Consider the following 56,561-nt stretch of genomic DNA (forward strand, 5'->3'; position numbering starts at 1 on the left):
GTGCCGGCCCGGGTGGCCGCCACCACCGCGTCGACCGTCCGGGCGCCGGAGCGCCAGCAGCTCACCAGCGCCCCCTTGCTGACGTTGTTGCACTGGCACACGGTCGCCGCGTCCGGCATCAGCGCCGGGGAGGCGGCCGGCGCCGCGGCGGGCGCGCCGAGGGCCCGGCCGAGCAGCAGCGACCGGCGGTCGGCCGGCACCGGCTGGCCCCGGTCGAAGAGCTGGATCACCGTGCCGACCGCCGGGTTGTCGCCGAGCAGGATCGCGCCGGTCAGCCGCTCGTCGCGGATCCGCAACCGGGCGTACGTGCCGCGGGCCGGGTCGGCGAAGGTCAGCTCCTCGCCCGGCCCGCCGTCCGGGTCGCCCATCGCGGCCAGGTCGATGCCGGCGGCCTTGAGCCGGGTCACCACCGGGCGGGGCCGGTAGCGGGCCAGCGGGTCCTCCCCGGTCAGCACCTGCGCCACCACCCGGGCCTGCGCCCAGGCCGGGGCGACCAGCCCGGTCAGGGTGCCGTCGTGCTGGGCGCAGTCGCCGATCGCGGAGATCCGCCGGTCGCTGGTGCGCAGCCGGTCGTCCACCAGCACGCCCCGTTCCACGGCCAGTCCGGCCGCCGCGGCGAGCGTGGTGTCGGGGCGTACCCCGCAGGAGAGGACCAGCAGGTCGGCGGTGAGCGTCCGGCCGTCGGCCAGCGCGAGCCGGACCTCGTCGGCGTCCGCGGCCAGCCCGGTGGCGGCCACCGCGAGGTGGGTGGTCACGCCGAGGCCGGCGAGCGTGTCGGCGAGCACCGCCGCGCCGGCCGGGTCGAGCTGCCGCTCCATCAGGTACGGCACCGGGTGCACCACGCCGACGTCCAGTCCCCGGGCGGCGAGCCCGCGGGCCGCCTCCAGCCCGAGCAGCCCGCCGCCGAGCACCAGGGCGCGGCGTGCGCCGCGGGCCACGGCGAGGATCCGCCGGCAGTCGTCCAGGGTGCGGAACGCGGCCACCCGCGGGGGCAGCCGGTCGCCGGCCAGCCCGGGCAGCGGCGGCACGATGGCCCGGCTGCCGGTGGCCAGCACCAGGTGGTCGTAGCCGATCCGGTCGCCGTCGTCGGTGCGTACGGTGCGCCCGGCCCGGTCGATGGCGGTCACGGCCACCCCGGTCCGCAGGTCGACGCCCTGGCCGGCGACCTCGGCCAGCTCCACGTCCGGCTCGCCGACCTTCCCCGCCAGCAGGGTGGACAGCATGATCCGGTTGTACGCCCGGTGCGGCTCCGCGCCGAGCACGGTGACCTTGCGGTCCCGGGCGTGCAGCTCGCTGGCGAGCCGGGCGCCGGCCATCCCGTTGCCGACGATCACCACCCGCTCGCTCATGGCCGACCGCCGCTGCGCTCCGGTCGGCCGTGCGGCGCCACCGGGCTGTGCCGGCTGATCCGCTCGCTCACGACTCCTCCACCCTCTCCACCCGGACGGCGCAGATCTTGAATTCCGGCATCCCGGAGACCGGGTCCACCGCGTCGTTGGTGACCGAGTTGGCCCGCCCCGCGCCGCCCCAGTGGAACGGGGCGAAGACGGTGTCCGGCCGGATGGCCGGGCTGAGCCGGGCCGGCGCCCGCAGCTCCCCCCGGCGGGAGACGACCCGGACCGGCTCGCCGTCGGCCACCCCGAGCCGGTCGGCCAGGTCGGGGTGCAGCTCGACGAAGGCCTCCGGGGCGGCCCGGCGCAGCGCCGCCACCCGCCGGGTCTGGGTGCCGGACTGGTACTGCGCGAGCACCCGGCCGGTGGTGAAGTGCAGCGGGTACTCGGTGCAGATCTCCTCGGCCGCCGGGCGGTGTTCGACCGGGTGGAACCGGGCCCGCCCGTCCGGGGTGGCGAAGCGGTCGGCGAAGAGGCGGGGCGTGTCCGGGCCGTCCTCGTCCGGGCAGGGCCACCAGACACCGTCGGCGGCGTCGATCCGCTCCCAGCTGACCCCGGCGTAGTCGGCGGGCCCGCCGGCCGAGGCCCGGCGCAGCTCGGCGAAGACCGTCTCCGGATCGGTGGGGAAACCACCGTCGGCGTCGGGCCCCCCGGCGGTGTCCAGCCGGCGGGCCAGCTCGGCGAGGATGGCCAGGTCGGTGCGGACGCCCGGGGGTGGCTCGCGCAGCGCCCGGCGGCGCAGCACCCGACCCTCCAGATTGGTCATCGTGCCGTCCTCCTCGGCCCACTGGGCGGTGGGCAGCACCACGTCGGCCAGGGCCGCGGTCTCGGAGAGCAGGAAGTCGGCGACCACCAGCAGGTCGAGGTCGCGCAGCCGGCCCTCGACGCGGCCGGCGCGGGGCGCGGAGACCACCGGGTTGGAGCCGAAGACCAGCAGCGCCTTGGGTCCGGCCGGGGTGCCCAGCGAGTCCAGCAGCTGGTACGCCGGCACGCCCGGCCCGGGCAGTTCGTCGGCCGGCACCCCCCAGACCCCGGCGACGTGCTCCCGGGCGGCCGGGTCGTCGATCCTGCGGTAGCCGGGGAGCTGGTCGGCCTTCTGCCCGTGCTCCCGGCCGCCCTGCCCGTTGCCCTGGCCGGTGAGGCAGCCGTAGCCGGAGCCGGGCCGGCCGGGCAGACCGAGGGCGAGCGCCAGGTTCACGAAGCCGGTGACCGTGTCCACGCCCTTGGCGTGCTGTTCGGCGCCGCGCGCGGTGAGGATGATGGCCCGCTCGGCGGTGCCCAGCGCCCGGGCGGTCGCCTCCAGGTCGGCCACCGGCACTCCGGAGAGGGCCTCGGCGCGGGCCGGCCACCAGCCCGCCACGCCGCGGCGGACCGCCGCGAAGCCGGTGGTGCGGGTGTCGACGTACGCCCGGTCGACCCAGCCCTCGGTGAGCGCGACGTGCAGCAGCGCGTTGGCCACCGCGAGGTCGGTGCCGGGCAGCGGTTGCAGGTGCAGGTCGGCCAGCCGGGCGGTGGCGGTGACCCGGGGGTCGACCACGATCAGCCGCCCACCGCGCTCGCGCTGCTCGGTCAGCCAGCGCACCAGCGGGGGCATGGTCTCCGCCGGGTTCGCCCCGACCAGCAGCAGGGTGTCGGCCCGCCCGAGGTCGGCCAGCGGGAACGGCAGGCCACGGTCGACGCCGAAGGCGCGCAGCCCGGCCGCCGCCGCCGAGGACATGCAGAACCGGCCGTTGTAGTCGATGTGCCGGGTACGCAGCGCCACCCGGGCGAACTTGCCCAGCGCGTACGCCTTCTCGTTGGTCAGGCCGCCGCCACCGAAGACGGCGACCGCGTCCGGTCCGTGTCCACGCTGGACGGCGCGGATGCCGGCGGTGATCCGGTCCAGCGCGGCGTCCCAGCTCGCCGGGCGCAACTCGCCGGTGCCGGGGTCACGCAGCAGCGGCGTGGTCAGCCGTTCGGGGTGGTCGAGCAGTTCGGCGGCGGTCCAGCCCTTCTGGCACAGGCCGCCGCGGTTGGTGGGGAACCGCCGGGGGAGCACGGCCACCCGGCCGGCCTCCTCGCGCAGTGTCATTCCGCACTGGAGGGCGCAGTACGGGCAGTGCGTCGCCACCTCCCGGGGCGACCGCCCCGGTCCGGTCGCCGACCGTGCACCGTCTGTCATGTCGGCAAAGCGTGCCGGCGGGCGGTTTCCGGGCCGGGTCCCGTTTGTTTCGGTCCTGTCAAGAGCGGCTCACACCGCACCGAGGCGGCGAGCCGGACCGCAACGTCTAGGATGTGGGAGAAGAGTCCTACATTTCGGGAGGGTGTCGTGAGTGTGGCGGAGGCCTTCGACGCGGTGGCCGGCAGCTACGACGAGGCCCGCCGCCGGTTGGTGCCCTGCTTCGACGCCTTCTACGGCACCGCGGTCGAGGTGGCCGCGCCGCCGCTGCGGGCGGCGCTGGCGGCGGGGCGTACCCCGGAGGTGCTCGACCTGGGCGCGGGCACCGGGCTGCTCTCCCTGCTGCTCGCCGCCGCCGTGCCGGGCATCCGGGTGACGCTGGTCGACGCCGCGCCGGCGATGCTCGCCGTCGCCGCCGACCACCTGCGCGCCCGGGGCGTGCCGCACCGGACGGTGCGCGCCGACCTGACCGAACCGCTCCCCGACGGCCGGCACGACGCGGTGGTCAGCGCGCTGGCGATCCACCACCTCGCCGACGCCGGCAAGCGGGACCTCTACCGGCGGTCGGCCCGGGCGCTGGCCCCCGGCGGCGTGCTGGTCAACGCCGAGCAGGTCGCCGGCCCGACCCCGGAGCTGGACCGGCGTTACCACGAGGTCTGGCTGGCGCAGATCGCCGAGCTGGGCGCCGGCCGGGCGGAGATCGACGCCGCACTGGGCCGGATGGCGTACGACCGGCCGGCGCCGGTCGCCGCGCAGTGCGGCTGGCTGGCCGAGGCGGGCCTGGTCGACGTGGACTGCTTCTTCCGGCAGTGGCGGTTTGCCGTGTTCGGCGGCCGGCGCGAATCGGATGACCAGCTCGGATGACTGCTGGTCATACCGATGGGTAGGCTGTCCGGCATGACAGCCAAGGTGACCCTGTCGTTCTCCGACGAGACGATCGAGGAGGCCCGCCGGTTCGCCAAGCGCGAAGGGCTCTCGCTCTCCGCCTGGATGGACCAGGCGGCCCGGGAGAAGGCGCTGCGCGAGGTCTTCACCGCGCACGCCGCCGCCGTCGGCCGCGCCGGGCTGGATCTGGAGTCCGCCGCCCTCGCCGACGCCCGCGAGGTGGACATGGTCGACGACGTGCTCTTCGGCGGACGCCCGCGTGCTGCGTAGGGGCGAGGTCTGGCGCATCTCCGGCGCCCGGGAACGGTTCGGCCTGGTGATCAGCTCCGACGTCTACAACTCCACCGACGTGCCGATCGTGATCGTCGCCGAGGTGGTCGAGGAGTCGCTGCTGCGCGACTCGCCCCTGGCGGTGCCGATGGGCGGCTACGTGGTGATGCCCGACCGGCTCTCCTCACCGATGAAGAAGTGGTTCACCGAGTGCGTCGACGTCGCCGACACCGACACCATGCAGCGGGTCGGCCGGGCGCTGCGGATCCTGCAACAGCTCTGACAGCTCACCGGCGGCGCCGGCCGGACGTGCGATCTCCGTTTCCGGCCCGACCCGCGACGGGCACCGCCGGGTAATCCCCGGTTCCTAGCGTTCCTCCACGTCACACCGACGAGGAGGAGTCGCCGTGAGCACCCTGGCCCCCACCACACCCCCGGCCGAGGCGGCCCCGGCCGCCGCCGGGCGCCGGCACCGGATCGACGACTGGCGCCCCGAGGACCCCGACTTCTGGCGGGCGACCGGGGCGCGGATCGCCCGGCGCAACCTGTGGGTCTCGATCTTCGCCGAGCACGTCGGCTTCTCGGTGTGGAGCCTGTGGTCGGTGACCGTGCTCTTCCTCGGCCCGGAGTACGGCATCGACCCGGCCGGCAAGTTCCTGCTCACCGCCGTGCCGGCCGCGCTGGGCGCGGTGCTGCGGCTGCCGTACACGCTGGCGGTGGCCCGGTTCGGCGGGCGGAACTGGACCATCGTCAGCGCGCTGCTGCTGCTCCTGCCGGCCGTGCCGATGACGGTGCTGCTCGAACCCGGCGTCTCCTACCCCACCCTGCTGGTGCTGGCCTGCCTCACCGGCGTCGGCGGCGGCAACTTCGCCTCCTCGATGGCGAACATCAACCTCTTCTTCCCGCAGCGGCTCAAGGGCCGGGCGCTCGGGCTGAACGCCGGCGGCGGGAACCTGGGCGTGCCGGCCGTGCAGCTGGTCGGGCTGGCCGTGCTGGCCACCGCGGGCGCCGCGTACCCCCGGCTGGTGCCGGCGGTCTACCTGCCGCTGATCGTGCTGGCCGCGCTCGCGGCGGCGCGCTGGCTGGACAACGTCCCCGGCGCCCGCAACGAGCCCGGCGCGCTGCGCGAGGCGGCCCGGGACCCGCACACCTGGGTCATGTCGCTGCTGTACATCGGCACCTTCGGCTCGTTCATCGGCTTCGGCTTCGCCTTCGGCCAGGTGCTCCAGCTCCAGTTCGCCGACCGCTTCCCGACCCCGGTGGACGCGGCCTGGCTGACCTTTCTCGGCCCGCTGGTGGGCTCGCTGATCCGGCCGGTCGGCGGGCACCTCGCCGACCGGCTCGGCGGGGCCCGGGTGACGTTCTGGAACTTCGTGGCGATGGCCGCCGGCGCCGGGCTGGTGCTGTACGCCTCGCGGGAGCGCTCGTTCGGGCTCTACCTGACCGGTTTCCTCGCCCTGTTCGTCTTCTCCGGGATCGGCAACGGCTCGACCTACAAGATGATCCCGGCGATCTTCCGGGCCCGGGCGGTCGCCGCGGTGGCCGCCGGGCGGCGCGACCCGGCCGGGGCGCAGCGCTGGTCCGGGCGGATGACCGGGGCGCTGATCGGCATCGCCGGCGCGGTGGGCGCCTCCGGCGGGCTACTGGTCAACGTCGCCTTCCGGCAGTCGTTCCTCACCCGGGGCAGCGCGGACGCGGCGTACCTCGCCTTCATCGCCGCCTACGCGGTCTGCTTCGCGCTGACCTGGCTGGTCTACCTGCGGCCGGGGCCGCGTCGGCTGGCCGGGGTGTGACCTCTACCATGGGCCCGTCGGCCGGCCACGCGGGGCGGCACCCCGTTTTGACCTGCCGACGGGGCGCCGGGTATCGTTGCCTGCTGTTGTACGACATCCAGCGGCGTGCCCCTGAGGTACGCTTGGTCGTTCGTGCGCGCCTGGTCACCTCGGCGCGCGACCCCAGACCGACGACGAGACAAGGTAGACCTGTGCGTACGTACAGCCCGAAGCCGGGTGAGATCGAGCGTCAGTGGCACGTCATCGACGCCTCTGATGTCGTGCTGGGCCGCCTGGCCACCCACGCCGCCACGTTGCTGCGTGGTAAGCACAAGCCGACTTTCGCGCCGCACGTCGACACGGGCGACTTCGTCGTCATCGTGAACGCGGGCAAGGTCGCGCTGACCGGCAACAAGCGCCAGACCAAGATCGCCTACCGGCACTCCGGATACCCGGGCGGCCTCAAGCAGGTCGGCTACGAGGAGCTGCTCAGCAAGCGTCCCGAGCGGGCCATCGAGCTGGCCGTCAAGGGGATGCTCCCGCACAACAAGCTTGGCCGTCAGCTGATCAAGAAGCTGAAGGTCTACGCCGGTGCCGAGCACCCGCACGCCGCGCAGCAGCCGGTGCCGTTCGAGATCAAGCAGATCGCGCAGTGAGCGCGGGCGAAGGAATCAGCATGACCGACATCACCGCCACCGAGGTTGCCCCCGAGGCCACCGAGGCGCCGGCGCCCGTCGCCCGCGCGCCTCGTGGTGACCGCCCGATCCAGACTGTGGGCCGCCGCAAGGAGGCCATCGTCCGGGTCCGCATCGTGCCGGGCACTGGCAAGATCACCTGCAACGGCCGTGACCTCGAGGCCTACTTCCCGAGCAAGGTGCACCAGCAGCTGATCAAGGACCCGCTGGTCACCGCCGAGAAGCCGGAGGCGTTCGACGTCATCGCCAACCTGCGGGGCGGCGGCACCACCGGTCAGGCCGGCGCGCTCCGGCTGGCCATCGCCCGGGCGCTGATCGTCAGCGAGCCGGACGACCGCCCGGCGCTGAAGAAGGCCGGCTTCCTCACCCGGGACGCCCGGGTCAAGGAGAGCAAGAAGTACGGCCTCAAGAAGGCCCGCAAGGCTCCCCAGTACTCGAAGCGCTGACCTTCAGCGGCACGTTGTACTTCTGACGGACGGCCGGTCCGCCTCCCCTCGACGGGGAGGTGGGCCGGCCGTTCCGCTTTCTCCCCATCGGCAGTTTCAACGGAGGTTGGCGGGTATGGGCCGGTTGTTCGGCACGGACGGCGTACGCGGGCGGGCGAACGCGGATCTCACCCCCGAGTTGGCGCTCGCGGTGGCCGTCGCCGCCGCCCACACGCTCGCCGAGACGGATCGGAGCCATCCGCCGCTCGCCGTGGTCGGCCGGGACACCCGGGCCAGCGGCGAGATGCTGGAGGCCGCCGTGGTGGCCGGTCTGGCCAGCGCCGGGGCGAACGTGGTCCGGGTCGGCGTGCTGCCCACCCCGGCCGTGGCGTTCCTCACCGCGGAGGCCAAGGCCGACCTCGGGGTGATGCTCTCCGCCTCGCACAACCCGATGCCGGACAACGGGATCAAGCTCTTCGCCGCCGGCGGGCACAAGCTGCCGGACGAGATCGAGATGCGGATCGAGGCGGCCGTCGAGGCGAACGCCACCACCGCGTGGGAGCGGCCGACCGGCGCCGGGGTGGGCCGGGTGCACGACCTGCTCGACGGCGCCGACCACTACGTGCAGCATCTGGTCGGCACGGTGCCGCACCGGCTGGACGGGATCAAGGTCGTGGTCGACTGCGCCAACGGCGCGGCCGCCGAGGTGGCCCCGGTGGCGTACCGGGAGGCCGGTGCCGAGGTGATCGCGATCCACGCCGAGCCGGACGGGCTCAACATCAACGACGGGTGCGGCTCCAACCACATCGAGGCGCTGCGCGCCGCGGTGGTCGAGCACGGCGCGCACCTGGGCATCGCGCACGACGGCGACGCCGACCGGTGCGTCGCGGTGACCGCCGACGGCGACGAGGTCGACGGCGACCAGGTGATGGCCATCCTGGCGCTGGCCATGCGGGAGGCCGGCACGCTGACCGGCGAAACCCTGGTCGCCACGGTGATGAGCAACCTCGGCCTGCGGCTGGCGATGTCCCGGGAGGGCATCCGGCTGGTCGAGACCAAGGTCGGCGACCGGTACGTGCTGGAGGAGCTGCGGGCGTCCGGGCTGGCGCTGGGCGGCGAGCAGAGCGGGCACATCGTCATGCCCACGTACGCGACCACCGGCGACGGCGTGCTGACCGGGCTGCACCTGATGTCCCGGATGGCGGCGACCGGGAAGTCGCTCGCCGAGCTGGCCGCCGTGGTGACCCGACTGCCCCAGGTGCTGATCAACGTGCCGGTCGGCGACCGGACCGTCGGCGCGGCCGCGCCCGCCGTCCGGGCCGAGGTCGAGCGGGCCGAGGCCGAGCTGGGCGAGACCGGCCGGGTGCTGCTCCGCCCGTCCGGCACCGAGCCGCTGGTCCGGGTGATGGTCGAGGCCGCCACCGAGGCGACGGCCCGCGGGATCGCCGAGCGGATCGCCGAGCAGGTCCGCACCGCCAGCCCCGCACACGCCTGACCGTCCGCACCGCGGTCGGGCCCCGCGCGCCCCGGATCACCGCCAGCTCGACGGTCCACCCGCCGCTCAGAGGCGGAGGCGGGCAGCCCGGTCGTAGGTGTCGGCGGGATCCTCGCCCTCGGTGAGGGCGAGGTCCTCGACCACCGTACCGTCGCCGAGCCGGACCAGCCGGTCGCAGCGGGCCGCGATCGACCGCTCGTGCGTGGCCAGCAGGATCGTCATGCCGTGCCGCTCCCGCAGATCGAGCAGCAGGTCGAGGATCTGGGCGCTGGTGGTCGAATCGAGGTTGCCGGTGGGCTCGTCGGCCAGCAGCAGCCCGGGTGCGCCCATGAGCGCCCGGGCGATGGCGACCCGTTGCTGCTGGCCACCGGAGAGTTGCGCCGGCATCGCCCGCTCCCGCCCGGCGAGGCCGACGGCGTCGAGCAGCTCCCGGGCCCGGGTCGCGTGGTCGGCGCGGCCGCGCTGTGGCAGCACCGGGGCGATCACGTTGTCCAGCACGGTCAGCGCCGGCAGCAGGTGATAGCGCTGGAAGACGAACCCCACCCGCTGCCGGTACCGGGCCAGCGCGCCTCGCCGCAGCGCCGTGATCTCCACGTCGTCGACCGTGACGGTGCCGCTGTCGGCCCGCTCGATGGCGCCGATCAGGTGCAGCAGGGTCGATTTGCCGGACCCACTCGGACCGGTCAGCGCCACCACCGACCCGGCCGCGATCTCCAGGGAGACGTCGTCGACCGCGGTCAGCCGCTCGGCGCCGGCGCGGAACTGCCGGGTCAGCCCGAGGGTCCGGACCACGCTGCCCGTCGTTGCCTCCATCGTCACTCCTCTGCGAGTAGCCGTGCGGTCGGCAGCCGGCGCAGCAACGCGGCCGGCACGAGCGCCGCGAGACAGGTGAGCAGCACCCCGACGAGCGCCACCGCGGCGGCGACCAGGACCAGGGCGGCCGGCAGGCCACCGACCAGCCAGGCGGCTCCGGCGAGCCCCAGCCCCGCTCCGGTCACCGCCCCGAGCGCGCCGATGAGGAGCCCTTCGTAGCCCACCAGGCGGCCCAGTGCGGCGTCGGTCCAGCCGAGCGCGCGCAGGGTGGACAGCTCCGCGGCGCGGTCCCGGACGTTCAGGTACAGCACGTCGGCGACGGCGCCCGCGCCGAGCAGCACGGTGACGATCGCGGCCAGGGTGTCGGCGCCCCGTACGTTCAGCGAGACGGTGTCGCCGAGCAGGCTGCCGACGATCGCGCCCCGGAAGGCGTAGGCCGCCGCGCTGACCAGGGTCAGCGCGGTCAGCCCGATGGCCAGCGCGCCCGCCCCGAGCAGGGTGCGCCCGGGGGTGCGGACCAGGTTCACCAGGGCCATCCCGAACAGGGTGCGGGGCCGACGTGCCCAGCGGGCCGGGGCCACCAGTGGCCGCAGGGCGGCGGCCGGGTGGGCGCGCGCGGCCCGCAGCGCCGGGGCCAGGCCCGCCACCAGCGCCAGCAGCAGAGCCACCGGTACGGCGAGCGCCGCCTGACGCCAGCCGATCCCGATGTCCAGGGCGGCGGCCAAGGGGAACGCCAGCCCGAGGGCGAGCAGCCCGGCGGTCAGCCCCAGTGCGGCCACCTCGCCGAGGATCAGCGCCCCGATCCGGCGTGCCGGCCAGCCCAAGCAGGCGAGCACCGCCAGCTCGGGGCGCCGGTCCCGGACGGCGGCGGAGACCGCGTTGCCGAGGAACAGCGCGCAGACCACCAGCACCAGCCCGAAGAGTACGACGCTCTTACGGTCGACGGCCCGGGTGATGACCGAGGCCACCCCGAGGGCGGACCACGGCTCGGTCAGCCGCAGCTCGGGCCGGCCGAACGCGCCCGCGGGCAGTTCCACGGTCTGCGGAGCGGGAGACGAGCCGAAGGTGAGATCGACGTCCAGCCCGGTCGTGTCGGCGATCCGCTCGGCGATGAGCCGGACCCGCTCGGCGGATCGTTCGGTGTAACCGGTGACGTCGGCGACCCGGACCCGGATCGCGCTGATCGGCGCGGTCCGGGTCGGGGTGGCGTCGCCTGCCAGCAGCTTCGGTACCGCGGCCAGGCTGGTGAGCAGCAGCGGCGGCGCGGAGAGGTAACCGGCCGGGTTGCCGCTCGGCTCCAGCGGCCGACCGCCCAGCGCCTGCCGGCTGCGCTCGTCGGCGCCGTCGGTGCGCGGCGGCTCGTACGTCTCCAGCGGGACCCGGGACAGGTCGCTGAACCCCCGCAGCTTCTCCGGGTCGAAGATGCCGACGGTCCGCCAGACCCGGACCTGGAGGTTCGAGCCCGTCGGCGGTTGAGGGAGCGCGGTCACCGGGCGGAAGCCGTTGTCGTCGGCCAGCCACGGACGGGGGCGGAAGTTGAGATTGTTCTGGCCGCCGTAGAGCGAGTGATCGAAGGGTGGTCGCGCGACAGCGCGGAGGGTGCCGTCGGGAAGTCGCCGGTACTCCGGGGCGCCGGCCTGAATGACCGTCTGCAGGTCACCCATGCAGCAGCCGGTCTCGGAGATTCCCTCGGCGAGCAGGTCGCGATACCCGTCGGTCAGTGCGTACTCCTCGGTCCCGACCCCGACCCCGGTGGCGCGGCTCAGCGCCCGCTCCAGTTCGTCGATCCTCAGCCCCGCGGGCCGAGCCTGCGGCAGCCGGGTGAGGGCGGACCGCACGGTGACGTCGAGGTAGGGACGGCTGGTGCTCAACACCGGGATCGACCGTTCGAGCGCGCCGGGTCCGAGCGAGGTCTCGGTGGTCGTGTCGTCCGGCCGGAGCGACCGGCCCTCGGTCACCGCGTCGCCCAGGCCGACGAGGCGCTGCTCGGCGTCGGGGTCGACGGCGGCCAGCAGGAACGGCACCGTCACCCGGTAGGTGACCACCAGTTGGTCGGTGACGACGCGTCGGGCGCGGTCGGGCAGCCAGTCGTTCGCCTCGAAGCGCCCGTCGGGCAGCAGTCGGACGGTGTCGACGCTCCAGCTCTGGCGTTCGGAGGTCAGCCCGCCGTTCGCCGGCTGCGAGGTCAGGTGCGGGTCGCAGATCGGCTCGCTCCCTCCACCGGGGAGCACCTCCCGCGGGACCTGCCCGCACTGCGGGTCGTACCGGTACGTCCGGCCGTCCGAGTACGGGAGCGAGGAGTCGTCCACGTCTCCGCCCCACTCGGGGTAGAGCAGTGGGCGCTTGGTCACGTACACGTAGCGCGGGCTGCTGGGAGCGGTGGAGAGCCCACGCTCGGCGGTGAAGGTCGGGTCGAGCCGGATGACCTGCTGCTCCAAGGAACGGTCGACCGCGTCGGTCAGGTCGAACCGGACCCGCACCGACGAGGTCGAATAGCCCAGCATCGCGATCGGAGCGGCGACGTCGATGCCCGGGACCTGCTTGACCTGCTCGTACTGTGCGGGGGTGATGCCGCCGAAGAGGCCGGAGAGGTAGTTCGGGCGGACCAGCCCGCGCTCGGCCTCCAGCGGGGTGCGTGTCCCCTTGGGACGGACCAGGATGTCGTACGCCGCCCGGGTGTTGCGCTCGACGGTGCCGGTGACGTCCAGTCGAGAGGTGGTGGTGGCCCCGGTCAGGACGACGAACCCGGTGGTCGCCACCAGTACGCCGACCAGCAGGGCCACCGACCGCCCCGCACGGCCACGAAGCTGCCTCCAGACGAAGCTGAGCATCTCGCGCCTCCCCGTGTGCTGCCCCCAACTCTGCGCGATACATTGTGACAATGCAAGGCCCGACCCGGAGGTGACATGGCCATCCAGCACGCCGTCCTGGCTCTGCTCGCCCACGGCCCCAGCCACGGCTACCAGCTCAAGGGCGCGTTCGAGGCCGCCGTCGGCCCGCAGTGGGGGCCGCTCAACATCGGCCACCTCTACCAGATCCTGGACCGGCTCTCCCGCGACGGCCTGGTCGTCTCGGCGCGCGAGCCGCAGCCGGTCAAGCCCGACCGGGTGGTCTACGAGATCACCCCCGAGGGCCGGGTCGAGCTGGAGCGCTGGCTCGCCGAGCCCAGCCCGCGCAGCGGCGGGTTCCGGGACGACTTCTTCCTGAAGCTCACCGCCGCGGCCCGATCGGGCGAGCCGGCCACCGTCCGGACCGTCCTCAGCAACCAGCGCGGGCACCTGATGCGGGAGCTGCGCAACCTGGACGGGCTGCGGCGGCGTACGGCGGACCCGGTGGTCGGGCTGCTGCTCTCGGCCGCCAGCCGGCACGTCGAGGCCGACCTCGCCTTCGTCGACGACGCCGAGTCGGCGCTGCTCGCCGACGGTGGCGCGACGCTCGCCGCGCTGGCACTCGACCGCCCGGCCCCTGCGCCGCCCGGCGCGGAAACGGGCCCGGCCCGGGCGGCCGGCTGACGGCGCTCGGTTGACGCGGGCCGGCCCGGGCGCTCGATTGATGCCGTCGGGTCAGTCCGGGGGCAGTCGGCGCAGGAAGCGCTCGCCCAGCGCGGCCACCTGGCCGGCGTCCAGTTCCGTCGCCGGGCCGGCGACCGTCACCTCGGCCATCGCCACGCCGGGCACCTCGGTGTCCCGCCAGCCGCCCACGAACCAGGCCTTCTCCTCCTCGGCGAGGGCGAGGTTGGCGTCGTTCAGGGCGTCCGCCGGGTGCGGCAGCCAGAGCCGGAACTGGTGGGTGTGCGGCGGCGCCGGGTACACCCGCGCGCCGGGCAGGCCGGCCAGCGCGGTGGCCACCGTGCGGGCGTGCGCCACGTAACCGGCCAGCCGGGGCAGCTCGCGGGTCAGGCCGGCGAGCGCGGCCAGCGCGGCCGGCCACTGCTGGAACAGCGTGCCGCCGTGCCGGTGCCGCCAGGCCCGGGCGTACCGGACCAGCTCGGCGGAGCCGGCCAGGGCGGCGCCGGAGTGGCCGCCGAGCGACTTGTAGAACGAGACGTAGGTGCTGTCGGCGAGGCCGGCGATCTCGGCCGGCGAGTGGCCGAGGTGGGTGGTGGACTCCCAGAGCCGGGCGCCGTCCAGGTGCACCCGGGCGCCCCGGGCCCGGGCCGCGTCGACCACCGCGACCAGCTCGTTCCAGGTCGGCAGGACGAAGCCGGCGTCGCGCAGCGGCAGTTCCAGCAGCAGGGTGCCGATCGGCTCGTCCAGCGCCGCCACCTCGTCGGCGGTCGGATTGCGCGGGGCGTCGGTGGTGCTCACCGCGCGCAGCCCCCCGAGCACCGCGTACGCGTCCCGCTCGTGCAGCACGGGATGGCTCAGCGGGTGCAGGCCGACCGCCGAGCGGCCGGACAGCTCAGCGCCGTACCGCATCGCGACCTGCTGGGCCATCGTCCCGGTCGGGAAGAAGGCGACGGCCTCCGCGCCGAGCAGCTCGGCGACCAGGCCCTCCAGCTCCGCCACCGCGCCGCCCTCGCCGTAGCAGTCCGGCAGCGCGTCGTCGGCGGCCACCGTGCGCATCGTGGCGAGCTGGTCCGCGACCGATTCCGGTCGTACGCCGGAGAGGACGGTGTCGCAGCCGCGCAGCGCCGTCAGCCGGCGCACCCGTTGGGCGTACGCGTCGGTCATCGGGTGCCCGCCAGGCGGCGTAGCCGGGTGACCGCCTCGGTCAGCACCTCGGGGCGCTTGCAGAAGGCGAACCGGACCAGCCGGCGGCCCGCCTCGGGGTCGTCGTAGAAGACCTGGGTCGGTACGCCGACCACCCCGCACCGCTCGGGCAGCGACCGACAGAACTCCACCCCGTCCCGGCCGCCCAGGGTGGTGACGTCGGCGGTGACGAAGTACGTCCCCTCCGGCGCGAGCACCTCGAACCCGGCGTCGGTGAGGCCGCCGACCAGTTGGTCCCGGCGGGCCTGCAACCCGGCCCGGAACCCGGTGAAGTAGTCGTCCGGCAGGGCCAGCGCCACCGCGACCGCCGGCTGCAGCGGCGCCGCGTTGACGAAGGTGAGGAACTGCTTCACCCGCAGCACGGCGGAGACCAGCGCGGCCGGGCCGCTCACCCAGCCCACCTTCCAGCCGGTGCAGGAGAAGGTCTTGCCGGCCGAGGAGATGCGCAGCGTCCGCTCCCGCATCCCGGGCAGGGTGGCCAGCGGGACGTGCGGGGCGGCCGCGTCGGTGAAGACCAGGTGCTCGTAGACCTCGTCGGTCACCGCGTACGCGCCGTGCTCCCGGCACAGCTCGGCGACGAGGGCCAGCTCGGCCGGGGTGAAGACCTTGCCGGTCGGGTTGTGCGGGGAGTTCAGCAGCACCAGCCGGGTGCGCGGGCCGAACGCGGCGCGCAGCGCGGCCGGGTCGAAGGCGTACCGGCCGTCCGCGCCGGGGCGCAGCGTGACCGGCCGCCGGACCGCGCCGGCCAGGGCGATCGACGCGGCGTACGAGTCGTAGTAGGGCTCGAAGCAGACCACCTCGTCGCCCGGCTCGCAGAGACCGAGGATCGCCGCGGCGATCGCCTCGGTGGCGCCCGCGGTCACCACGATCTCGCCGTCCGGGTCGTACTCCAGCCCCCAGAACCGGCGCTGGTGCGCGGCCACCGCGGCGCGCAGCGCCGGGACGCCCGGGCCCGGCGGGTACTGGTTCTGCCCGGCGCGCAGCGCGTCCGCCGCGGCGGCGAGCATCTCCGGCGGGCCGTCGGTGTCGGGGAAGCCCTGCCCGAGGTTGACCGCGCCGGTGCGGACGGCCAGGGCGGACATCTCGGCGAAGATGGTCGTCCCGAACGGGCGCATCCGCGCCACCAGCGGGTCCACATCGGCGGTGGTCGTCACGCCCGCCAGCCTACGGGCCCGTGGCGCGGCCTCAACCCCACGCTCAGCCGGTGCAGTTCACCCCCCACGCGCGGTCGTCCGTCGCGACGGTGCGCCCGTCGACGGTGATCCGGCAGCTGATCGGATCCTGCCGGCCGTGGTTCGCCAGGACCATCACCCGCTCGGCGTCGTGCATCCGCAGGCTCCGGCGCCACGGCAGCGTGACCTGCTCGACCTGGATGAAGTCGCCGTTGGCGTCGTAGTACTCCAGGTCCGCGGGGCCACGCCCGGTCACCTCGTACACCACGGTGACCTCGCCCGGCCCGTCGGACGGGGTCAGCGCCGGTCGCACCGTCGGGCGCGCCTGCGTCGGCCAGACCTGCGGCTCCTCGTCCTCGTAGTCGTAGTACGGGTCGTAGGTCTCCTCGGCGTACGGGTCGTCCGGATAGGGCATGTCGGCGTTGTAGATGAGGCCGGCGATGCCGAGGCAGGCGCAGAGCCCGAACGCGAGGACGGTCACCACCGCGACGACGACGCCGACCACCGTGGACCGGTTGCCCGGGCGGGCCGGGGTCGTCGGCGCGTACGGCGGCGGGTAGCCGGGTGGCAGGTGGCCGGGCGGGTACCAGGCCGGTCCCGGAGCGGCGGCCGGCGGCGGGAAGCCCGGCGGGACGCCGGCCGGGCCCGGGGTACCGGGTGGCGTCCACGGGCCGGGCGCGACCCGGAGCTGGGGCGGCGGCGTCGGATCCGGCGGGGTCCACGGCGGCGGCACGTCCGGCCCGGGTGCCGGCGACGGCCCCGACCCGGCGGCGTCCGGTGCCGGTCCGGTGGACGGCACCGGGTCGGGTGCGGCCGGTCCGGTCGGCGGGGTCGGGTCGGGGGGTGGCGGGGCTTCGGACATCGGTCTGCTCCGGTGGGGCGGGTGGGGCGTCCGCGACGGGGTGGCGGCGTACCGGCGCTCCGGGCCGGCGGCTCAATGTACGCGGACGGCCGCCGCGGCGCGCCGGCTCAGACCCCTACGCCGCGCCGAAGCAGCTGGCCCGCCACGCGCCGCGGCCGGCCGTCTCGGTCGTCGGCGCGCCGTGGTCCACGGTGACCGAGCAGGACACCGGCCACATCGCGTCGTCGGGCTTGCTGGCCTGCACCATCACCAGGTCGAGCCGGTCCGTACGGACGCTCGTGCGCCACGGCAGCCGTACCGCGTCCAGCCAGATGGGCGCACCGTTGGCGTCGTGGTAGAGGATGTCGGCCCTGCCCTGCCCGGTCACCTCGTAGACGACGCTGATCCGGCCGGGACCGCCGGACGGGGTGGCCGCGGGGCGGGCAGCCGGGCTCTCCCGGGGCGACGGGGAGGCCTCCGGACGCTCCGCGCCGCCGACCTCGGTTCCCGGGTCGGCGACCGCCGGCTCGGCCCGGGGCCGGTCGTCGGGGCGGAGCAGCTCGTAGCCACCGAAACCGAGGCCGGTGGCGAGGACGAGCACCCCGGCGAGCACCGCGCCCACCGGTCCGCGCCGCCGGCGGCCCGCCGAGCCGGCGCCGCCGGGCGGGCCCTCGGTCGGGGTGTGCGGGGCCGGCGCCGGCGCGTACCGCGGGGTGGCGGGGAGCCACGGGTCCGGCTGCGCCGGTTCGGGCCGCGGGTCGAGCGGGGCCCAGGGGTGCGGTTCGGCGGCCGGGCGCGGGGCCGGCGGGTCGGTTGGCGGGGTCGTCTCGGACACGGTCGCTCCAGGTGCCGGGTCAGCTGCGCGGCCGGCGGACCCAGGGGAACGCCGGCCGGGCGAGCCTGTCGTACCGCCGCCGGGATCCGCAAATCAGGTCTCCGCGCCGGCCGACACGGGTTGGGGCGTTTGCCTGATTGGTCCCCGACTTCGACCTGATCGCTCAAGTTCGGTGATCGTATACCCGGCTTTCGAGCACACGCGGTGAGCGAAACTGGGTTAGGCTGCCACCCATGTGTGGAATCGTGGGGTACGCCGGCTCGCGCCCGGCGCTGGGCATCGTGCTGGACGGACTGCGGCGGCTGGAGTACCGCGGCTACGACTCGGCCGGGGTGGCCATCGTCTGCGACGGTGAGCTGCTGACCGAGAAGAAGGCCGGCAAGCTGGCCAACCTGGAGAAGGTCCTCTCCGAGCGGGCGGCCGACGATCCGACCTCCTGCGGCGCGAGCCCGATCGGGATCGGCGACGGCACCACCGGCATCGGGCACACCCGCTGGGCCACCCACGGCGGGCCGACCGACCGCAACGCCCACCCGCACCTGGCCTCCGACGGCCGGGTCGCGGTCATCCACAACGGCATCATCGAGAACTTCGCGAAGCTCCGCGCCGAGATGGAGGCCGACGGCGTCCAGTTCAGCAGCGACACCGACACCGAGTGCGCGGCGCACCTGCTCTCCGCCGCGCTGGCCGACCTGCGCGCCGCCGGCCACCCGGAGGGGCCGCAGCTGCTCGCCGCCGGCATGCGGGTGGTCTGCCAGCGGCTGGAGGGGGCGTTCACCCTGCTCGCCGTCGACGCCGGGGTGCCCGGCGCGGTGGTCGGCGCCCGGCGCAACTCGCCGCTGGTCGTCGGCCGGGGTGACGGGGAGAACTACCTCGCCAGCGACGTCGCCGCGTTCATCGAGCACACCCGGGACGCGGTGGAACTCGGCCAGGACCAGATCGTCCTGATCACCGGCGACACCATCGAGATCACCGACTTCGCCGGCCAGCCCGCCACCGGCAAGGACTTCCACATCGACTGGGACTCCTCGGCCGCCGAGAAGGGCGGCTACGACTGGTTCATGCTCAAGGAGATCGAGGAGCAGCCGCAGGCCATCGCCGACACGCTGCTGGGCCGGCTCACCGAGACCGGTGAGATCGCCCTCGACGAGGTTCGCCTCAGCGACCAGGATCTGCGCGACGTCGACAAGATCTTCATCGTGGCGTGCGGCACCTCCTACCACGCCGGCCTGGTCGCCAAGTACGCCATCGAGCACTGGACCCGGATCCCCTGCGAGGTGGAGCTTGCCAGCGAGTTCCGCTACCGCGACCCGGTCCTGGACCGGTCCACCCTGATCGTGGTGATCTCGCAGTCCGGCGAGACCATGGACACCCTGATGGCGCTGCGGCACGCCAAGGATCAGAAGGCCCGCGTGCTGGCCATCTGCAACACCAACGGCTCGACCATCCCGCGCGAGTCCGATGCCGTGCTCTACACGCACGGCGGGCCGGAGATCGCGGTCGCCTCCACCAAGGCGTTCCTCACCCAGGTGGTCGCCTGCTACCTGATCGGCCTGCACCTGGCCCAGGTGCGCGGGATCAAGTTCGCCGACGAGGTCGGCGCGGTGGTCGCGCAGCTCCAGGAGGTGCCCGGCAAGCTGCGTGACCTGCTCGACCGGATCGAGCCGGTCCGCGAGCTGGCCCGGGGGCTGAAGAGCGAGCCGACCGTGCTCTTCATCGGTCGGCACGTCGGCTACCCGGTGGCCCTCGAGGGCGCGCTCAAGCTCAAGGAGCTGGCGTACATGCACGCCGAGGGCTTCGCCGCGGGCGAGCTGAAGCACGGCCCGATCTCGCTGATCGACAAGGGCACCCCGGTGGTCTGCGTGGTGCCCTCGCCGGTCGGCCGCGGGATGCTGCACGACAAGGTCGTCTCCAACATCCAGGAGGTCCGGGCCCGAGGCGCCCGGACCATCGTGATCGCGGAGGAGGGTGACGAGGCGGTGGTCCGCTACGCCGACCACCTGATCTACGTGCCGCGTACGCCGACGCTGCTCGCGCCGCTGCTCACCACCGTGCCGTTGCAGGTGCTGGCGGCCGAGATCGCGGCCGCCCGGGGGCACGACGTCGACCAGCCGCGGAACCTGGCGAAGTCCGTCACCGTCGAGTAGGCGGTAACCCGGTCATCCGGCCCCGGTCCGTCGCGTCGGCGGCGACCGGGGCCGACCCGTTTCGTCGCCAGCCGGTCGGCCGGTGGGATGACCGGGGCGTTCCGGTGCCACCGGGGCGTTCGGCCGCGCCGGACGAGCGGGCCGGGCGGCGGCTCCGGCGGGCGTCGCCTCACCGGCCCAGCACGATCCGGGCCATGCCGTCCAGCGCCGGGTTGTCGGCCGCCCAGTAGCCGGTGTGGCCGTGCCGGCCGCTCGGGAACGTCCGCGCGCCGAAGCCCGGGTCGGTGGGGTCGCGGCCGAACCACAGCTCGTGGCCGCCGGTCAGCCCCAGCGTCGCGCCGAGCGGTGCCGCGCCGAGCAACCCGCGCCGGGCCAGCTCGTCCGGCGGGCGGGCCAACCGGATCACGTCGTCCGCCGCGGTGCTCGCCCAGACCTGGCCGGCCGGCAGGCCCAGCTCGGCGGCGTGCGCCACGCCGACCCCGGGGGAGCCCACGAAGACGAGCGCGTCGGCGGCCAGCCCGTGTTCCCGGGCGGCGTTGCCCACCACCAGCGAGCCGTAGCTGTGCCCCAGCACGGTCTGCCGGGCCGGCGGCCCCTCGTGGCTGGCCCGCAGCCCCTCCTGGAACCGGTGCAGCGCCGGCCCGGCGTCCCGGGCCTGCCCCGGCCACACCGCCTCGTGCAGGAAGTCGGGGGCGTCGTAGTCCAGCCAGAGCACCGCCGCGGTCTCCTCGGCCGGGTCGAGGGCGGCGCAGCGCGCCAGCACCCGGGCCGCCCGGTCCAGCTCGCCCGGGGCGTCGTCGAGGCCCGCGGTCATCCCCGGCACGTACGTCAGCACCCGGCTCGACCGGTCCGGGTTGCCCAGTGCGACCACCGCCCGGCCCTCGCCGGCCGGCTCCAGCCCGAGCAGGTAGGCCCGGGGCGGCCCGGGCGCCGCCAGCCGGGCCCCGAGCGCGTCGAGCCCGGCCAGCGCGGCCCCGACCCGGAGCAGCCCGGCCACCTCGACCGGCCCGCGCGGCACCCGGCCGAGCAACCGCGACCGCTCGGCCAGCAGTTCCTCCCGCCGGCCCCCGAGCAACAGCCGGTTGGCCTGGTCGCGGGCCGCGACCGGCACCCCGTCGAGGCGGCCGACCAGCCCCGGCTCGTGCGCCACCAGCCACCGGCGCTGGGCCGGGCTGAGCCCCGCCCACCAGGCGCGGACCAGCGCCGGGTCGCCACCCGGCGCGGGCCGCCCGGGCGGCGGGGCCTCCGCCCAGCCGCTCCCGGCCGCGGCGGCGAGCTCGTCCAGGCGGGTCGCGGCCGCCCGGTCGGCCGCGCCGGCGAGGTCGAGGGCGCCGCGGATGGCCGCGGCCACCCGGGCGGCGGCCGGCCCGGGTGGCTCGCTCGGCGGGCGGGAGGGGTCGGCGCCGACCCGCCCGTGCCGGTCGACCAGCACACCGGACCCGTCGGCCAGCGCCACCGCGGCGACCAGCCGGGCCTTCGCCACGGCCAGCCGGGTGGCGAACTCGGCGAGCACCTGGTCGACCTCGATCAGGGCGGGGGTCAGCGCGGTCAGTTCGCCCCGCAGCCCGGCCAGGCGCGCGTCGGCCGCCCCGGCGGCCCCGCCCGACCAGCCGCCCCGCAGCTTCGCCGCGGCGCCGGCCAGCTCGTCGGACCGCCGGCCCACCAGCGCGGTGAGCCCCGCCCAGGCGGTGCCGGCGGCCCGCCAGGCGCCCGGATCGGCCGCCCACAGCCGGGCGTAGCCGGCGCCGCCGGTGACCGCTGCCGGTCGCCCGGCCGGGGTCCGGGGCGGCCGGGTCACCGCGGCAGGGCGGCGAGCCGGGTGGCCGCCCGGTCGTCCGCCGCCTCGTACGCCTCGACCGCGGCCGAGACGGCCGCGCCGGTCGCCGCCACCCGCCCGCCGAGCCGACCGCACCAGGCGTGCACCGCCGACTCCAGCCCGGCCAGCGCGCCCCCGGCCGACCAGTCCGGCGCCGGCACCAGCAGGCCCGGCACCCCGGCCAGCCCGTGCGCCAGCCGGTAGCCGTCGTCGGCGAGCCGGCCCGCGGCCCGCCGCAGCACCTCCGGTCGCACGCTGATCTCCTGGTCGCTCATCCCGGCCCCCGCACCGAACAGGAACATCGACGGGCCTGACGCTAGGCGGTCGCGGCACCCGGCCGGATGCCCTGTGGACGGTCGGCGCCGGTCGTCCGCCGCGGCTGTCCACAGGCATTGCCCCGGACCGCGCCGGCGGCTAATCTGCCGCCTTCCGCGCCGGTAGGGTGGGCTCGTGATCGTGGCTGTCGGCATCGACGTCGTGCTGGTCGACCGGTTCGCCCGGGCCCTCGCGCGCACGCCGCTGCTCGCCGACCGGCTCTTCACCGAGGCCGAGCGGTACACCCGCTCCGGCAACCCGCGCTCGCCCGAGTCGCTGGCCGCCCGGTTCGCCGCGAAGGAGGCGGTGGCCAAGGCGCTCGGCGCGCCGGCCGGGCTGAGCTGGCACGACTGCGAGATCGTGCCGGACCCGGACGGCCGCCCCTGGCTGACCGTCTCCGGCACCGTCGCGGCGGCGGCGACCGAGCGCGGGGTCAGCCGCTGGCACCTCTCGCTGTCCCACGACGGCGGGATCGCCTCGGCCATGGTGGTCGCGGAACGGTGATCGGGGGCGTGCCGCGGCCGGCACGCCGGGACGGAGTGGCATGAGACCGGTGTGGCGGGTCGCGGACGTACGCGCGGCGGAGGCGGGACTGATGGCCACCCTGCCGCCCGGGACGCTGATGCAGCGCGCCTCGACCGGGCTGGCCCGCCGCTGCGCGCTGCTGCTCGCCGACCGGGGCGGGGTGTACGCCGCGCGCGTGCTGCTGCTGGTCGGCACCGGTGACAACGGCGGTGACACCCTCTACGCGGGGGCTCAGCTGGCCCGGCGGGGCGCGGCGGTGTCGGCGCTGCTGTTGAACCCCGGTCGGGCGCACGCCGGTGGGCTGGCCGCGTTCCGGGCCGGCGGCGGCCGGCTGGTGGACCGGCCACCGGCCGTGGTCGACCTGGTGCTGGACGGGATCGTCGGGATCGGCGCCAGCGGCGGGCTCCGGGAGACCGCCGACCAGTTGGCGGCCAGCCTGGTGCGGCACTGCGGGCGGGACGGGGACCGGGCCACCGTGGTCGCGGTGGACGTGCCCAGCGGGGTGGCGGTGGACACCGGCCACGTCCCGCTGGCCGCCTCCGGCCGGCCGAACGCGGTCCGCGCCGACGTGACGGTGACCTTCGGCGCGCTGAAGCCGGCGCTGGTGGTCGGTCCGGCCGCCCCGCTCGCCGGGCAGGTGGAGCTGGTGGACATCGGGCTGGGGCCGTGGCTGCGCGGCACCCCGGCGCTGCGGGTGACCGAGTGGTCGGACGTGGTCGACTGGTGGCCCCGGCTGGGCCCGGCGTCGGAGAAGTACGCCCGGGGCGTGGTCGGGGTGGCCACCGGCTCGGCGACGTACCCCGGCGCCGCGGTGCTCTCGGTCGGCGGCGCGGTGGCCGGCCCGACCGGGATGGTCCGCTACGCCGGGGGCGCCCGGGCCGAGGTGCTGCACCAGCACCCCTCGGTGATCTCCACCGGCCGGGTCGCCGACGCCGGCCGGGTGCAGGCCTGGGTCTGCGGCTCCGGACTGGGCACCGGGGATGAGGCGGCCGGCGAGCTGCGGGCGGTGCTGGCCGCCCCCGTGCCGGTGGTGCTCGACGCGGACGCGCTCACGCTGCTGGTCGACGGGTCGCTCGCCGACCAGCTACGCAAGCGGGACGCCCCGATCGTGGTCACCCCGCACGACCGCGAGTTCACCCGGCTGTGCGGGGAGAGCCCGGGCACCGACCGGGTCGCCGCCACGCTCCGGCTGGCCGCCTGGATGAACGCGGTGGTGCTGCTCAAGGGGGACCGCACGGTGATCGGCACCCCGGACGGGCGGGCGTACGTCAATCCGACCGGCACCCCGGTGCTGGCCACCGGGGGCACCGGCGACGTGCTGGCCGGGCTGCTCGGCTCGCTGCTCGCCGCCGGGGTGGCGGCGGACCGGGCGGCCGCGATGGCCGCGTACCTGCACGGACTGGCCGGCCGGGAGGCGGCCCGGGGCGGTCCGGTGACCGCGTCCGACGTCGCCGCCGCGCTGCGCCCGGTGCTGGCCCGGCTCGGCTGACCGGCGGCCTCGGCCGGCCTCGGCCGCGGAGATCAGCCCGGAAAGTAGGCTGGGTCCATGTGGCAGGCCGAGGTACGGGTCGACCTTGACGCGATCCGCGAGAACGTGAGCCGGCTCCGGTCCGGCACCGGCGCCGAGTTGATGGCGGTGGTCAAGGCCGACGGGTACGGCCACGGCATGGTCCCGGCCGCGCGGGCGGCGCTCGACGCCGGGGCCGACTGGCTGGGTGTCTGCACCCTGGACGAGGCGCTGGCCCTGCGGGCGGCCGGGATCACCGCCCCGGTGCTGGCCTGGCTGCTCACTCCCGGGCTGCCGCTGCACGAGGGGGTCACCGCCGGGGTGGACCTGGGCGCCGCGAGCCTGCCCCAGCTCGACGAGATGGTCGAGGCGAGCCGGGTGGCCGGTCGCCCGGCCCGGCTGCACCTCAAGATCGACACCGGGCTCTCCCGGGGCGGGGCGACCGTGGCCGACTGGCCGGCCCTGCTCGACGCCGCCGCCAAGGCCCAGGCGGACGGTCTGGTCGAGGTGGTCGGGGTGTGGAGCCACTTCGTCTACGCGGACATGCCCGGGCATCCGACCACCGACCGGCAGCTCGCCGTCTTCCACGAGGGGCTGGGCATGGCCGAGCAGGCCGGACTGCGTCCCCGCTACCGGCACCTGGCCAACTCGGCGGCCACGCTGACCCGGCCGGACACCCACTTCGACCTGGTCCGGCCCGGCCTGGCCGTCTACGGCCTGTCCCCGGTGGCCGGCGAGACCTACGGGCTGCGGCCGGCGATGACCGCCCGGGCCCGGGTGATGCTGGCCAAGCGGGTGCCGGCCGGCTCCGGCGTCTCCTACGGCCACACCTACACCACCGACCGGGAGGCCAACCTGGCCGTGGTGCCGCTCGGCTACGCCGACGGGGTGCCCCGGCACGCCTCCAACAGCGGCCCGGTGCAGCTCGGTGGCCACCGGCGGACCATCTCCGGCCGGGTCTGCATGGACCAGTTCGTGCTCGACTGCGGCGACGACCCGGTCGCCGCCGGCGACGTGGTCACCCTCTTCGGCAGCGGTGCGGACGGTGAGCCCACCGCCGACGACTGGGCCGAGGCGGTCGGCACCATCAACTACGAGATCGTCACCCGGTTCGGCGGTACCCGGGTGCCGCGGGTCTACGACGGCGAGCGCGCGTGAGCGGTCTGAAACACCGGATCCCGCGGCCGCGGACCGCGACCGGCAAGGTCGCCGGCCTGGTCGGGGCCGCGGTCGGGGTGGCCGCCGCCGGGCTCGCCGCCGGCGTCGCCACCGAGCGCGCCCTGGTCCGCCGGCTCAAGGCCGATCCCACCGACCGGTACGCCCACGAGGTCTTCGGGGAGCAGCGGTACGACGAGTCGTTCCGGCTGGAGATGCCGGACGGTACCGACATCCACGTCGAGGTGGTGGAGCCGACCCGGCCGGTGGCCGGCAATCCGACCGTGGTGCTGGTGCACGGCTTCTGCCTGGACATGGGCACCTTCCACTTCCAGCGCAAGCTGCTCGCCGAGCGGGGCGAGCACCGGGTGGTCGCGTACGACCAGCCCGGGCACGGCCGCTCGGGCCGGCTGGAGACCGGCGAGTACGACCTCGCCGCGCTCGGCCGCACGCTGCGCGCGGTGATCGACCGGACCACCCCGGAGGGGCCGCTGGTGCTGGTCGGCCACTCGATGGGCGGGATGACCATCATGGCCTTCGCCGAGCTGTTCCCGGAGCTGTTCGGCGACCGGGTGGTCGGCACCGTGCTGATGGCCACCTCGGGCGGCCTGATCGCCGAGACGAAGCTGGTGGCGCCGGCGCTGCTCGGCCGGGTCGGCGCGCCGGTGCTGTACATGGTCGGCAACGTCACCCGCTACGGCGGCACCGTGATCGACCGGGCCCGCAAGTCCACCACCAACGTCGCCTGGCTGCTGACCCGCAAGTACGGCTTCGGCGCCCGGAACCCGAGCCCCGCCCTGGTGTCGTACGTGGAGACGATGAACTCGCGTACCTCGGCGGACACGGTGACCCGTTACCTGCGCACGCTGGCCACCCACTCCCGGTTTCCGGCGCTGGCGGCGCTGGCCGACACGCCGGTGCTGGTGGTGGTCGGCGACAAGGACATGATCACTCCGGTGACCCACTCGGAGGAGATCGTGCGGCGGTTGCCGCACGCCGAGTTCGTCAAGATCAACGACAGTGGGCACGTGGTGATGCTGGAGCACGCCGACGAGGTCAACGCCGCACTGGTGCGCTTCCTGGAATCGTTGTGAGCATGGAGGGAACTGTGAGTCACGTGGTCAAGCTGCCCACGGTCGCGGACACGCACGAGTTCGGCCGCCGGCTGGCCGGCGTGCTGCGCGCCGGTGACCTGGTGCTGCTCACCGGCCCGCTGGGCGCCGGCAAGACCGCGTTGACCCAGGGCATCGGCGCCGGGCTGCGGGTGCGGGGCGACATCACCTCGCCGACCTTCGTGATCGCCCGGGTGCACCGGCCCGACCGGGCCCGGGGTGGCCGGGTGGCGCTGGTGCACGCCGACGCGTACCGGCTGGGGGACGCGGCCGACCCGCGGGCCGAGATCGACGACCTCGACCTGGACGCCTCGGTGGAGGAGTCGGTGACCGTGGTCGAGTGGGGCGAGGGGATGGTCGAACAGCTGGTCGACGCCCACCTGCGGGTGCGCATCGACCGCCGGGACGACGACACCCGGGTGGTCGAGCTGGAGCCGGTCGGCGGCGACTGGGCGCAGCGCCTGGCCGCCCTGGGCTGAGCGCTGTCGTACCCGCTGCCTAGAGTTCGGCCGACCGATTCGACCGGCGAAAGGTTGCCGATGCCCGACGACGCCCCCACGCTCGATCTGCTGGCGCTGCTGCCGGCCGACTGGCGTGCCGTGCTCACCCCGCACCTCGACCCGGCCCGCACCGCCGCGCTGGCCGAATTCGTCGCTCGGGAGTACGCCACCACGACGGTCTTCCCGCCGGTCGAGGACCTCTTCTCGGCCTACCGGCTCTGCGCGCCCGGCGACTGCCGGGTGCTGATCCTCGGGCAGGACCCCTACCACCGGGTCGGGCAGGCGCACGGGCTGAGCTTCAGCGTCCGCGAGGGGGTGACGGTGCCGCCGTCGCTGCGCAACGTCTTCAAGGAGCTGGGGGAGGACCTCGGCGTGCCCAAGCCGCGCAGCGGCAACCTCGACGGCTGGGCCGCGCAGGGCGTGCTGCTGCTCAACTCGGTGCTGACCGTCCGGCAGGGCGCGCCGGGTTCGCACGCGAACTCCGGCTGGGAGGAGTTCACCGACGCCACCATCCGCGCCCTGGACGCGCTGGACACCCGGGTGGTCTTCCTGCTCTGGGGCGGCTACGCCCGCAAGAAGGCGGCCCTGGTCAGCAACCCGCGGCACGTCGTGCTGGAGGCCGGCCACCCCAGCCCGATGAACCCGCGCGGATTCCTCGGCAGCCGCCCGTTCAGCGCGGCCAACAAGGCGCTGGCCGACGCCGGCCTGCCCACCATCGACTGGGAACGCTCGGCCGGCTGACCCCGGGGCCCACCCCGTCCCGCCGTCCCCGGCGGACCGGCCGTCAGCCGGCCCGGTCCGCCGGGACGGCGCGCGCCCGGCTCCGGTAGCGGCGCAGCAGCCCGGCGGCGTGCGGGTCGGTCAGCTCCAGCTCGACCAGCGGCACCACCCGGTAGCCGCGGTTGCCGTGCCGCACCTCGACAGCCTCCGGCAGCTCGTCGCACATCACGGCCCGCAGCTCGCCGTACCGGGTCTGCCACCGGTGCTCGCCGGGCTCCTCGGGCTCCGGTCGCACCCCGCCGAATTCGCCCCACCGGGCGTTCCACCGCTGCCCGTAGGCGGCCTCCAGCCAGGCGGCGAACCGGGCCGAGTCGCGCCAGCGGACCGCGACCTCCGGCGCGTCGACCGGCACCGGCGCTCCCTGGAGCAGCGCCGCGGTGCTCCCCGTGAGCACGTACGGCAGGTCGCCGAGCCGGTCCAGGATCCCGTCCAGCCCCAGGTCGTCGATCCGGTTGGCCAGCGGCCGGGCGGCGAGTTCGGCCATCCGGGCGTCCAACTGCGCGTCGAGCGGCTCCACCGTGACGGCCAGCTGGAGGTCCATCGCGGCGAGCAGCCGCTCCAGCACCGGCACGCTCGGCGAGCGGTCGCCGCGCTCGATGCGCGCGACCGCGGCCTGACTGACCCCGGCCAGCTCGGCCAGCTGCCGCTGGCTGAGCTCGCGCGACTCGCGCTGCCGCCGGACCGTGCTGCCGAGGAGAGAGACGAGGCGGGACGACATCCCGGCATGGTCGACCATCCGAAAACGAGTGCGATACCTCAGAGTCATCAAAATGACTCTGAGGTATCGCACTCGCGGGGCAGTGTGCCAGTCGACCGGCGACCGGCGACCGGCGACCGGCGACCGGCGACGGCGACCCGCGACCCGCGACCCGCGACCCATGCGGCTGTGCAGCCCCCTGGCGTGCGGCCACGTCGCCGGTCCGGCCATGCCGGGCCCGTGTCGGGGGAGGCGGAGCCGCGGCGGCTGCGGCACCCGGAGTCGCGGCGCTCCGGCGGAGGTTGCCGCCCTCGGCGCTCAGCGCCTCGGTCACCGTGGCGGGCGACGCGGGGCCGAGCGGGTGCGGCAGCCGAGGCCACCGGGGCGGGGCGTGACCGGGGGTGACGGGTGGGCGGCTAGGCTGGCATACCGTGCTCGTACTCGTGGTGGACAGCTCCACCCCCGCGGTGACCGCGGCCCTGGTGGAGGTCTCGGCCAATGGCGTCGCGCTCCGCGCCCAGCGGTGCACGGTCGATGCCCGCGCGCACGGCGAACTGCTCGCCCCGCAGGTCGACGCGGTCCTCGCCGATGCCGACGCCCGTCCCGGCGACCTGGCGGCGATCGTCGCCGGGCTCGGCCCGGGCCCGTTCACCGGGCTGCGGGTGGGGCTGGTCACCGCCGCCACGATGGGCCAGGTGCTCGGCATCCCCACGTACGGCGTCTGCTCGCTGGACGCGATCGGCCACCCGGCGGCCGCCGGCGAGCCGGTGCTGGCCGCCAGCGACGCGCGGCGCAAGGAGATCTACTGGGCGGTCTACGACGGCGCCGGCCAGCGGATCGCCGGACCGGAGGTCTCCGCGCCGGCGGTCGCCGCCGAGCGTGCCCGCGGCCTGGCGGTCACCCTGGCCGTCGGCGACGGCGCCCACCGGTACGCCGACGCGCTCGGCCTGCCGGTCCGGGCGGAGCCCCGCTACCCCGACCCCGGGTCGCTGGCCGCCCTGGCCGCCGAGCGGATCCGCGCCGGCGCCCCCGGCGAGCGGCTCACCCCGCTCTACCTGCGCCGCCCGGACGCCGTGGCGGCGACCGCGCGCAAGCCGGTCCTGCCGTGAGCCCGGTGCGTCTGGAGCCGTTCCGCTGGTGGCACATCGACGAGGTGCTGCCGATCGAGGCGGACCTGTTCGGGGCCGAGCAGTGGTCCGCGGCGATGTTCTGGAACGAGCTGGCCAACGGGCACTTCTACCGGGTGGCCCGCGACGACGACGGCAGCGTGCTCGGCTACGCCGGGCTCACCGCCGCCCCGCCGGAAGAGGCCTGGGTGCAGAACATCGCCGTCCGCCGGGACGCCCAGCGGCGTGGCGTCGGTCGGGCGCTGCTGGAGGCGCTGCTCGCCGAGGCCGCGCGGCTCGGGGCCCGCAGCACCCTGCTGGAGGTCGCGGCGGACAACGCCCCGGCCCAGAAGCTCTACGCCGCGTACGGCTTCGAGCCGATCGGCGTACGGCGCGGCTACTACCAACCGAGCAACACCGACGCGCTGGTCATGCAGCGCGTCGCGGCGGAGACCGGAGACGGGACGGACCGTGGCTGACGAACCACTGATCCTCGGCATCGAGACCTCCTGCGACGAGACCGGCGTCGGCATCGTGCGCGGGCACACGCTGCTCGCCGACGCGCTCGCCTCCAGCGTCGAGCAGCACGCCCGGTTCGGCGGCGTGGTGCCCGAGGTGGCCAGCCGCGCCCACCTGGAGGCCATCGTGCCGACCATGGACCGGGCGCTGGCCGAGGCGGGGGTCACCCTCGCCGACATCGACGCCATCGCGGTGACCTCCGGCCCGGGCCTGGCCGGCGCCCTGCTGGTCGGCGTGGCCGCGGCCAAGGGGTACGCGCTCGCCGCCGAGAAGCCGGTCTACGGCGTCAACCACCTCGCCGCGCACGTGGCAGTGGACACCCTGGAGCACGGCCCGCTGCCCGAGCCGGCGATCGCCCTGCTGGTCTCCGGCGGCCACTCGTCCCTGCTCCGGGTCGACGACCTGGCCCGCGGTGTCACCCCCCTCGGCGCCACCATCGACGACGCCGCCGGCGAGGCGTTCGACAAGGTCGCCCGGCTGCTCGGGCTGCCGTTCCCCGGCGGCCCGCCGATCGACCGGGAGGCGCGCGCCGGCGACCCGGCGGCGATCGCCTTCCCGCGCGGCCTCACCGCCGCCAAGGACCTCGCCGCCCACCGCTACGACTTCTCCTTCTCCGGCCTGAAGACCGCGGTGGCCCGCTGGGTGGAGGCGCGGCAGCGGGCCGGCGAGCCGGTGCCGGTGGCCGACGTCGCCGCGTCCTTCCAGGAGGCGGTCTGCGACGTGCTCACCGGCAAGGCGATCGACGCCTGCCGGGCGAACGGCATCGACACCCTGGTGATCGGCGGCGGCGTGGCGGCCAACTCGCGGCTGCGGGCGATGGCCGAGCACCGCGCCGCCAAGCACGGCATCCGGGTCCGCGCGCCCCGGCCGAAGCTCTGCACCGACAACGGCGCGATGGTCGCCGCGCTCGGCTCGCACCTGGTCGCGGCGGGAGTCGCGCCGAGCCGGCTCGACCTGCCCGCCGACTCGGCCATGCCGCTGACCACGGTCAGCGTGTGACGGGGGCGACGTGATCGTCCGGATGTGGGAGGCGCGCGCCGAGCCGTACGGGGTCGCCGACCTGATCACCTGGGTCTGCGACACCGCGCTGCCGGAGTTCGAGCACGACCCGCTGCACCTGTCCAGCGAGGTGTTCTCCTCCACCGACCATCGGGTGGTGGTCATCTCCAAGTGGCGCAGCAATCCGCGGGCGCTGCCCGATCCGCCCCCGACGCTGCTCGCCCGGCCTCCACACGCGTGGGACTTCACGCAGGTCGACCGCTGACCGCCGGCCGGTAATTGGTTCGCCGGCCGGCCGGCCGGACGTCTAGCGTCGAGGGGCTATGCGCTCCTTACCGGCCGGCGATCCCGGCGTACCCGATTCGCGGTCGGCCACCCGCTACCTGCTGTGGCTGGCGCTGCGGCACAAGGCCCTGTTCAGCGCCGGCATCGCCCTCGGCGTGCTCTGGATGGTGGCCCAGGCGCTGATGCCCGCCGCCGTCGGCCGGGCCGTGGACGGGCTCACCCGCCGCGACGAGGGCGCCCTGGTCACCTGGGGGCTGGTGCTGCTCGGCCTGGGCGTGCTCCAGGCGGTCGCCGGGATCCTCCGGCACCGGTGCGCGGTCCACAACTGGCTCGCCGCCGCGTACCGGACGGTGCAGGTCACCGTCGAGACCGCCAACCGGCTCGGCGCCGCCCTGCCCCGGCGGGTCGCCGCCGGCGAGGTGGTGAGCATCGGGACCGCCGACATCAGCCACATCGGCCACGCGGTCGACATCACCGCCCGGGGCACCGGCGCCGTGGTCGCCATCGTCACCGTCGCGGTGATCCTGCTGGGCGCCTCGGTGCCGCTCGGGCTGGTCGTGGTGCTCGGCGTACCGCTGCTGATGGCGGTGGTCGGGCTGCTCATCCGGCCGTTGCACCGGCAGCAGCAGGCGTACCGGGACTCCGAGGGGGCGCTGACCACCCGGGCCGGTGACATCGTCTCCGGGCTGCGGGTGCTGCGCGGCGTCGGCGGCGAACCGGTGCTGTCGGCCCGCTACCGGGCGCAGTCGCAGGCGCTGCGCGCCGACGGCGTACGGGTGGCCCGGGTCGAGTCGCTGCTGGAGGCGGCGCAGGTGCTGCTCCCCGGCGCCTTCCTGGTGCTGGTCACCTGGCTCGGCGCCCGGTTCGCGCTGCGCGGCGAGATCAGCGCCGGGCAACTGGTCGCCTTCTACGGCTACACCGCGTTCCTGGTCAGCCCGCTGCGGCAGCTCACCGAGACGGTGGACAAGCTGACCCGGGGACACGTGGCCGCCCGGCGGGTGGTGCGGCTGCTCCGGCTCACCCCGGAACTGGTCGAGCCGGCGCATCCGGCCCGGCTGCCGGACGGCCCCGGCGAGCTGGTGGACGTCGAGTCCGGGGTGATCCTGCTCCCCGGCCGGTTCACCGCGCTCGCCGCGACCGCGCCCGAGGAGGCGGCGGCGATCGTGGACCGGCTCGGCCGGTACGCCGACGGGGAGGCCACCCTGCACGGCGTACCGCTGCGGGACCTGCCGCTGGCCACCGTGCGCGAGCGGATCATGGTGGCCGACAACGACGCGCACCTGTTCACCGGCGCGCTCCGGGCGGAGCTGGACCCGCACGACACGGCCGACGACGGGACGATCGCGGCGGCGCTGGCCGCGGCGAGCGCGACCGACATCGTCGAGGCGCTGCCCGACGGGCTGGACAGCGCGGTGGCCGAGCGGGGCCGGGAGTTCTCCGGCGGCCAGCAGCAGCGGCTGCGACTGGCCCGGGCGCTGGTCGCCGACCCGGAGACCCTGCTGCTGGTGGAGCCGACCAGCGCGGTCGACGCGCACACCGAGGCGCGGATCGCCGACCGGCTGGCCGTCGCCCGCGCCGGCCGTACCACCCTGGTCTGCACCACCAGCCCGCTGGTGCTCGGCCGGGCCGATCACGTGATCTTCGTGGAGGACGGGAAGGCGGTGGCCGAGGGGACGCATGCCGACCTGCTCGACAGCGAACCGCGCTACCGCGCCACGGTGAGCCGGGAGGAGGACTGATGGGCACCGCACTGCCGGTCGCCGACGCCGGGCAGGTGCGCCGGTACGCACGCGGCCTGGTCCGCCGGCACCCGCGCGCGCTCGCCGCGGCACTGGCCCTGCACGCGTTGGCCGCCGCGGCCGGCCTGGTCGCGCCGCGGCTGCTCGGCGACCTGGTGGAGGGGATCTCCCGGGGGACGACCGGCACCACGGTGGACCGGATCGCGCTGCTCATCGCCGGCTTCGTGGTGGCGCAGTCGGTGCTGGTGCGCTTCGCCCACCTGGCCTCGGCCCGGCTCGGCGAGCGGGTGCTGGCCGAGCTGCGCGAGGAGTTCGTCGACCGGCTGCTGGCCCTGCCGCTGGCCACCGTCGAGCGGGCGGGCACCGGCGACCTGCTCACCCGTACCTCCCGGGACGTGTCGGCGCTGTCCCGCACGGTCCGGTTCGCGGTGCCGGAGACGCTCATCGCGGTCGTCACCGCCGGCTTCATCATCGGCGCGCTGCTGCTGGTCGGCCCGCTGCTCGCGCTGCCCTGCCTGATCGCCGTGCCGGTGCTCTGGGCCGGCACCCGCTGGTACCTGCGCCGGGCGCCCGACGGCTACCTGCGGGAGAATGCCGCCTACTCGGACATCACCGACGGGATCAGCGAGACCGTCGAGGGGTCGCGGACCACCGAGGCGCTGCGGCAGCAGGCGCGCCGCCGGGCCCGCATCGACGCCGACATCCGCCGGTCGTACGCGGCCGAGCGGTACACCCTCTGGCTGCGGACGATCTTCTTCCCGGTCGCCGAGATCGGGTACGTGGTGCCGGTGGCCGCCACCCTGCTCATCGGCGGCTGGTTCTACCTGGAGGGCTGGGTCAGCCTCGGCCAGGTCACCGCCGCCACCCTCTACGTGCAGCAGCTGGTGGACCCGGTCGACCGGCTGCTCTCCTGGCTGGACGAGTTCCAGGTCGGCGGCGCGTCGATGGCCCGGCTGCTCGGCGTGGCCGGCGACCCGGCCGGCACCACCCCGGGCGGCCCCGCCACCCGGGCGGGCGGTGCGGAGCCGGCCGCGGACCGGCGGCTCGCCGCCCACGACGTCCGGTACGCCTACCGTCCCGGCCGGGACGTGCTGCACGGGGTGACCCTGCTGCCGGAGCCGGGCGAGAAGCTGGCCATGGTCGGCCCGTCGGGCGCCGGCAAGTCCACCCTGGGCCGGCTGCTCGCCGGGGTGCACGCGCCCCGCTCCGGCTCGGTCACCGTGGGCGGCCGACGGCTGGACGGGCTGCCGCTGGACGAGCTGCGCTCGCACGTCGCGCTGGTCACCCAGGAGCACCACGTCTTCATCGGCACGCTGCGGGAGAACGTGGCGATGGTCCGGCCGGGCGCCGACGAGGCGGCCGTGGAGTCGGCGCTGGCCGCCGTCGACGCGCTGGACTGGGCGCGGGCGCTGCCGGACGGGCTGGACACCGTGGTCGGCTCGGGCGGGCACCCGCTGTCGCCGGCCCAGGCGCAGCAACTGGCGTTGGCCCGGCTCGTGCTGGCCGACCCGCACACCCTGGTGCTCGACGAGGCCACCTCGCTGATCGACCCGCGGGCCGCCCGGCACCTGGAGCGCTCGCTGGCCGCGGTGCTGGCCGGCCGGACGGTGATCGCCATCGCGCACCGGCTCTTCTCGGCGCACGACGCGGACCGGGTGGCGGTGGTCGAGGACGGCCGGATCACCGAACTCGGCCCGCACGACGAGCTGGTCGCCGCCGGCGGCCCGTACGCCGCCCTCTGGCGCTCCTGGCACGGCGACCGGCCCTGATCCGGCCCCCGCAATTCGGACGAACGGCGGTGCGCCGCCGGTCCGGCGTACCACCATTTGTGGCGGGGGTGGGGCGTGGAGGCGCTGGTACTGATCGTGGTGCTGGGCATCACCGTGCTGGTCGGCACCACCCTCGGTGGCCGGTACAGCGTGGCGCCGCCGATCCTGCTGATCACGATGGGGGCCCTGCTCGCGCTCCTGCCACCGCTGTCCCACGTGACGCTCGATCCCGAGGTGGTGCTGCTGCTCTTCCTGCCGGCGATCCTCTACCGGGAGAGCATCACCACCAGCCTGCGGGAGATCCGGGCCAACCTGTTGGTGATCGCGCTGCTGGCGGTGGGGCTGGTGGTGGTGACCATGGTGGCGGTGACGCTCTTCGCGGAGCGGTTCGGCGTCAGCCCGGCCGCGGCCTGGGTGCTCGGCGCGGTGCTCGCACCGACCGACGCGGCGGCGGTCTCCGGCCTGGCCAAGCGGATGCCGCGCCGGATCCTGACCACGCTGCACGCGGAGAGCCTGATCAACGACGGCACCGCGCTGGTGCTCTTCGCGGTCGCGGTGGGGCTGGTCACGGGCGGCACCGAGCCGAGCCTGCTCGGGGTGGGCGGACGCATCGTCGCCGCGTCCGCCGGCGGCATCGCCGCCGGCGCCGTTGTCGGATTCCTGGTCATCCTCGTCCGCAAGCGGCTCGACGACCCGCTGCGCGAGGGCGGGCTGAGCATCCTCACCCCGTTCGCCGCCTTCTTCCTCGCCGAGCTCATCCACGAAAGTGGCGTCCTGGCGGTGGTGGTCGCGGGGCTGATGCTCTCCTACGTCAGTCCGCGGATCATCCGGGCCCGTTCCCGGATCATGGCCTACGACTTCTGGGACCTCTCCACCTTCCTGATCAACGGCAGTCTCTTCGTGCTGCTCGGGATGCAGGTCCCGCGGGCCCTACGCAACCTCACCAGCACCTCCGTCGCGCAGGCGCTGACCATCGCGGTGGGGGTGACGGGCGTCGTCATCGCGACCCGGCTGCTCTACGTCCACGTGACCACGCTCGCCATCCGCGCGATCGACCGCCGCCGTTCCCAGCGGTCGGTGCGGGTGTCGTGGCGGGTGCGGACCGCGGCCGGGTGGGCGGGCTTCCGGGGTGCCGTCTCTCTCGCGGCCGCACTGGCGGTTCCGTTGGCGACGACCGCCGGCACTCCGGTGCACGAGCGCGACCTGATCATCTTCACCACGGTGGTCGTCATCGTGCTGATCATGCTGATCCAGGGCACCACGCTGCCGGCCGTGGTCCGCTGGGCGGGCCTGGTCGGCGACGTCCAACGCGCGGACGAGGTGCGGCTGGCCCGGCGGCGGGCCACCGAGGTCGGGCTGGCGGCGCTGCCCGAGGTGGCGTCCCGGCTCGGCATCGAGCGGGAGGTCGTCGACCGGCTCCGCGGTGAGTACGAGCAGCACCTGGACGCGGTCATCGCCGAGGAGCGGGGCGAGGCGCCGGAGCAGGCCAGGGAACTCGACCGGCAGCTGCGCCTCGCCGTCCTCGAGCACAAGCGCCGCGAGATCACCCGGCTGCGCGACACGAACCAGATCGACGACATCGTGCTGCGCGAGGTGCAGGCCGCGCTGGACATCGAGGAGATCCGCCTGCTCGGACCGACCCAGAACGAGTAGCGGCGCGCCGGAGGTCAGGTGCGGCGGAGCATCCGGTAGGTGGCGATCCCGCCGGTGCCCAGCGCGGCGAGGAAGACCAGCCAGACCACGGTGCTGCTGACGCCCATCTGCGGGCCGGTGTTCGCCGAGGCCGCGGCGAGCAGCCCGTCGTTGCCGGGGGCGGGCAGCGCGGCCGGCGGGAGTTCCGGCCAGCGGACCAGCCCGGTGCTCTCGAGCATCTGCATGTGGTGCAGGACGAACCTGTTGGCGTCCTCGGCGAGCTTGCGCACGATGGGGTCGCGGGTGCTGGCCCGGACCGCCCCGATGACCGGGAAGATCTTGCCGTGCGCCACCCGCAGCCGGGTGACGAAGATCTGGTCGAAGCGGGCGCCGGTGGCGTTCTGCATCTCCTTCAACCAGCCCCTCTGTTCGTCCGTCGGGTCGGTCGGGATGGTCGCGCCCAGCTTGTTGGCCGCCTCGACGGTCAGCCGGTCCAACTCCTCGTGCTCGGTGGCGATACCCGCCCCGATCTCCCGGACCCTGGCCGACTGGCCCTTCTCGGCGGCCATCTGCCCGGCCGGCATCTCCCAGAGCCCCGCCAGCCGGACCCCGTTGAGCAGGGCGGCGTCGGCGGCGTTGAGCTGCTGCCCGGCGGGCGCGGCGACGGCCAGGCCGGGTAGCACGCCGAGCCCGGCGGCGATCGTGACGAGCAGCACCGCCACACGACGGGTCCGGTGCCCCTGCCGGCGACGGGCGGATCTGAGCGCTGCCATGTCTGTGCTGCCTCCTCGGTCCGGGCCGAACGCGTCTGCCGGACGCCCGCATGCCGCCGGCCGCCCGTCCGCCCACTGGTACGGGCTGACCGCCCGATCAGTTCATCCGGCCCGCCGGCCCGCCGGGCCGGCCGGCTCGCGGCCCGTCAGCGGGCGACGGCGAGCAGCAGGCCGAGCAGCAGCAGGGTGAGCGCGGCGGCGGCGAAGAGCACCAGCAGTTCCCGCCGGCCGTGGTCACCGGACCGTTCGGTGGCCACCGGGCCGGCCGGAGCGGGCAGGTCCCGGGTCAGCACGGCGAGGTCGCCGAGGGTGCGGGCGGCCCAGACGGCGCCGGCCCGCTCGGCGAACTCGTCCAGGGTGAGCCGACCGGCCGCGGTGTGCCGTTGCAGCTCGGCGACCACCCGGTGCCGGTCGTCGTCGGAGGCGCGTAGCTGAACGTCCACGGGGGACAGGCTACGCAGGAACGCCGCACCGGCGGGTCCGCCGGACAGCCGAGTGGGCGCCGCCGGCCGGTGCCACCGGTCAGCCGGCGTCGAGCGGGTCGGCGAGCAGCCGCTCGAAGGCCAGTTCGGCGGCGCCGACCAGCGCGGCGTCCTCGCCCAGCTTCGGGGTGCGCAGCCGAACGTGTTCCAGGCAGGCGGCGAGGGCGTTGGAGTTGAGCCGGCTGCGGACCTGGGCCGCCGCGGCGAGGTAGAGGTCGCGCATGGTGCCGCCGAAGATGACCATCTCCGGGTTGAAGATGTTGACCAGGTTCGCCACCCCGAAGCCGAGCCAGTCGCCGGCCTGGCGGACCGCCGTCTGGGCCCGCGCGTCGCCCCGGTCGGCGGCGTCGAAGACGGCCAGCAGCGCCTCCCGCCCCCGGGCGTCGGAACGGCCGGCGTGGCGCAGCAGCCCGTGCTCACCGATCTCGGTCTCCCAGCAGCCGCGGGAGCCGCACTCGCAGCGCTCGCCGTCGCGGACCACCTTCATGTGGCCGACCTCGCCGCCGTACCCGCCGTGTCCGGTCAGCCGCCGGCCGCCGGCGATGATGCCGGCGCCCACGCCGACGTCGCCGTAGAGGTAGATGACGTTGTCGCAGCCGGCCGCCGCGCCCCGGGCGTGCTCGGCGAACGCCGCCACGTCGGCCACGTTCCCCACGGTGACCGGCACCTCGCAGCCGAGTTCCGCGCGCAGCGCCGCGCCGATCGGCTCGTCCACCCAGCCGGTGGTCGGGCCCAGCCGGACCAGGCCGTCGTCGCGGCGCACCATGCCGCAGACCGCGACCCCCGCGCCGACGCAGAGCGACCCGCCCGGCACCCCGTGCTGCATCTCCTTGACCGCCCCGGCGAGCAGCGGCGCGGCCTCCGCGGCGGTCAGGCCGCGGGGCCGGTCGAGCTCCCGGCGGTCGAGCACCGCGCCGCCCAGGCCGACCCGCGCGGCCCGCAGCCGGTCCACCTCGATGCTGTACGCGAACGCGTAGACCCGCCCCGACTCGGGCCGGACGACCAGCGACGGTCGTCCGGCCCGGCCGGTCTCCTTCGGCGTCCCCTCGCTGACCAGCCCGGCGCCGGCCAGGTCGGCGGTCAGCGCGCCGATGGTGCTGCGGTTCAACCCCAGCGCGGTGGTCAGTTCCGCGCGGGTGGTCGCCCCGTGGACGTGCACGTAGCGCAGCAGCGCACCGAGGTTCTGCCGGCGGATCTCGTCCTGGCTCGGCCCTGCGCGCATCACTGTCGCCACGTCGCTACCGCGGGGGTCAGCGCGTGCCGGTCGCCGCGGAACGGCGGCGGGAGAAGGCGTCAACGCTCGCGGCGAGCAGCAGCACCACGCCGGTGACCACGTACTTCACGCCCGAGCTGTAGCCCATCAGACCCATTCCGTTGTCGATCACCGCGACCACCGCACCACCGAGCACCGCGTCGAGCACCCGGCCCTTGCCGCCGAAGAGGCTGGTGCCGCCGATCACCGCCGCGCCGACGGCGTAGAGCAGCACGTTGCTGCCACCGGTGTTCGGGTCCACCGAGTTGGCCCGGCTGGCCGCCACGATGCCGCCGATGGCCGCCATCGAGGAGCAGATCATGAAGACCGAGATGCGGATCCGGTCGACGTTGATGCCGGCCCGGCGGGCCGCCTCCTTGTTGCCGCCGACCGCGTAGACGTGCCGGCCGTAGCTGGTGCGCTGGAGGACGAAGGTCCAGAGGACCAGCAGCACCGCGATGATCGGCACCACGATCGGCACGCCCTTGAGCGAGACGACCAGCACGTTGCGGCTGCGCTCCAGGTTGAGCACGTAGACCGCGACGCCGAGGATCACCGCCAAGCCGCCGATCCGGGCGAACACCACGGCGAGCGGGTCGGTGACCAGCCCGCGGGCGGCCCGGTTGCGGTGCCGCAGCAGCTGCACCGCCGCGTAGCCGGCGACCGCCAGGGCGGTCAGCCCCCAACCGAGCACGGGGGGCAGGTTGCGGTTGGCGATCGCCACCAGCACGTCGTCCCGCACCGAGATGTTCGTGCCCTCCTTCATGAGCATCAGCACGACGCCCTGGAAGGCGAGGAACCCGGCGAGGGTCACCACGAAGGACGGGATCCCGATCTTGGCGACCAGGAAGCCGAGCGTGGTGCCGATCACCACGCCGGTGACGAGGGCCGCGACCACCGCGACGTACCAGGGGTAGCCGAGCACGGTGACCACGTTGGCCAGCACCGCGGCGCAGACCCCGCTGGCGAAGCCGGCGGAGAGGTCGATCTCGCCGAGCAGCAGGACGAAGACCAGGCCCATGGCGATCAGGGTGACCGCCGCGCCCTGGGTGAACAGGTTGGCGAAGTTGCCGGCGGTGAGGAACGACGGCCGCATGACCGAGAAGACCGTGCAGAGCACGATCAGGCCGAGTACGGCCGGCAGCGCGCCGATGTCGCCGCCGCGTACCCGGCTGACGTAGTTGCGCACGTGGCTGCCGAGGGTGGGCGCCGGTGTGACGGCGGCCGGCCCCTCCTTCTGCACGACGGTGGTGGTCACTGGACGCCTCCTGTGGTGGTCCCGGCCGGCTCCGCGCCGTGGCCGTTGCTGGCCGCGTCGGCGGGGAGGCCGAGCCCGCCGGAGCGGCCGGCGGTGATCAGCTCCACCACCTGCGAGTGGGTGATGTCGGTGGTCTTCACCTGGGCGACCATCTGGCCGAGGTAGAGCGCGGCGATCCGGTCGGAGACGGCGAAGACGTCGTTCATGTTGTGCGAGATGAGCACGACGGCCAGGCCGTTGTCCGCCAGCCGGCGGACCAGTTCGAGCACCTGCGCGGTCTGCGCCACACCGAGCGCGGCGGTCGGCTCGTCGAGGATGACCAGCTTGCTGTTCCAGAGCACCGCCTTGGCGATGGCGACCGTCTGGCGCTGGCCACCGGAGAGGCTGGAGACGTGCTGCCGCAACGACTTCACGGTGCGTACGGAGAGGCCGGCCAGCGTCTCCGCGGCCATCTGCTCCATGGTCGGCTCGTCCAGGACGAGACCGCTGCGCTTCTCCCGGCCGAGGAACATGTTCTGCACGATGTCGAGGTTGTCGCAGAGCGCGAGGTCCTGGTAGACGACCTCGATGCCGAGCGCGGCGGCGTCCCGGGGACTGTTGATGGTCACCGGCCGGCCGTCGAAGATGAACTCGCCGGCGTCGGTCGGATAGATGCCGCTGATGCACTTGACCAGGGTCGACTTGCCGGCGCCGTTGTCGCCGACCAGCGCGGTCACCTCGCCCGGGTGGGCGGCGAAGGCGACATCACGCAGGACCTGGACGGGACCGAAGCTCTTGTCGATCCCGCGTAGCTCCAGCAGTGGTGTTGCGGACACGGGGTGTCTCCTTCGGATGGAGGGGAGATCTCGGAGCCCGTCCGGCGAGTGCCGCCCGGCACGGGAGGTGAAATCCCGTGCCGGGCGGCTCGCCTCGGCGGGTGCGACGCGGGGCGTCGGTCAGCTGATGCCGGCGTCGGCGCAGAGCTTGGCGTACGCCCCGGAGCAGACCTCGTCCTTGGTCACGAAGCCGTCGGCGATCACGTCCTTGACGTTCTCCTTGTAGATCGCCTTCGGGGTGAGCAGCACGGCGGCGACGTCGCGGCCGCCCTCCGGGTCCTTGACCGTCTGGCCGGTCTCCTTCTTCTCACCCTTGGCCAGCGCGATGGCCAGGTCGGAGGCGGCCTTCGCCTCCTCCTTGATCGCCTTGTAGACGGTCATGCACTGGTCGCCGGCGAGGATGTTCTGCAGACCCTGAGGGGTGGCGTCCTGGCCGGTGACCGGGACCTTCCCGTTGAGCTTGTTCTTCTTCAGCACCGAGATGGCGGCGTTGCCCAGGCCGTCGTTGGCGGCGAGGACGCCGTCGATCTTGCCCTTGGCCTGGGTGAGCTGCTGCTCGAAGATCGTCGCGGCCTGGGCGTTGTCCCAGTCCGGCACGGAGTCGTCCGCGACCTTGGTGTACTCCTTCGAGTCGAACTTCGGCTTGAGGATCGAGTCGTACCCGTTCTTGAACAGGGTGGCGTTGTTGTCGGTCGGCGAGCCGTTGAGGTAGCTCACCGCCGGGTTCTTGACACCCTTGTCGGTCAGGCACTTGACCAGACCCTCGCCCTGGAGCTTGCCGACGGCCTCGTTGTCGAAGCTGACGTAGTACTCGGCGGAGCCGCCCAGGGTGAGCCGGTCGTAGTCGATGGTCGCCACGCCCTGCGACTTGGCCTTGTCCAGCACGGCCTTGCCGGTGCCGGAGTCCAGGTTGACGATCATCAGGGCGGTGACGCCGTTGGTGATCATCTGGTCGGCGATGGTCTGGAACTGGGTCTTGTCGCCCTGGGCGTTCTGGATGTCGTACTGGACACCGGCGGCCTTGAACGCCTCCTCCAGGAACTTGCGGTCCGCGCCCTCCCAGCGGGCGGAGGACTTGCTGTCCGGGAGGATGACACCGATCTTCGGGGTCTTGGCGCTGCCGGCCTGGTCACCGCTGCCGGACTCGTCGCCGCAGGCGGCCACGCCGCCGACGGCGAGCAGGCCCACGGCGGCGAAGGTGAGGAAGCCCTTGCGCATGTGCAGGGTCCTTTCGAGGGTGGGGGTAGGTGATGTTTTGTTGTGCCCGGCAACGTATTCCGCTCACTGACCCGACCACAAGGGTGCCGTGACGGCGAGTTTGTTGGCGGCGGTAACAATTCAGCAACGCGCCGGTAGCCGCCTGGTCACCAGGGCGGAAATCGCTCTCACGGGCATCCCGTTGGCGCTCCGCCGCCCCATCGGCACCGGCGGCACCGGCGGGGCGGGAGCGGCGTGGTGGCAAACATCACCCTGAGTTACGGAGATCGTGCGGAAGGGTGACCGGCGCCGATCCGGGGGGTGCGGGCGAAAGGTCAGCGGCCGGCGACCGGGGCGGTGTGCGCGCCGGTCAGCGCCACCAGGTCGGCCGGGGCGAGCTCGAGCTGGAGGCCCCGCCGGCCGGCGGAGACGTAGACCGTCGGGAAGTCCAGCGCCGACGAGTCGAGCACGGTGGGCAGGCGCTTGCGCTGGCCCAACGGGCTGATCCCGCCCCGGACGTAGCCGGTGGCCCGCTCGGCGACCGTACGGTCGGCCAACGCCGCCCGCTTGCCCCCGACCGCCGCGGCGAGCGCCTTCAGGTCCAGCTCGCCGGTGACCGGCACGACCGCCACGGTGAGCGCCCCGTCGACCTCGGTGACCAGCGACTTGAACACCCGCTCCGGCGGTACGCCGAGCGCCGCGGCGACCAGCGCGCCGTAGTTCGGGGCGTCCGCGGAGACGTCGTACGGATGGGTGCTGTGTGCGATCTTCCGCTTCGCCAGCAGCGCCGTCGCCGGCGTTCCCTGTCCCGCCATGACCGACAAGCTATCGGGGCCCCGGCCCGCCGGGCCACCGGATACCCCGGCCGGCCGCCGGTCGATCGGTCAGGCCGCCGGGGCGGGCTGGCAGAGCAGGACCGTCGGTGCCCCGGCCACCCGGGTCAGCACCAGGCTGGCCGAGCCGTCCCCGTCGAGCCTCAGGTCGCGGCGCAGCCGCTCCGGCTCCAGCGCCGACCCGCGCTTGAGGATCTCCACCCGGCCCACCCGCCGCTCGCGCAGCAGGGCGCGCAGCCGCTTCAGCGAGAACGGCAGCACGTCGGTGACCGCCAGGCGGCGGGCGAACGGGGTGGTGGCCGGCGCGTCGGCGTAGAGGTAGGCGATCCCCGGGTCGGCCAGCGTGGCGCCGACGGCGTCGGCCAGTTCGGCGACCAGGTGGGCGCGGACGACCGCCGGGTCCGGGTCGTGCAGGAAGCGGCGGACCGGCCCGACCGCCGCCTCCCGGTCGCCGGCGCCGGTGAGCACGTGCGCGACCTCGCCGCGCAGCACGGTGGCCCGGCGGGGGACCTCGGCGAGCCGACCGCACCAGAGCGCCGCCTCGACCAGGTCGCCGTCCACACTGACCCATTCCGCCTCGGCGCCCGCCGGGATCAGCGCGTGGTCGAGCCCGGGGGCCACCTTCACCACGGTGTACGGCATCCGCTCGGCCAGCCGGACGACGAAGTCCCACGGCGGCGAGTAGGCGTTCGGGTCGAAGATGCGCCGGCCGGTGCCCGCCCTGCGCCGCGCCGGATCGCAGAAGACCGCCTCGACCCGGCCGACGTCGAACGCGGTGGCATCACCGCACTCGACCGTGAACAACTCGGCCACTCCGGCCGCCTCCGCGTTCGCGGCGGCCATCGCGGCGGTCAGCGGGTCGGCCTCCACGCCGTACACCCGGATCCCGGCCCGGGCGGCGGCGAGCGCGTCCGCGCCGAGGCCGCACCCGAGGTCGGCGAGGGTGCGCACGCCGGCGGCCCGCAACCGCCCGGCCCGCCGGTCGGCGACCACCCGGCGGGTCGCCTGCTCCAGCCCCGGGCGGGTGAGGAACATGCCGGCGGCCTCGGGGCCGAACTTGCCGGCCGCCCGGCGGCGCAGCTCGACCTGGGTCAACGCGGCGGCGGCGAGCCCGGCCGGGACACCGGCCGTGCGGAGCGCGGACGCCGCGGCCAGCGGGTCGCCGCCGGCCACCTCGGCCGCTGCGGCGAGCGCGGCCGACCCGTCGGGCGTACGCAGCGCGGCGAGCTGGTCGAGATCCACCCGGCCATTCTGGCCGCCCAACCCGACGCGCCGGCGAGCGGGTTGGCACTCTCCTTGACGGAGTGCTAGCCGAGGAATAACCTGCGATTAGCACTCTCACCCTGAGGGTGCCAGCTTCCGGACCGCTCGGTCCGGGCGCTGAACGCCAGGCGGACCGGCACCCGCGACGACGGCCCCGCCCGGTGGCATGTGGCAGATTGACGCTGGTCGGCTCGCCGACCGGCAACGAAACCAGTACCCCAGGAGGGTATGCCCGTGACTACCGCGACCAAGGTTGCGATCAAGCCGCTCGAGGACCGGATCCTGGTCCAGGCGAACGAGGCTGAGACCACCACGGCGTCGGGCATCGTGATCCCCGACACCGCCAAGGAGAAGCCGCAGGAGGGCACCGTCCTCGCTGTCGGCCCGGGGCGCGTCGACGACTCCGGCAACCGGATCCCGGTTGACGTCAAGGTCGGCGACACCGTCATCTACTCGAAGTACGGCGGCACCGAGGTCAAGTACGCCGGCGAGGAGTACCTGGTGCTCTCCGCCCGCGACGTCCTCGCGGTCATCGAGAAGTAAGCAACCGATCAGTGACGCTGCCCCGGTCCGGCTCGCCGGGCCGGGGCAGCGTCGCTTCGAAGGGACATTCATGGCGAAGATCCTGAGCTTCTCGGACGACGCCCGGCACCTGCTGGAGCACGGTGTCAACGCCCTCGCGGACGCGGTCAAGGTCACCCTCGGCCCGCGCGGGCGCAACGTCGTCCTGGACAAGAAATTCGGTGCGCCGACGATCACCAACGATGGTGTGACCATCGCCAAGGAGATCGAGCTCACCAACCCGTACGAGAACCTCGGCGCGCAGCTGGTCAAGGAGGTGGCGACCAAGACCAACGACGTCGCCGGCGACGGGACCACCACCGCGACCGTGCTGGCCCAGGCGATGGTCCGCGAGGGCCTGCGCAACGTGACCGCCGGGGCCAACCCGGCCGGCCTCAAGCGGGGCATCGACGCGGCGGCCGCCAAGGTCTCCGAGGCGCTGCTCGGCCGGGCCGTCGAGGTCGCCGGCAAGGAGTCGATCGCGCACGTGGCGACGATCTCCGCGCAGGACGCCACCATCGGCGAACTGATCGCCGAGGCGATGGAGAAGGTCGGCCGCGACGGTGTCATCACCGTCGAGGAGGGCTCCACCCTGCACACCGAGCTGGACGTGACCGAGGGTCTCCAGTTCGACAAGGGCTTCATCTCGCCGAACTTCGTCACCGACGCGGAGGCGCAGGAGTCGGTCCTCGAGGACGCGTACATCCTGATCACCACGCAGAAGATCTCCGCGATCGAGGAGCTGCTGCCGCTGCTGGAGAAGGTCCTCCAGAACAGCAAGCCGCTGCTGATCATCGCGGAGGACGTGGAGGGCCAGGCGCTGTCCACCCTGGTCGTCAACTCGATCCGCAAGACCCTCAAGGTCTGCGCGGTCAAGGCCCCGGGCTTCGGTGACCGGCGCAAGGCGATGCTGCAGGACATGGCGATCCTCACCGGCGCCGAGCTGGTCGCCCCCGAGCTGGGCTACAAGCTCGACCAGGTCGGCCTGGAGGTGCTCGGCACCGCCCGGCGCGTGGTCGTCGACAAGGACAACACCACCATCGTCGACGGCGGCGGCCAGTCCTCCGACGTCGCCGACCGGGTGGCCCAGATCCGCAAGGAGATCGAGGCCTCGGATTCCGAGTGGGACCGGGAGAAGCTGGCCGAGCGGCTGGCGAAGCTCTCCGGCGGCATCGCGGTCATCAAGGTGGGCGCGGCGACCGAGGTCGAGATGAAGGAGCGCAAGCACCGCATCGAGGACGCCATCGCGGCGACCAAGGCCGCGGTCGAGGAGGGCACCGTCCCCGGCGGTGGCGCCGCCCTGGCGCAGATCCTGCCGGTGCTCGACGACGACCTCGGCTTCACCGGTGACGAGAAGGTCGGCGTCTCGATCGTGCGCAAGGCGCTGGTCGAGCCGCTGCGCTGGATCGCCCAGAACGCCGGCCACGACGGCTACGTGGTGGTGCAGAAGGTCGCCGGCAAGGAGTGGGGCAACGGCCTCGACGCCGCCGCCGGCGAGTACGTCGACCTGGTCAAGGCCGGCATCCTGGACCCGGTGAAGGTGACCCGCAACGCGGTCACCAACGCCGCCTCCATCGCCGGCCTGCTGCTCACCACGGAGAGCCTCGTGGTGGAGAAGCCGGCGGAGCCGGAGCCGGCCGCCGGTGGCCACGGCCACTCGCACGGCCACGGCCACGGCCACCAGCACGGCCCGGGTTTCTGACCCGGTAGCACGACCCGGACCGGGGCACACCGTCACGCCGACGGTGTGCCCCGGTCGCCTGTCCGGCCCGGAACCGCCACCGCCCGGGATTACGGAACGCTGACGCGGCTACCGGCCGCGCGGGTCGGTCGGAAAGACTGGCCCGATGAGCACGACGACGCGCCGGTACGCCGCCCTGGCCGGGTTCACCGCCGCCGCGGTGGCGATCGGCACCGCCGAGGTGGTGGCGGTACTCACCGGCCCCCGCTCGGCTCCGCTGGTCGCGGTCGGCGGGCTGGTCGTCGACACCGTGCCCGAGCCGCTCAAGCAGCTCGGCATCGCGCTGTTCGGCAGGTACGACAAGATCGCCCTGCTGATCGGGACGGCGCTGCTGCTCGGCGCGGTGGCCGCGCTGCTCGGCGTGCTGGCCGTCCGCCGGCTGGCGGTCGGCCTGGCCGGCATCGCCGCCTTCGCGGCGCTCGGGGTGGTCGCCGCGCTGACCCGGGCCGGCGCCGACCTGGCCGACGCGCTGCCCTCGCTGCTCGGCGCCGGGGCGGGTGCGCTGGTGCTCTGGCTCTTCCTGACCGGCCCGCTGGAACTCGACCCGTGGCCCTGGTCGCCGCCGACGCCCCTGCCGGCCTCCGCGCCGCCGAAAGGCGCCGGGAAACCGGCGGCGGATGCCGGGCCGGCCGGTGAGCAGCCGGAGACCCGGCCCACGGCTGCGGGCCGGGCACCGGCGGCCGGCGCCGGGCCGGCCGCGGAGCCGGTGCCCGCCGGCTGGGAGCCGCTGGAGCGCACCGACCCGGAGTCCCGGCGGCGGTTCCTCACCGGAACCGGGGCGTTGCTCGGCGCGGCCACCGCCGCCGGCCTGGGCGGGCGGTGGCTGGCCGGGCGGCGGGGCGTCTCGGCGGCCCGCCAGGCGGTGACGCTGCCCGCCCCGGTCTCCGCCGCGCCACCGGTGCCGGCCGGGGCCGACCTGTCGCTCGCCCAGCTCGCCCCCTATGTGACGCCGAACTTCGGCTTCTACCGGATCGACACCGCGCTGGTCGTGCCGCAGGTGGATCCGGAGAGCTGGCGCCTGCGCATCCACGGCCGGGTCCGCCGGCCGCTGACGCTCAGCTTCGCCGACCTGCTGGCCCGGCCGATGGTGGAGCGGTACGTGACCCTGGCCTGCGTCTCCAACGAGGTCGGCGGCGACCTGATCGGCAACGCCCGCTGGCTGGGGGTGCCGATCCGGGAGCTGCTGGACGAGGTCGAGCCCGAGGAGGGCGCCGACCAGGTGGTCGGGCGGTCGGTGGACGGCTGGACCTGCGGCACGCCCACCGCCGTGCTGCGCGACGGACGGGACGCGCTGCTGGCGGTGGGCATGAACGGCGAGCCGCTGCCGGTCGAGCACGGCTTTCCGGTGCGGATGGTGGTGCCCGGCCTGTACGGCTACGTCTCGGCCTGCAAGTGGGTCACCGAGCTGGAGCTGACCGGCTTCGCCGACTTCGACGCGTACTGGGTGCCGCGCGGCTGGTCGGCGCAGGGGCCGGTGAAGACCCAGTCGCGGATCGACGCACCCCGGCCGCGCAACCGGCTCACCGCCGGTCCGATCACGGTGGCCGGCGTGGCCTGGGCCCAGCAGCGGGGCATCCGCCGGGTGGAGGTCCGGGTCGACGAGGGCCCCTGGCGGGAGGCGGAGCTGGCCGCCACGGTGTCGGTGGACACCTGGGTGCAGTGGTCGTGGCGGTGGGACGCCACGCCGGGCGAGCACACCCTCCAGGTCCGGGCGACCGACCGCACCGGCGAGACGCAGACCGGCCGGCGGCAGGAGGTCGCTCCGGACGGCGCCACCGGCTGGCACACCGTCAAGGTGACCGTCCGCTGACCGGAGCCGGCCCGGCCCGCCCCACCACCGAGCACTGTGGAGCGGGTCGGGTCGGGCGGCCGGATCAGACGGCGACGCGTCCGCCGTCGACGGGCACGATCGCGCCGTGCACGAAGCTCGCCCGGTCGGTGGCCAGGAAGGCGATCGCCTCCGCGATCTCCTCGGGCGACCCGGGCCGGCCGGCGGGGACGGTTGTCGCCAACTGGTCGAGGTCCCCGCCCATCCCGGCGGTGCCCTCCGTCCGGGTGGGGCCGGGGCTGACCGCGTTGACCCGCACCCCCTGCGGCCCGTACTCGGCGGCCCAGGACTTGGTGAGCAGCACCAGCGCGGCCTTGCTCGACCCGTAGAGGGCCATCCCCGGCATGCCGAACTCGGCGACCATCGTGGTCAGGTTGACGATCGCGCCCCGGCCGCGCTTCGCCATCTCCGGCGCGAACTCGGCGACCAGGAAGTACGGCACCTTCACGTTCAGCGCGTACACCGAGTCGAAGCTCTGCTCGCTCGTCTGGTCGGTCGGGCTGAACGGGTAGATCCCGGCGTTGTTGACCAGGATGTCCACGTGCCCGACCAGTTCCCTGGTCCGCGCCGCGAGCTCCCGGGCGGACGCCTCGTCCCGCAGCTCGGCGGCCACGAAGTCGGCCCGGCCACCGGCCGCGCGGATGTCCCGGACCACCTGCTCACCCCGGGCGGCGTCCCGACCGGAGATCACCACGTGCGCGCCGAGCCGGGCGAGCGCGACGGCGGTCGCCCGCCCGATGCCGCTGTTGCCCCCGGTCACCAGCGCCGACCTGTCCCGCAGTTCTGTCATCGTTCCTTCACCCACATTCCGTTCCGCTCATCGGCGGCGGTCGGGCCTGTCCCGACCAGTGGGTGCAAGTCCCGGCGACGCCGGGACTTTCCCGCCGAGCTGATCGAGCGACTTATGGCCGCCATAAGCGATCCGGGGGCGGGTCGGTGGCGGACACGGACTCAGGGCACCCGGACCTCCAGCGCGGCGACCAGGTGGCCGAGGTCGCGCCGGTGCGAGCTGGCCGGCCATGCCGCCCAGGTCCGGCGGACGAGGGGATGCCCGACCAGCGGCGACCAGGTGACCGCCGCCGGGATCGGCGGCGACCAGCCGGGCGGGGCCAGCGCGAAGGCGCCCCCGGCGGTCACCGCCGCGAGTTTCACCTCGGCGATCAGTTCCTGACCTTCCGGCGCGGCGGGTCCGAGGTCGAGGCCGTGGCTGCGCAGGATCGCGGTGAGCTCGTCGTACCAGGCGGGGCTGCCGGAGCGGGGGAAACCGACCCAGTCGAGGCCGGCAAGGGCGTCCAGCCGGATTCCCTCCGGCCCGGCGAGCGCCGCGGCCTGGTCGGCGGCGAGCAGGACGCCCAGCCGTTCCTCGACGACCAGGACGGCGTCCAGGTCGGGGCCGATCGGGTGCTCCCGGACCAGCCCGAGGTCGAGTTCACCGGTGCGCAGCGCGGCGAGCTGCGCCCCGGTGGACAGGTGGCGGGCCTGCACCCGGGTACCCGGATGGGCCGCGGTGAGGGCGGCGAGCGGCCGGGACAGCAGGTCGGCGGGGAGTTCGAGCGGGATCCCGAGCCGGAGCACGCTGCCACCCGCCGCGGTGTGCCGGGTGACCGCGGCCACCGCCCGGTCGTGCCGGGCGAGCACCGCCCGGGCCTCGGTGAGCAGCGTCATGCCCGCCTCGGTGGCCCGCACCCCGGTGCTACCGCGGACCAGCAGCTGCACGCCGAGCTGTCGTTCCAGCGCGTTCACGGTCTGGGACAGCGCGGGCTGGCTCAGGTGCAACCGCCGGGCCGCCGCCGAGAGGCTCCCTTCCTCGACGACCGCGACGAACGCCCGCAACTCCCGGAGCTCCACCCCGCCATCACACCACGCACCCCGGGGCCTTCGCCGGAAGCCGGCCACCGGCCGAGCCCGGCGACCGTACGGCCGGGCGGTGTCGTCGAACCGCGCGCCGACGCCGCGCCCCGGTGCGGGGCGCGGCGTCGACGGACGGTGTGCGGGGGTGGTGGGTCGGCTCAGGCGACCTTGCGCTGGGCGGGGACGGCCGACTTGTGCGGCCCGCCCAGCCGGGCCTCCAGCCGGGCCACGTCGACCCGGGTCTGCCGGCGGTCGGCCAGGTCCTCCCAACCCATGGCGAGCAGCCGCAGCCGCTCGGACTCGCTGAAGCCGCCCCACACGCCGTACGGCTCGCGGACCGAGAGCGCGTGCGCGGCGCACTCGGCGCGTACCGGGCAGGTGCGGCAGACCGCCTTGGCGCCGGATTCCCGGCGCAGGCGGGAGGAGCCGCGCTCGCCGTCCGGGTGGAAGAACTGGGCGCTGTCGCGGCCCCGGCAGGCGCCGAGCCGCTGCCAGTCCCAGAGATCGACGATGGGTCCGGGCAGTCTACGTACGTTCGACATCAGCACCCCTCCTCCCGCGCGGCACCGCGAGATCTTCTTGGCCGGCTACCGGGCGGCGGGCCGCGCAGGCGCACCGTTCCCGGCCTGGACCTTCCGGTACCCGAGCAGTTGCCGACTCACACTTCTGTGATCGAAAACTTCCGGCAACTTGCCGCATATGCCCTAACTGTCGGAAAAGTTCGGAGGATTGCCGGGAACCCCCTCGGGGGCGCGCCCGGACATGGTCTGCTCATGGGCGGAGAGGAGACCACAGTGCGTACGGTTCTCGTGTGCGTTCGGACACCGCTCGCCGCCCAGCACCTGACCTCGGCGGCGGCCCGGCTCGGGCTGTCGGCGGTCGTCCGGACCGCTGTCTCCGATCCCGAAGTGATGCTGCGTCTGGCCGAGCGCCCGGCCGACGTGGTGCTCGCCGACACGGCGCTCACCCGGCCGGACAGCGCCGGCTTCGTCCGCCGGGTGCTGGCCCGCGCGCCGCAGGCCGCCGTGGTGCTGCTCGGGACGGAGGAGTCGGAGGCGGCGGCCGCCACCATCAGCGCCGGCGCCCGGGGGCTGATCCAGGGCGCCGACCACGACCTGACCAGCGCGGTGGCCAAGGCCCTGCTGCTGCTCTCCGCGCCCGGCCGCACGGCCCGGCACCGGATCACCGACCCGGCCCGGGACACCGCCGCGGTCGGCGGCCCGACCCGCCCGGCGGCGGGCGGCCGGCCGCCCGGTGAGCCCGGCCCGCCCTGGCCCTCCGGCCCGGTCGAGGCTGGCGGCGCCCCGGCGGTGGTGCCGGTGCAGCGTGGTGACGACCCGGCCGAGCCGGCCGCCGGCGAGCCGGAGGAGACCGCGCCGGAGGCCCGGCGGGACGCACCGGGTACCCGGTCCGGCCGGCCGCCGGTCGGCCTGACCGAGCGGGAACTCCAGGTGCTGCTCGGCATGGCGGAGGGCAAGAGCAACGCCGAGATCGGCCGCGAGCTGTTCGTCTCGGAGGACACCGTGAAGACGCACGCCCGGCGGCTCTTCCGCAAGCTCGGCGCCCGGGACCGGGCGCACGCGGTGGCCGCCGGCTTCCGGGCCGGCCTGGTGGCCTGAAGCCGCCCGGAACGCGACCGGGGCGGCCAGGTGACCCGGCCCACCCGTCGGCCCGGCCGGGGCCCGGTCAGTCGCCGGAGCCGGGCTCGTCCTCGGTGCCCTCGGTCAGCGTGTCGTGCACCCCGTCGGCGTAGCCGCGGGCGTAGTCCCAGGTGACGTAGTGGTCCGGATCCGGGTCGTAGGCCGGCTCGTGCACCCGCGGCCGGCCGGAGCTGAGCAGGTGGCGCAGGTTGCCGCGGAGCAGGTCCCAGTCGAAGTAGTGCGGTTCCCGGCAGTCCTCACACTCGATCACCAGCCCGCGGATCCCGATCGGCGCCAGCAGCGCCTGGTAGATCTCCAGGTCGGCGAGGTCCTCCAGCACGTCCTGTCGTTCGCCCTCGGTCAGCGGGTCGAGCGGGGCGTCGTCGCCGGGATCGTGCAGGCCCGCTGCCGGATCGGCCGGGTCGCCGTTGAACGGGTCGATGGGCTCGTCGTGCACACCATCACCGTAGACCCACCGCAGCGGCGATGCCCGCCCCCCGGCCGGCCGCGACCCGGCCCGCCGCCGGCGGGCCCGGCGCAGGTCACTGGGTACGATGGGGCGAAGCGCCGTCACCCGGCGTACGCCGGTGCCCGTCCGCGCCACCTCGCTGAAGCCCGTCCGAGCAGCTCAGGGGAGCAATCGTGGAAATTTCGCCCAGCACCGACCTGCCGAGCGGCGCCGACCACGCCGAGCTGGGCGGTCACCTGCCGGAGCTGCCCGCCGGCTCCGCCCGGGTGGTGCCGCTCGGGCTGACCTTCGACGACGTGCTGCTCCAGCCGGGCGAGTCGGACGTGGTGCCGAGCCGGGTCAACACGGTGACCAAGCTGACCCGCAACATCGACCTCAGCGTGCCGCTGCTGTCCAGCGCGATGGACACGGTGACCGAGGCGCGGATGGCGATCGCGATGGCCCGCCAGGGCGGCATCGGGGTGCTGCACCGCAACCTCTCCCTGGAGGACCAGGCGCTCCAGGTCGACCTGGTCAAGCGCTCCGAGTCCGGCATGATCACCAACCCGGTCACCGCCAGCCCGGGGGACACCCTGCGTGACGTCGACGCGCTCTGCGGGCGCTACCGGATCTCCGGCGTGCCGGTGGTGGACGGCGACGGCCAGCTGGTCGGCATCGTCACCAACCGCGACATGCGCTTCGTCTCCGACCCGGCCACCCCGGTCCGCGAGATCATGACCCGGACCCCGCTGGTCACCGCGCCGGTCGGGGTGAGCAAGGAGGACGCGCTCGGCCTCCTGCGCCAGCACAAGGTGGAGAAGCTGCCGATCGTCGACGACTCCGGCAAGCTGCGCGGGCTGATCACGGTCAAGGACTTCACCAAGAGCGAGCAGTACCCGAACGCCACCAAGGACTCCGCCGGCCGGCTGCGCGTCGCCGCCGCGGTGGGGGTCGGCGAGGACGCCTACAAGCGGGCCCGGGCGCTGGTCGACGCGGGCGTCGACGTGCTGATCGTGGACACCGCGCACGGCCACCAGCGGGCCGTGCTGGACATGGTCCGCCGGCTCAAGTCCGACGTCACCATCGACATCGTCGGCGGCAACGTGGCCACCTACGCCGGCGCCAGGGCGCTGGTCGAGGCCGGCGCCGACGGGGTGAAGGTCGGCGTCGGGCCGGGCGCCATCTGCACCACCCGGATCGTCGCCGGGGTCGGCGTACCGCAGATCACCGCGATCATGGAGGCCGCCCGGGCCGCCCGCCCGGCCGGCGTGCCGGTGATCGGCGACGGCGGCATCCAGTATTCGGGCGACATCGCCAAGGCCCTGGTCGCCGGGGCCGACACGGTGATGCTGGGCAGCCTGCTGGCCGGGTGCGAGGAGAGCCCCGGCGAGCTGATCTTCATCAACGGCAAGCAGTACAAGGCGTACCGCGGGATGGGTTCGCTCGGTGCCATGCAGTCGCGCGGCCAGGGCAAGTCCTACTCCAAGGACCGCTACTTCCAGCAGGACGTGCTCGCCGAGGACAAGCTCGTCCCCGAGGGCGTGGAGGGCCAGGTGCCCTACCGCGGGCCGCTCGCCACGGTCGCCCACCAGCTCGTCGGCGGGCTGCGCGCGGCGATGGGGTACGTCGGCGCGGAGAGCATCCCCGAGCTGCACCGGCGCGGCCAGCTCATCCGGATCACCGCGGCCGGGCTCAAGGAGAGCCACCCGCACGACATCCAGATGACGGTCGAGGCGCCCAACTACCACTCCCGCTGACCCCACCACCACCCCCGAAGACACCTGGAGTCCCCCATGCGTGACGTGGTCGAGATCGGGCTGGGTAAGACCGCGCAACGCGGCTACCACCTGGACGACATCGCCATCGTGCCGAGCCGCCGGACCCGGGACGTCGACGACGTCTCGACCAACTGGCAGCTCGACGCCTACCAGTTCGGCATTCCCTGCGTCGGGCACCCCTCCGACGCCACGATGAGCCCGGCGTCCGCCGTCCGGCTCGGCCAGCTCGGCGGCCTCGGCGTGCTCAACGTCGAGGGCCTGTGGACCCGCTACGAGAACCCGACCAAGGTGCTCGAGGAGCTGGCCGCGCTCGACGAGGACGCCCGCGCCACCAAGCGGCTCCAGGAGGTGTACGCCGAGCCGATCCGCCCGGACCTGATCGCCGAGCGGGTCCGCGAGCTGCGCGCCGGCGGCGGGACGGTGGCCGTCCGGGTCTCCCCGCAGCACACCCTGGCGCTGGCCCCGGTGATCCTGGACGCCGGCGTGGACATCCTGGTCATCCAGGGCACCATCGTCTCCGCCGAGCACGTGTCGACCACCGACGAGCCGCTCAACCTCAAGGAGTTCATCGCCGACCTCGACCTGCCGGTCATCGTCGGCGGTTGCACCGACTACAAGACCGCGCTGCACCTCATGCGCACCGGCGCGGCCGGCGTGATCGTGGGCATCGGCGGCGACGAGTGGTCCACCACCGAGTCGGTGCTCGGCATCCGGGTGCCGATGGCGACCGCGATCGCGGACGCGGCGGCGGCCCGCCGCGACTACCTCGACGAGACCGGCGGCCGGTACGTGCACCTGATCGCCGACGGCGACATCCAGACCTCCGGCGACATCGCCAAGGCGCTCGGCTGCGGCGCGGACGCGGTGATGCTCGGCGAGCCGCTGTCGCTGTGCACCGAGGCGCCGGCCGGCGGCGCCTGGTGGCACTCGGCCGCCAGCCACCCGTCGCTGCCGCGGGGCGCGTTCGAGGTCGCCGGCGAGCCGCTCGGCTCGATGGAGCAGCTGCTCTTCGGCCCGGCCGACGAGCCGGACGGGCAGCTCAACCTCTTCGGCGGGCTGCGCCGGGCGATGGCCAAGTGCGGCTACCGCGATCTGAAGGAATTCCAGAAGGTCGGCCTGGTCCTCGACCGCTGACCCGTCGCAAGTCGCCCTTCCCGCACCGGCCGCGCCGTTAGGCTCGGCCGGTGCGTCGTACTCGTGACCGGCTCAACCGCATGGTCGTCGCCGCCGTGGTGGCGGCGGTGGCGTTCACCGCCTGCACCGGACCCGACCGCGACGACGGCCGCTTCCGCCCCGGCGCGGCGGATCTCGCCGACCCGTACGTGCCCGGCGCCGGCAACGGCGGGTACGACGTCGCGCACTACCGGCTGGTGGTCCGCTACGACCCGGCGACGGACCGGCTCACCGGCCGGGCGCAGCTGACCGCCACCGCGACCACCGGCCTGTCCCGGTTCAACCTGGACCTGGCCGGCCTGGACGTCTCGCGGGTGACGGTCGGCGGGGCCGAGGTCGAGCACCGGCGCGACGGCGACGAGCTGGTGGTCACCCCGGCCACGGGCCTGGCCGGGGGCAGCCGCTTCGTCGTGGAGGTGGAGTACGGCGGGGTGCCCGCCCCGGTCCCCGACGGCGTGCTGGGCAGCGGCGGCTTCCTGCACACCGCCGACGGCGCCGTCGGGCTCGGCCAGCCGCACTCGGCGGCCACCTGGTTCCCGGTCAACGACCACCCGTCCGACAAGGCCACCTACGACATCGAGGTGACCGTCCCGGACGGGCTGGCCGCGTTGAGCAACGGGGTACCGGGGGAGCGGACGAGTGCGGGCGGCTGGACCACCTGGCGGTGGACCGAGCGGGCGCCGATGGCCAGCTACCTGAGCACGCTGGTGATCGGCGACTACCGGGTGCGGACCGGCACCCACGCCGGCAAGCCGATGGTCACCGCCGTGCCGGCGAGCCTGCCGGCGACCGGCCCGGCGGCCGCCTCGCTGGCCCGGACGGGGGAGATCGCCGACTTCCTGGCCAGCCGCTTCGGGCCGTACCCGTTCGACTCGTACGGCGGGATCGTGGTCACCGACGACCGGATCGGCTACGCGCTGGAGACCCAGTCCCGGCCGGTGTACGGGCCCGGCTTCTTCCGCGACGGCCGGCCGAACACCGGGGTGGTCGCCCACGAGCTGGCCCACCAGTGGTTCGGCAACAGCGTGGCGCTGACCCGGTGGAGCGACATCTGGCTCAACGAGGGGTTCGCCAGCTACGCGGAGTGGCTCTGGGAGGAACACGACGGCGGCCGCACCGCGCAGCGCAACTTCGAGCTGCAGTACGCCGCCACCGACTGGTCCCGGCCGTCCGTCGACCCGGGACCGGCGCAGCTGTTCGGCACGGCCGTCTACAAGCGCGGCGCGCTGGCCGTGCACGCGCTGCGCCGTACCGTCGGTGACGAGGCCTTCTTCCGCATCCTGCGCAGCTGGACCGCCGAGCGGCGGGGCGGCAACGCCACTACCGCCGACCTGGTCGCGCTCGCCGAGCGGGTCGCCGGGCGGTCGCTGCGGCCGCTTTTCGACGCCTGGCTGGTCGGTGGCAGCGCGCCCGCCCTGCCGTGACGGGTCCTTGATCGACGGTCGGTAGGCTGCCGCCGGGCGGGCCGGCCGTGGTGCGGTCCCCCGGTGGCCGCCGCGCGCCGACCGGCCGGGCGGCCCGTCGGCGCGGGAAGGGGCGAGGCGATGGCGCTGTCGCGGCGGGTTCTGCTGGTCACCGGCCTGCTGATGGTCGGGGCGCTG

General features: G+C 74.8%; 53 protein-coding genes (2 of these 53 only partly in view). 30 read left to right on the forward strand and 23 right to left on the reverse strand.

Features of this window, described 5'->3' with window-relative positions:
- Together AC1WTP_RS05960 and AC1WTP_RS05965 are read right to left on the reverse strand one after the other, a co-directional pair.
- A protein-coding gene (locus tag AC1WTP_RS05960; RefSeq protein ID WP_481648215.1) for an FAD-dependent oxidoreductase crosses the window boundary here: on the reverse strand, positions 1-1,349 show its 5' portion. Its footprint begins 82 nt before the window's first position; 1,349 of the gene's 1,431 nt are visible here — the first part of the coding sequence; its start codon is at positions 1,347-1,349; the stop codon falls past the left edge of the window.
- 67 nt (positions 1,350-1,416) lie between these two features.
- The gene (locus AC1WTP_RS05965; RefSeq protein ID WP_481648216.1) at positions 1,417-3,552 is read right to left on the reverse strand and encodes a molybdopterin oxidoreductase family protein; all 2,136 of its coding nucleotides are present in this window, start codon (positions 3,550-3,552) and stop codon (positions 1,417-1,419) included.
- 147 nt (positions 3,553-3,699) lie between these two features.
- Between AC1WTP_RS05965 and AC1WTP_RS05970 the strand changes: the two genes are divergently transcribed.
- From AC1WTP_RS05970 to glmM, 7 genes are all read left to right on the forward strand, one after another.
- A complete protein-coding gene (locus AC1WTP_RS05970) occupies positions 3,700-4,413 on the forward strand; it encodes a methyltransferase domain-containing protein (RefSeq protein WP_481648217.1) in 714 nt (237 codons plus the stop codon).
- Between the two features lie 33 nt (positions 4,414-4,446).
- The gene (locus AC1WTP_RS05975; RefSeq protein WP_447134696.1) at positions 4,447-4,704 is read left to right on the forward strand and encodes a DUF6364 family protein; all 258 of its coding nucleotides are present in this window, start codon (positions 4,447-4,449) and stop codon (positions 4,702-4,704) included.
- Positions 4,694-4,987, forward strand: coding sequence for a type II toxin-antitoxin system PemK/MazF family toxin (locus AC1WTP_RS05980; RefSeq protein ID WP_481648218.1), 294 nt, complete (start codon positions 4,694-4,696; stop codon positions 4,985-4,987). Before AC1WTP_RS05975 ends, AC1WTP_RS05980 begins: the two co-directional genes overlap by 11 nt.
- A gap of 124 nt (positions 4,988-5,111) precedes the next feature.
- Positions 5,112-6,497 (forward strand): MFS transporter, encoded by a 1,386-nt coding sequence (locus AC1WTP_RS05985; RefSeq protein WP_481648219.1) that lies wholly within the window; start codon positions 5,112-5,114, stop codon positions 6,495-6,497.
- Between the two features lie 191 nt (positions 6,498-6,688).
- Positions 6,689-7,132: a 50S ribosomal protein L13 gene (gene rplM, locus AC1WTP_RS05990; RefSeq protein ID WP_447134699.1), complete on the forward strand. Its 444-nt coding sequence runs from the start codon at positions 6,689-6,691 to the stop codon at positions 7,130-7,132.
- Positions 7,133-7,152: 20 nt separating this feature from the next.
- On the forward strand, positions 7,153-7,617 hold the full coding sequence (rpsI, locus tag AC1WTP_RS05995) for a 30S ribosomal protein S9 (RefSeq protein WP_018784602.1): 465 nt from the start codon (positions 7,153-7,155) through the stop codon (positions 7,615-7,617).
- Between the two features lie 115 nt (positions 7,618-7,732).
- Positions 7,733-9,091: a phosphoglucosamine mutase gene (gene glmM / locus AC1WTP_RS06000; protein ID WP_481648220.1), complete on the forward strand. Its 1,359-nt coding sequence runs from the start codon at positions 7,733-7,735 to the stop codon at positions 9,089-9,091.
- 66 nt (positions 9,092-9,157) lie between these two features.
- On the opposite strand, the gene AC1WTP_RS06005 is transcribed toward glmM, so the two are convergent.
- Positions 9,158-9,904: an ABC transporter ATP-binding protein gene (locus AC1WTP_RS06005; protein WP_481648221.1), complete on the reverse strand. Its 747-nt coding sequence runs from the start codon at positions 9,902-9,904 to the stop codon at positions 9,158-9,160.
- 2 nt (positions 9,905-9,906) lie between these two features.
- Complete coding sequence (locus tag AC1WTP_RS06010) at positions 9,907-12,735, reverse strand: FtsX-like permease family protein (protein WP_481648222.1); 2,829 nt, start codon at positions 12,733-12,735, stop codon at positions 9,907-9,909.
- Positions 12,736-12,810: 75 nt separating this feature from the next.
- Between AC1WTP_RS06010 and AC1WTP_RS06015 the strand changes: the two genes are divergently transcribed.
- A complete protein-coding gene (locus AC1WTP_RS06015) occupies positions 12,811-13,416 on the forward strand; it encodes a PadR family transcriptional regulator (RefSeq protein WP_481648223.1) in 606 nt (201 codons plus the stop codon).
- A 51-nt stretch (positions 13,417-13,467) separates the two neighbouring features.
- Here the strand turns inward: AC1WTP_RS06015 and AC1WTP_RS06020 are convergent, their stop codons facing one another.
- The 4 genes from AC1WTP_RS06020 to AC1WTP_RS06035 all read right to left on the reverse strand — a co-directional run bounded on the left by AC1WTP_RS06020 (position 13,468) and on the right by AC1WTP_RS06035 (position 17,464).
- Positions 13,468-14,577 (reverse strand): threonine aldolase family protein, encoded by a 1,110-nt coding sequence (locus tag AC1WTP_RS06020; RefSeq protein ID WP_481648224.1) that lies wholly within the window; start codon positions 14,575-14,577, stop codon positions 13,468-13,470.
- The gene (locus AC1WTP_RS06025; protein WP_481648225.1) at positions 14,574-15,770 is read right to left on the reverse strand and encodes a pyridoxal phosphate-dependent aminotransferase; all 1,197 of its coding nucleotides are present in this window, start codon (positions 15,768-15,770) and stop codon (positions 14,574-14,576) included. The genes AC1WTP_RS06020 and AC1WTP_RS06025 overlap by 4 nt, the downstream gene beginning before the upstream one ends.
- 43 nt (positions 15,771-15,813) lie before the next feature.
- Complete coding sequence (locus AC1WTP_RS06030) at positions 15,814-16,650, reverse strand: MmpS family transport accessory protein (RefSeq protein ID WP_481648226.1); 837 nt, start codon at positions 16,648-16,650, stop codon at positions 15,814-15,816.
- Between the two features lie 115 nt (positions 16,651-16,765).
- Entirely contained in the window at positions 16,766-17,464 is a 699-nt protein-coding gene (locus tag AC1WTP_RS06035) for an MmpS family transport accessory protein (RefSeq protein WP_481648227.1), read from the reverse strand.
- 233 nt (positions 17,465-17,697) lie between these two features.
- On the opposite strand from AC1WTP_RS06035, the gene glmS reads away from it, so the two are divergent.
- Entirely contained in the window at positions 17,698-19,611 is a 1,914-nt protein-coding gene (glmS, locus tag AC1WTP_RS06040) for a glutamine--fructose-6-phosphate transaminase (isomerizing) (RefSeq protein ID WP_481648228.1), read from the forward strand.
- 169 nt (positions 19,612-19,780) lie between these two features.
- Here the strand turns inward: glmS and AC1WTP_RS06045 are convergent, their stop codons facing one another.
- Together AC1WTP_RS06045 and AC1WTP_RS06050 are read right to left on the reverse strand one after the other, a co-directional pair.
- Positions 19,781-21,409, reverse strand: coding sequence for an alpha/beta hydrolase (locus AC1WTP_RS06045; RefSeq protein WP_481648229.1), 1,629 nt, complete (start codon positions 21,407-21,409; stop codon positions 19,781-19,783).
- On the reverse strand, positions 21,406-21,729 hold the full coding sequence (locus AC1WTP_RS06050) for a hypothetical protein (protein WP_481648230.1): 324 nt from the start codon (positions 21,727-21,729) through the stop codon (positions 21,406-21,408). Before AC1WTP_RS06050 ends, AC1WTP_RS06045 begins: the two co-directional genes overlap by 4 nt.
- Before the next feature lie 148 nt (positions 21,730-21,877).
- Here AC1WTP_RS06050 and AC1WTP_RS06055 point away from each other — a divergent pair, with 148 nt between their 5' ends.
- From AC1WTP_RS06055 to ung, 6 genes are read left to right on the forward strand one after another with little or no spacing between them, the layout of a single operon-like run.
- Complete coding sequence (locus AC1WTP_RS06055) at positions 21,878-22,246, forward strand: holo-ACP synthase (protein WP_088991934.1); 369 nt, start codon at positions 21,878-21,880, stop codon at positions 22,244-22,246.
- 40 nt (positions 22,247-22,286) lie between these two features.
- On the forward strand, positions 22,287-23,756 hold the full coding sequence (locus AC1WTP_RS06060; RefSeq protein WP_481648231.1) for an NAD(P)H-hydrate dehydratase: 1,470 nt from the start codon (positions 22,287-22,289) through the stop codon (positions 23,754-23,756).
- A 57-nt stretch (positions 23,757-23,813) separates the two neighbouring features.
- Positions 23,814-24,932 (forward strand): alanine racemase, encoded by a 1,119-nt coding sequence (gene alr / locus AC1WTP_RS06065; protein WP_481648232.1) that lies wholly within the window; start codon positions 23,814-23,816, stop codon positions 24,930-24,932.
- A 5-nt stretch (positions 24,933-24,937) separates the two neighbouring features.
- Positions 24,938-26,023, forward strand: coding sequence for an alpha/beta fold hydrolase (locus AC1WTP_RS06070; RefSeq protein WP_481648278.1), 1,086 nt, complete (start codon positions 24,938-24,940; stop codon positions 26,021-26,023).
- A gap of 2 nt (positions 26,024-26,025) precedes the next feature.
- Positions 26,026-26,520 (forward strand): tRNA (adenosine(37)-N6)-threonylcarbamoyltransferase complex ATPase subunit type 1 TsaE, encoded by a 495-nt coding sequence (gene tsaE / locus AC1WTP_RS06075; RefSeq protein ID WP_481648233.1) that lies wholly within the window; start codon positions 26,026-26,028, stop codon positions 26,518-26,520.
- Between the two features lie 60 nt (positions 26,521-26,580).
- Positions 26,581-27,282 carry a uracil-DNA glycosylase gene (gene ung, locus AC1WTP_RS06080; RefSeq protein WP_481648234.1) on the forward strand — a complete coding sequence of 234 codons (702 nt, stop codon included), beginning with the start codon at positions 26,581-26,583 and terminating at the stop codon, positions 27,280-27,282.
- Positions 27,283-27,325: 43 nt separating this feature from the next.
- On the opposite strand, the gene AC1WTP_RS06085 is transcribed toward ung, so the two are convergent.
- Positions 27,326-28,039 carry a helix-turn-helix domain-containing protein gene (locus AC1WTP_RS06085; protein ID WP_481648235.1) on the reverse strand — a complete coding sequence of 238 codons (714 nt, stop codon included), beginning with the start codon at positions 28,037-28,039 and terminating at the stop codon, positions 27,326-27,328.
- 410 nt (positions 28,040-28,449) lie between these two features.
- On the opposite strand from AC1WTP_RS06085, the gene tsaB reads away from it, so the two are divergent.
- From tsaB to AC1WTP_RS06120, 7 genes are all read left to right on the forward strand, one after another.
- Positions 28,450-29,127 carry a tRNA (adenosine(37)-N6)-threonylcarbamoyltransferase complex dimerization subunit type 1 TsaB gene (gene tsaB, locus AC1WTP_RS06090; protein ID WP_481648236.1) on the forward strand — a complete coding sequence of 226 codons (678 nt, stop codon included), beginning with the start codon at positions 28,450-28,452 and terminating at the stop codon, positions 29,125-29,127.
- Positions 29,124-29,603, forward strand: coding sequence for a ribosomal protein S18-alanine N-acetyltransferase (rimI, locus tag AC1WTP_RS06095; protein WP_481648237.1), 480 nt, complete (start codon positions 29,124-29,126; stop codon positions 29,601-29,603). Before tsaB ends, rimI begins: the two co-directional genes overlap by 4 nt.
- Positions 29,596-30,642: a tRNA (adenosine(37)-N6)-threonylcarbamoyltransferase complex transferase subunit TsaD gene (tsaD, locus tag AC1WTP_RS06100; protein ID WP_447134389.1), complete on the forward strand. Its 1,047-nt coding sequence runs from the start codon at positions 29,596-29,598 to the stop codon at positions 30,640-30,642. Before rimI ends, tsaD begins: the two co-directional genes overlap by 8 nt.
- 10 nt (positions 30,643-30,652) lie before the next feature.
- A complete protein-coding gene (locus AC1WTP_RS06105; RefSeq protein ID WP_481648238.1) occupies positions 30,653-30,907 on the forward strand; it encodes a hypothetical protein in 255 nt (84 codons plus the stop codon).
- Between the two features lie 58 nt (positions 30,908-30,965).
- Complete coding sequence (locus AC1WTP_RS06110; RefSeq protein ID WP_481648239.1) at positions 30,966-32,666, forward strand: ABC transporter transmembrane domain-containing protein; 1,701 nt, start codon at positions 30,966-30,968, stop codon at positions 32,664-32,666.
- On the forward strand, positions 32,666-34,435 hold the full coding sequence (locus tag AC1WTP_RS06115; protein ID WP_481648240.1) for an ABC transporter ATP-binding protein: 1,770 nt from the start codon (positions 32,666-32,668) through the stop codon (positions 34,433-34,435). Before AC1WTP_RS06110 ends, AC1WTP_RS06115 begins: the two co-directional genes overlap by 1 nt.
- 75 nt (positions 34,436-34,510) lie before the next feature.
- Positions 34,511-36,088 (forward strand): Na+/H+ antiporter, encoded by a 1,578-nt coding sequence (locus AC1WTP_RS06120; RefSeq protein WP_481648241.1) that lies wholly within the window; start codon positions 34,511-34,513, stop codon positions 36,086-36,088.
- A gap of 14 nt (positions 36,089-36,102) precedes the next feature.
- Here the strand turns inward: AC1WTP_RS06120 and AC1WTP_RS06125 are convergent, their stop codons facing one another.
- The 8 genes from AC1WTP_RS06125 to AC1WTP_RS06160 form a co-directional block, all read right to left on the reverse strand.
- Positions 36,103-36,840, reverse strand: coding sequence for a DUF4142 domain-containing protein (locus AC1WTP_RS06125; protein ID WP_481648242.1), 738 nt, complete (start codon positions 36,838-36,840; stop codon positions 36,103-36,105).
- 146 nt (positions 36,841-36,986) lie between these two features.
- On the reverse strand, positions 36,987-37,283 hold the full coding sequence (locus tag AC1WTP_RS06130; RefSeq protein WP_481648243.1) for a DUF1707 SHOCT-like domain-containing protein: 297 nt from the start codon (positions 37,281-37,283) through the stop codon (positions 36,987-36,989).
- A 79-nt stretch (positions 37,284-37,362) separates the two neighbouring features.
- Positions 37,363-38,544 (reverse strand): ROK family protein, encoded by a 1,182-nt coding sequence (locus AC1WTP_RS06135; protein WP_481648244.1) that lies wholly within the window; start codon positions 38,542-38,544, stop codon positions 37,363-37,365.
- A 28-nt stretch (positions 38,545-38,572) separates the two neighbouring features.
- A complete protein-coding gene (locus AC1WTP_RS06140) occupies positions 38,573-39,832 on the reverse strand; it encodes a sugar ABC transporter permease (RefSeq protein WP_481648245.1) in 1,260 nt (419 codons plus the stop codon).
- On the reverse strand, positions 39,829-40,647 hold the full coding sequence (locus tag AC1WTP_RS06145; RefSeq protein WP_481648246.1) for an ATP-binding cassette domain-containing protein: 819 nt from the start codon (positions 40,645-40,647) through the stop codon (positions 39,829-39,831). The genes AC1WTP_RS06140 and AC1WTP_RS06145 overlap by 4 nt, the downstream gene beginning before the upstream one ends.
- A gap of 120 nt (positions 40,648-40,767) precedes the next feature.
- Positions 40,768-41,865, reverse strand: a complete 1,098-nt coding sequence (locus AC1WTP_RS06150; RefSeq protein ID WP_481648247.1) for a sugar ABC transporter substrate-binding protein — start codon at positions 41,863-41,865, stop codon at positions 40,768-40,770.
- Positions 41,866-42,179: 314 nt separating this feature from the next.
- Entirely contained in the window at positions 42,180-42,659 is a 480-nt protein-coding gene (gene ybaK, locus AC1WTP_RS06155; protein ID WP_481648248.1) for a Cys-tRNA(Pro) deacylase, read from the reverse strand.
- A gap of 69 nt (positions 42,660-42,728) precedes the next feature.
- A complete protein-coding gene (locus AC1WTP_RS06160) occupies positions 42,729-43,919 on the reverse strand; it encodes a THUMP-like domain-containing protein (RefSeq protein WP_481648249.1) in 1,191 nt (396 codons plus the stop codon).
- A gap of 249 nt (positions 43,920-44,168) precedes the next feature.
- On the opposite strand from AC1WTP_RS06160, the gene groES reads away from it, so the two are divergent.
- From groES to AC1WTP_RS06175, 3 genes are all read left to right on the forward strand, one after another.
- Complete coding sequence (gene groES / locus AC1WTP_RS06165; RefSeq protein ID WP_377437469.1) at positions 44,169-44,483, forward strand: co-chaperone GroES; 315 nt, start codon at positions 44,169-44,171, stop codon at positions 44,481-44,483.
- A gap of 70 nt (positions 44,484-44,553) precedes the next feature.
- A complete protein-coding gene (gene groL, locus AC1WTP_RS06170) occupies positions 44,554-46,203 on the forward strand; it encodes a chaperonin GroEL (protein WP_481648250.1) in 1,650 nt (549 codons plus the stop codon).
- Positions 46,204-46,348: 145 nt separating this feature from the next.
- On the forward strand, positions 46,349-48,052 hold the full coding sequence (locus AC1WTP_RS06175) for a molybdopterin-dependent oxidoreductase (RefSeq protein ID WP_481648251.1): 1,704 nt from the start codon (positions 46,349-46,351) through the stop codon (positions 48,050-48,052).
- A 64-nt stretch (positions 48,053-48,116) separates the two neighbouring features.
- Here the strand turns inward: AC1WTP_RS06175 and AC1WTP_RS06180 are convergent, their stop codons facing one another.
- From AC1WTP_RS06180 to AC1WTP_RS06190, 3 genes are all read right to left on the reverse strand, one after another.
- Positions 48,117-48,860 (reverse strand): SDR family NAD(P)-dependent oxidoreductase, encoded by a 744-nt coding sequence (locus AC1WTP_RS06180; protein WP_481648252.1) that lies wholly within the window; start codon positions 48,858-48,860, stop codon positions 48,117-48,119.
- Positions 48,861-49,021: 161 nt separating this feature from the next.
- On the reverse strand, positions 49,022-49,918 hold the full coding sequence (locus AC1WTP_RS06185) for a LysR family transcriptional regulator (RefSeq protein ID WP_481648253.1): 897 nt from the start codon (positions 49,916-49,918) through the stop codon (positions 49,022-49,024).
- 161 nt (positions 49,919-50,079) lie between these two features.
- Positions 50,080-50,463 (reverse strand): WhiB family transcriptional regulator, encoded by a 384-nt coding sequence (locus AC1WTP_RS06190; RefSeq protein WP_481648254.1) that lies wholly within the window; start codon positions 50,461-50,463, stop codon positions 50,080-50,082.
- A 252-nt stretch (positions 50,464-50,715) separates the two neighbouring features.
- On the opposite strand from AC1WTP_RS06190, the gene AC1WTP_RS06195 reads away from it, so the two are divergent.
- A complete protein-coding gene (locus AC1WTP_RS06195) occupies positions 50,716-51,540 on the forward strand; it encodes a helix-turn-helix transcriptional regulator (RefSeq protein WP_481648255.1) in 825 nt (274 codons plus the stop codon).
- Positions 51,541-51,607: 67 nt separating this feature from the next.
- Here the strand turns inward: AC1WTP_RS06195 and AC1WTP_RS06200 are convergent, their stop codons facing one another.
- A complete protein-coding gene (locus tag AC1WTP_RS06200) occupies positions 51,608-52,018 on the reverse strand; it encodes a DUF5319 domain-containing protein (RefSeq protein WP_447134405.1) in 411 nt (136 codons plus the stop codon).
- Positions 52,019-52,203: 185 nt separating this feature from the next.
- Here AC1WTP_RS06200 and guaB point away from each other — a divergent pair, with 185 nt between their 5' ends.
- The 4 genes from guaB to AC1WTP_RS06220 form a co-directional block, all read left to right on the forward strand.
- Positions 52,204-53,766 (forward strand): IMP dehydrogenase, encoded by a 1,563-nt coding sequence (guaB, locus tag AC1WTP_RS06205; RefSeq protein ID WP_481648256.1) that lies wholly within the window; start codon positions 52,204-52,206, stop codon positions 53,764-53,766.
- Between the two features lie 36 nt (positions 53,767-53,802).
- Complete coding sequence (locus tag AC1WTP_RS06210) at positions 53,803-54,921, forward strand: GuaB3 family IMP dehydrogenase-related protein (RefSeq protein ID WP_447134407.1); 1,119 nt, start codon at positions 53,803-53,805, stop codon at positions 54,919-54,921.
- A gap of 80 nt (positions 54,922-55,001) precedes the next feature.
- The gene (locus AC1WTP_RS06215; RefSeq protein WP_481648279.1) at positions 55,002-56,384 is read left to right on the forward strand and encodes a M1 family metallopeptidase; all 1,383 of its coding nucleotides are present in this window, start codon (positions 55,002-55,004) and stop codon (positions 56,382-56,384) included.
- 120 nt (positions 56,385-56,504) lie between these two features.
- Positions 56,505-56,561, forward strand: partial view of a M1 family metallopeptidase gene (locus tag AC1WTP_RS06220; RefSeq protein ID WP_481648257.1) — the beginning only. It continues 1,398 nt past the right edge of the window; only the first 57 of its 1,455 coding nucleotides appear in the window; the start codon lies at positions 56,505-56,507; the stop codon falls past the right edge of the window.

The sequence above is a fragment of the Micromonospora sp. R311 genome, assembly GCF_056780015.1.

What these genes read in the sequence shown, in the direction of transcription:
- AC1WTP_RS05965 (WP_481648216.1), bottom strand. Translation starts at nt 3,552, where the DNA reads ATGACAGACGGTGCACGGTCGGCGACCGGACCGGGGCGGTCGCCCCGG.
- AC1WTP_RS05975 (WP_447134696.1), top strand. Translation starts at nt 4,447, where the DNA reads ATGACAGCCAAGGTGACCCTGTCGTTCTCCGACGAGACGATCGAGGAG.
- rpsI (WP_018784602.1), top strand. Translation starts at nt 7,153, where the DNA reads ATGACCGACATCACCGCCACCGAGGTTGCCCCCGAGGCCACCGAGGCG.
- glmM (WP_481648220.1), top strand. Translation starts at nt 7,733, where the DNA reads ATGGGCCGGTTGTTCGGCACGGACGGCGTACGCGGGCGGGCGAACGCG.
- AC1WTP_RS06005 (WP_481648221.1), bottom strand. Translation starts at nt 9,904, where the DNA reads ATGGAGGCAACGACGGGCAGCGTGGTCCGGACCCTCGGGCTGACCCGG.
- AC1WTP_RS06010 (WP_481648222.1), bottom strand. Translation starts at nt 12,735, where the DNA reads ATGCTCAGCTTCGTCTGGAGGCAGCTTCGTGGCCGTGCGGGGCGGTCG.
- AC1WTP_RS06015 (WP_481648223.1), top strand. Translation starts at nt 12,811, where the DNA reads ATGGCCATCCAGCACGCCGTCCTGGCTCTGCTCGCCCACGGCCCCAGC.
- AC1WTP_RS06020 (WP_481648224.1), bottom strand. Translation starts at nt 14,577, where the DNA reads ATGACCGACGCGTACGCCCAACGGGTGCGCCGGCTGACGGCGCTGCGC.
- AC1WTP_RS06030 (WP_481648226.1), bottom strand. Translation starts at nt 16,650, where the DNA reads ATGTCCGAAGCCCCGCCACCCCCCGACCCGACCCCGCCGACCGGACCG.
- glmS (WP_481648228.1), top strand. Translation starts at nt 17,698, where the DNA reads ATGTGTGGAATCGTGGGGTACGCCGGCTCGCGCCCGGCGCTGGGCATC.
- AC1WTP_RS06050 (WP_481648230.1), bottom strand. Translation starts at nt 21,729, where the DNA reads ATGTTCCTGTTCGGTGCGGGGGCCGGGATGAGCGACCAGGAGATCAGC.
- AC1WTP_RS06060 (WP_481648231.1), top strand. Translation starts at nt 22,287, where the DNA reads ATGAGACCGGTGTGGCGGGTCGCGGACGTACGCGCGGCGGAGGCGGGA.
- alr (WP_481648232.1), top strand. Translation starts at nt 23,814, where the DNA reads ATGTGGCAGGCCGAGGTACGGGTCGACCTTGACGCGATCCGCGAGAAC.
- tsaE (WP_481648233.1), top strand. Translation starts at nt 26,026, where the DNA reads ATGGAGGGAACTGTGAGTCACGTGGTCAAGCTGCCCACGGTCGCGGAC.
- ung (WP_481648234.1), top strand. Translation starts at nt 26,581, where the DNA reads ATGCCCGACGACGCCCCCACGCTCGATCTGCTGGCGCTGCTGCCGGCC.
- AC1WTP_RS06085 (WP_481648235.1), bottom strand. Translation starts at nt 28,039, where the DNA reads ATGTCGTCCCGCCTCGTCTCTCTCCTCGGCAGCACGGTCCGGCGGCAG.
- AC1WTP_RS06110 (WP_481648239.1), top strand. Translation starts at nt 30,966, where the DNA reads ATGCGCTCCTTACCGGCCGGCGATCCCGGCGTACCCGATTCGCGGTCG.
- AC1WTP_RS06115 (WP_481648240.1), top strand. Translation starts at nt 32,666, where the DNA reads ATGGGCACCGCACTGCCGGTCGCCGACGCCGGGCAGGTGCGCCGGTAC.
- AC1WTP_RS06125 (WP_481648242.1), bottom strand. Translation starts at nt 36,840, where the DNA reads ATGGCAGCGCTCAGATCCGCCCGTCGCCGGCAGGGGCACCGGACCCGT.
- AC1WTP_RS06135 (WP_481648244.1), bottom strand. Translation starts at nt 38,544, where the DNA reads ATGCGCGCAGGGCCGAGCCAGGACGAGATCCGCCGGCAGAACCTCGGT.
- AC1WTP_RS06150 (WP_481648247.1), bottom strand. Translation starts at nt 41,865, where the DNA reads ATGCGCAAGGGCTTCCTCACCTTCGCCGCCGTGGGCCTGCTCGCCGTC.
- ybaK (WP_481648248.1), bottom strand. Translation starts at nt 42,659, where the DNA reads ATGGCGGGACAGGGAACGCCGGCGACGGCGCTGCTGGCGAAGCGGAAG.
- groES (WP_377437469.1), top strand. Translation starts at nt 44,169, where the DNA reads ATGCCCGTGACTACCGCGACCAAGGTTGCGATCAAGCCGCTCGAGGAC.
- groL (WP_481648250.1), top strand. Translation starts at nt 44,554, where the DNA reads ATGGCGAAGATCCTGAGCTTCTCGGACGACGCCCGGCACCTGCTGGAG.
- AC1WTP_RS06175 (WP_481648251.1), top strand. Translation starts at nt 46,349, where the DNA reads ATGAGCACGACGACGCGCCGGTACGCCGCCCTGGCCGGGTTCACCGCC.
- AC1WTP_RS06180 (WP_481648252.1), bottom strand. Translation starts at nt 48,860, where the DNA reads ATGACAGAACTGCGGGACAGGTCGGCGCTGGTGACCGGGGGCAACAGC.
- AC1WTP_RS06190 (WP_481648254.1), bottom strand. Translation starts at nt 50,463, where the DNA reads ATGTCGAACGTACGTAGACTGCCCGGACCCATCGTCGATCTCTGGGAC.
- AC1WTP_RS06210 (WP_447134407.1), top strand. Translation starts at nt 53,803, where the DNA reads ATGCGTGACGTGGTCGAGATCGGGCTGGGTAAGACCGCGCAACGCGGC.
- AC1WTP_RS06215 (WP_481648279.1), top strand. Translation starts at nt 55,002, where the DNA reads ATGGTCGTCGCCGCCGTGGTGGCGGCGGTGGCGTTCACCGCCTGCACC.